General features: G+C 40.4%; 57 protein-coding genes and 1 tRNA gene (2 of these 58 only partly in view). 30 read left to right on the top strand and 28 right to left on the bottom strand.

What is annotated here, in order from left to right:
- The 4 genes from tsf to G529_RS0102805 form a co-directional block, all read left to right on the top strand.
- Positions 1 to 621 carry the 3' portion of a translation elongation factor Ts gene (gene tsf, locus G529_RS0102820; protein WP_026914092.1) on the top strand. The gene continues 204 nt to the left of window position 1, outside the view, so only the last 621 of its 825 coding nucleotides appear in the window; the start codon falls outside the window, past its left edge; it ends in the stop codon at positions 619 to 621.
- Positions 622 to 753: 132 nt separating this feature from the next.
- The gene (locus G529_RS0102815; RefSeq protein WP_026914091.1) at positions 754 to 1,476 is read left to right on the top strand and encodes a tRNA1(Val) (adenine(37)-N6)-methyltransferase; all 723 of its coding nucleotides are present in this window, start codon (positions 754 to 756) and stop codon (positions 1,474 to 1,476) included.
- A 314-nt stretch (positions 1,477 to 1,790) separates the two neighbouring features.
- Positions 1,791 to 2,966 carry an acyl-CoA dehydrogenase family protein gene (locus G529_RS0102810; protein ID WP_026914090.1) on the top strand — a complete coding sequence of 392 codons (1,176 nt, stop codon included), beginning with the start codon at positions 1,791 to 1,793 and terminating at the stop codon, positions 2,964 to 2,966.
- A gap of 1,373 nt (positions 2,967 to 4,339) precedes the next feature.
- Positions 4,340 to 5,125: a DUF3050 domain-containing protein gene (locus tag G529_RS0102805; RefSeq protein WP_026914089.1), complete on the top strand. Its 786-nt coding sequence runs from the start codon at positions 4,340 to 4,342 to the stop codon at positions 5,123 to 5,125.
- Positions 5,126 to 5,179: 54 nt separating this feature from the next.
- Here G529_RS0102805 and G529_RS0102800 read toward each other — a convergent pair whose 3' ends face one another.
- The 7 genes from G529_RS0102800 to trmB all read right to left on the bottom strand — a co-directional run bounded on the left by G529_RS0102800 (position 5,180) and on the right by trmB (position 9,766).
- The gene (locus G529_RS0102800; RefSeq protein WP_026914088.1) at positions 5,180 to 5,515 is read right to left on the bottom strand and encodes a 2Fe-2S iron-sulfur cluster-binding family protein; all 336 of its coding nucleotides are present in this window, start codon (positions 5,513 to 5,515) and stop codon (positions 5,180 to 5,182) included.
- A 10-nt stretch (positions 5,516 to 5,525) separates the two neighbouring features.
- Positions 5,526 to 6,587: an NAD(P)/FAD-dependent oxidoreductase gene (locus G529_RS0102795; RefSeq protein WP_026914087.1), complete on the bottom strand. Its 1,062-nt coding sequence runs from the start codon at positions 6,585 to 6,587 to the stop codon at positions 5,526 to 5,528.
- A 14-nt stretch (positions 6,588 to 6,601) separates the two neighbouring features.
- Entirely contained in the window at positions 6,602 to 6,856 is a 255-nt protein-coding gene (locus G529_RS0102790) for a NifU family protein (protein ID WP_026914086.1), read from the bottom strand.
- Entirely contained in the window at positions 6,857 to 7,990 is a 1,134-nt protein-coding gene (locus G529_RS0102785; protein WP_026914085.1) for an Mrp/NBP35 family ATP-binding protein, read from the bottom strand. It lies immediately after the preceding gene.
- Between the two features lie 142 nt (positions 7,991 to 8,132).
- A complete protein-coding gene (locus G529_RS0102780) occupies positions 8,133 to 8,459 on the bottom strand; it encodes an MGMT family protein (protein ID WP_035695495.1) in 327 nt (108 codons plus the stop codon).
- A gap of 2 nt (positions 8,460 to 8,461) precedes the next feature.
- Positions 8,462 to 9,085: a LysE family translocator gene (locus G529_RS0102775; protein ID WP_026914083.1), complete on the bottom strand. Its 624-nt coding sequence runs from the start codon at positions 9,083 to 9,085 to the stop codon at positions 8,462 to 8,464.
- A gap of 6 nt (positions 9,086 to 9,091) precedes the next feature.
- The gene (gene trmB / locus G529_RS0102770; protein WP_026914082.1) at positions 9,092 to 9,766 is read right to left on the bottom strand and encodes a tRNA (guanosine(46)-N7)-methyltransferase TrmB; all 675 of its coding nucleotides are present in this window, start codon (positions 9,764 to 9,766) and stop codon (positions 9,092 to 9,094) included.
- A gap of 65 nt (positions 9,767 to 9,831) precedes the next feature.
- On the opposite strand from trmB, the gene G529_RS0102765 reads away from it, so the two are divergent.
- The gene (locus tag G529_RS0102765; protein ID WP_026914081.1) at positions 9,832 to 10,899 is read left to right on the top strand and encodes a glycosyltransferase; all 1,068 of its coding nucleotides are present in this window, start codon (positions 9,832 to 9,834) and stop codon (positions 10,897 to 10,899) included.
- On the opposite strand, the gene G529_RS0102760 is transcribed toward G529_RS0102765, so the two are convergent.
- Positions 10,837 to 11,916, bottom strand: coding sequence for a sensor histidine kinase (locus tag G529_RS0102760; RefSeq protein WP_026914080.1), 1,080 nt, complete (start codon positions 11,914 to 11,916; stop codon positions 10,837 to 10,839). The two genes, G529_RS0102765 and G529_RS0102760, sit on opposite strands and share 63 nt — an antisense overlap.
- On the bottom strand, positions 11,917 to 12,600 hold the full coding sequence (locus tag G529_RS0102755) for a response regulator transcription factor (protein WP_026914079.1): 684 nt from the start codon (positions 12,598 to 12,600) through the stop codon (positions 11,917 to 11,919). It lies immediately after the preceding gene.
- Between the two features lie 176 nt (positions 12,601 to 12,776).
- Here G529_RS0102755 and G529_RS0102750 point away from each other — a divergent pair, with 176 nt between their 5' ends.
- From G529_RS0102750 to G529_RS0102735, 4 genes are all read left to right on the top strand, one after another.
- Positions 12,777 to 15,578 carry a TonB-dependent receptor gene (locus tag G529_RS0102750; RefSeq protein ID WP_026914078.1) on the top strand — a complete coding sequence of 934 codons (2,802 nt, stop codon included), beginning with the start codon at positions 12,777 to 12,779 and terminating at the stop codon, positions 15,576 to 15,578.
- Between the two features lie 51 nt (positions 15,579 to 15,629).
- On the top strand, positions 15,630 to 17,627 hold the full coding sequence (locus G529_RS0102745) for a hypothetical protein (RefSeq protein WP_026914077.1): 1,998 nt from the start codon (positions 15,630 to 15,632) through the stop codon (positions 17,625 to 17,627).
- A gap of 162 nt (positions 17,628 to 17,789) precedes the next feature.
- Complete coding sequence (locus G529_RS0102740) at positions 17,790 to 18,128, top strand: T9SS type A sorting domain-containing protein (RefSeq protein ID WP_026914076.1); 339 nt, start codon at positions 17,790 to 17,792, stop codon at positions 18,126 to 18,128.
- A gap of 79 nt (positions 18,129 to 18,207) precedes the next feature.
- Entirely contained in the window at positions 18,208 to 19,182 is a 975-nt protein-coding gene (locus tag G529_RS0102735; protein ID WP_026914075.1) for a LuxE/PaaK family acyltransferase, read from the top strand.
- Positions 19,183 to 19,490: 308 nt separating this feature from the next.
- Here G529_RS0102735 and tyrS read toward each other — a convergent pair whose 3' ends face one another.
- A complete protein-coding gene (tyrS, locus tag G529_RS0102725) occupies positions 19,491 to 20,786 on the bottom strand; it encodes a tyrosine--tRNA ligase (protein ID WP_026914074.1) in 1,296 nt (431 codons plus the stop codon).
- 80 nt (positions 20,787 to 20,866) lie between these two features.
- Between tyrS and G529_RS0102720 the strand changes: the two genes are divergently transcribed.
- A complete protein-coding gene (locus G529_RS0102720; RefSeq protein ID WP_026914073.1) occupies positions 20,867 to 21,871 on the top strand; it encodes an NAD-dependent epimerase/dehydratase family protein in 1,005 nt (334 codons plus the stop codon).
- Here the strand turns inward: G529_RS0102720 and G529_RS15395 are convergent.
- The 3 genes from G529_RS15395 to G529_RS0102705 are packed head-to-tail and all read right to left on the bottom strand — an operon-like array spanning position 21,868 to position 24,465.
- Positions 21,868 to 22,401 (bottom strand): DUF4296 domain-containing protein, encoded by a 534-nt coding sequence (locus tag G529_RS15395; protein WP_051201321.1) that lies wholly within the window; start codon positions 22,399 to 22,401, stop codon positions 21,868 to 21,870. The two genes, G529_RS0102720 and G529_RS15395, sit on opposite strands and share 4 nt — an antisense overlap.
- A complete protein-coding gene (locus tag G529_RS0102710; RefSeq protein WP_026914072.1) occupies positions 22,391 to 23,734 on the bottom strand; it encodes a dihydroorotase in 1,344 nt (447 codons plus the stop codon). The genes G529_RS15395 and G529_RS0102710 overlap by 11 nt, the downstream gene beginning before the upstream one ends.
- Positions 23,734 to 24,465, bottom strand: a complete 732-nt coding sequence (locus tag G529_RS0102705; protein WP_026914071.1) for a polyprenol monophosphomannose synthase — start codon at positions 24,463 to 24,465, stop codon at positions 23,734 to 23,736. The genes G529_RS0102710 and G529_RS0102705 overlap by 1 nt, the downstream gene beginning before the upstream one ends.
- A gap of 100 nt (positions 24,466 to 24,565) precedes the next feature.
- Between G529_RS0102705 and G529_RS0102700 the strand changes: the two genes are divergently transcribed.
- Together G529_RS0102700 and G529_RS0102695 are read left to right on the top strand one after the other, a co-directional pair.
- On the top strand, positions 24,566 to 25,219 hold the full coding sequence (locus tag G529_RS0102700; protein ID WP_026914070.1) for a DUF4271 domain-containing protein: 654 nt from the start codon (positions 24,566 to 24,568) through the stop codon (positions 25,217 to 25,219).
- 22 nt (positions 25,220 to 25,241) lie between these two features.
- A complete protein-coding gene (locus G529_RS0102695; protein ID WP_026914069.1) occupies positions 25,242 to 25,988 on the top strand; it encodes a uroporphyrinogen-III synthase in 747 nt (248 codons plus the stop codon).
- A gap of 78 nt (positions 25,989 to 26,066) precedes the next feature.
- Here the strand turns inward: G529_RS0102695 and pckA are convergent, their stop codons facing one another.
- Both pckA and G529_RS0102685 read right to left on the bottom strand, forming a co-directional pair.
- Positions 26,067 to 27,665 carry a phosphoenolpyruvate carboxykinase (ATP) gene (pckA, locus tag G529_RS0102690; protein WP_026914068.1) on the bottom strand — a complete coding sequence of 533 codons (1,599 nt, stop codon included), beginning with the start codon at positions 27,663 to 27,665 and terminating at the stop codon, positions 26,067 to 26,069.
- Positions 27,666 to 27,743: 78 nt separating this feature from the next.
- Positions 27,744 to 28,133, bottom strand: a complete 390-nt coding sequence (locus tag G529_RS0102685; protein WP_035695411.1) for a DUF423 domain-containing protein — start codon at positions 28,131 to 28,133, stop codon at positions 27,744 to 27,746.
- A gap of 61 nt (positions 28,134 to 28,194) precedes the next feature.
- On the opposite strand from G529_RS0102685, the gene G529_RS0102680 reads away from it, so the two are divergent.
- Both G529_RS0102680 and G529_RS0102675 read left to right on the top strand, forming a co-directional pair.
- Positions 28,195 to 29,568 carry a saccharopine dehydrogenase family protein gene (locus G529_RS0102680; protein ID WP_026914066.1) on the top strand — a complete coding sequence of 458 codons (1,374 nt, stop codon included), beginning with the start codon at positions 28,195 to 28,197 and terminating at the stop codon, positions 29,566 to 29,568.
- A gap of 50 nt (positions 29,569 to 29,618) precedes the next feature.
- Complete coding sequence (locus G529_RS0102675) at positions 29,619 to 30,089, top strand: Lrp/AsnC family transcriptional regulator (RefSeq protein ID WP_026914065.1); 471 nt, start codon at positions 29,619 to 29,621, stop codon at positions 30,087 to 30,089.
- A gap of 51 nt (positions 30,090 to 30,140) precedes the next feature.
- Here the strand turns inward: G529_RS0102675 and G529_RS0102670 are convergent, their stop codons facing one another.
- Positions 30,141 to 30,833 carry a zinc metallopeptidase gene (locus G529_RS0102670; RefSeq protein WP_026914064.1) on the bottom strand — a complete coding sequence of 231 codons (693 nt, stop codon included), beginning with the start codon at positions 30,831 to 30,833 and terminating at the stop codon, positions 30,141 to 30,143.
- 195 nt (positions 30,834 to 31,028) lie between these two features.
- On the opposite strand from G529_RS0102670, the gene pyrH reads away from it, so the two are divergent.
- The 8 genes from pyrH (at position 31,029) to G529_RS0102630 (ending at position 41,915) form a co-directional block, all read left to right on the top strand.
- Positions 31,029 to 31,736 (top strand): UMP kinase, encoded by a 708-nt coding sequence (pyrH, locus tag G529_RS0102665; protein WP_026914063.1) that lies wholly within the window; start codon positions 31,029 to 31,031, stop codon positions 31,734 to 31,736.
- A gap of 23 nt (positions 31,737 to 31,759) precedes the next feature.
- Positions 31,760 to 32,311 carry a ribosome recycling factor gene (gene frr, locus G529_RS0102660; protein WP_026914062.1) on the top strand — a complete coding sequence of 184 codons (552 nt, stop codon included), beginning with the start codon at positions 31,760 to 31,762 and terminating at the stop codon, positions 32,309 to 32,311.
- A 94-nt stretch (positions 32,312 to 32,405) separates the two neighbouring features.
- Entirely contained in the window at positions 32,406 to 34,859 is a 2,454-nt protein-coding gene (locus G529_RS0102655) for a DUF5686 family protein (protein WP_026914061.1), read from the top strand.
- 77 nt (positions 34,860 to 34,936) lie between these two features.
- Positions 34,937 to 37,345, top strand: a complete 2,409-nt coding sequence (locus G529_RS0102650; protein ID WP_026914060.1) for an efflux RND transporter permease subunit — start codon at positions 34,937 to 34,939, stop codon at positions 37,343 to 37,345.
- Between the two features lie 74 nt (positions 37,346 to 37,419).
- Positions 37,420 to 38,862: an asparagine--tRNA ligase gene (gene asnS, locus G529_RS0102645; RefSeq protein WP_026914059.1), complete on the top strand. Its 1,443-nt coding sequence runs from the start codon at positions 37,420 to 37,422 to the stop codon at positions 38,860 to 38,862.
- Between the two features lie 2 nt (positions 38,863 to 38,864).
- Positions 38,865 to 39,731: an RluA family pseudouridine synthase gene (locus G529_RS0102640; RefSeq protein WP_026914058.1), complete on the top strand. Its 867-nt coding sequence runs from the start codon at positions 38,865 to 38,867 to the stop codon at positions 39,729 to 39,731.
- A gap of 82 nt (positions 39,732 to 39,813) precedes the next feature.
- Positions 39,814 to 41,277, top strand: a complete 1,464-nt coding sequence (gene rpoN, locus G529_RS0102635) for an RNA polymerase factor sigma-54 (protein WP_026914057.1) — start codon at positions 39,814 to 39,816, stop codon at positions 41,275 to 41,277.
- Positions 41,277 to 41,915, top strand: coding sequence for a hypothetical protein (locus tag G529_RS0102630; protein ID WP_026914056.1), 639 nt, complete (start codon positions 41,277 to 41,279; stop codon positions 41,913 to 41,915). The genes rpoN and G529_RS0102630 overlap by 1 nt, the downstream gene beginning before the upstream one ends.
- Here G529_RS0102630 and G529_RS0102625 read toward each other — a convergent pair.
- The 11 genes from G529_RS0102625 to G529_RS0102575 form a co-directional block, all read right to left on the bottom strand.
- Complete coding sequence (locus G529_RS0102625; protein ID WP_026914055.1) at positions 41,878 to 42,594, bottom strand: porin family protein; 717 nt, start codon at positions 42,592 to 42,594, stop codon at positions 41,878 to 41,880. The two genes, G529_RS0102630 and G529_RS0102625, sit on opposite strands and share 38 nt — an antisense overlap.
- An 85-nt stretch (positions 42,595 to 42,679) precedes the next feature.
- Complete coding sequence (locus G529_RS0102620) at positions 42,680 to 43,162, bottom strand: ExbD/TolR family protein (RefSeq protein ID WP_026914054.1); 483 nt, start codon at positions 43,160 to 43,162, stop codon at positions 42,680 to 42,682.
- A gap of 28 nt (positions 43,163 to 43,190) precedes the next feature.
- A complete protein-coding gene (locus G529_RS0102615) occupies positions 43,191 to 43,799 on the bottom strand; it encodes an ExbD/TolR family protein (RefSeq protein ID WP_026914053.1) in 609 nt (202 codons plus the stop codon).
- Position 43,800: 1 nt separating this feature from the next.
- A complete protein-coding gene (locus tag G529_RS0102610) occupies positions 43,801 to 44,238 on the bottom strand; it encodes a hypothetical protein (RefSeq protein ID WP_026914052.1) in 438 nt (145 codons plus the stop codon).
- A 13-nt stretch (positions 44,239 to 44,251) separates the two neighbouring features.
- Positions 44,252 to 45,055 carry a MotA/TolQ/ExbB proton channel family protein gene (locus tag G529_RS0102605; RefSeq protein WP_026914051.1) on the bottom strand — a complete coding sequence of 268 codons (804 nt, stop codon included), beginning with the start codon at positions 45,053 to 45,055 and terminating at the stop codon, positions 44,252 to 44,254.
- Between the two features lie 65 nt (positions 45,056 to 45,120).
- Positions 45,121 to 45,208: transfer RNA gene (locus tag G529_RS0102600), tRNA-Ser, on the bottom strand.
- A gap of 64 nt (positions 45,209 to 45,272) precedes the next feature.
- On the bottom strand, positions 45,273 to 46,301 hold the full coding sequence (locus G529_RS0102595; RefSeq protein ID WP_026914050.1) for an asparaginase: 1,029 nt from the start codon (positions 46,299 to 46,301) through the stop codon (positions 45,273 to 45,275).
- Entirely contained in the window at positions 46,291 to 47,424 is a 1,134-nt protein-coding gene (locus tag G529_RS0102590; protein ID WP_026914049.1) for a 1-acyl-sn-glycerol-3-phosphate acyltransferase, read from the bottom strand. The genes G529_RS0102595 and G529_RS0102590 overlap by 11 nt, the downstream gene beginning before the upstream one ends.
- A 50-nt stretch (positions 47,425 to 47,474) precedes the next feature.
- Positions 47,475 to 48,242, bottom strand: coding sequence for a TatD family hydrolase (locus G529_RS0102585; RefSeq protein WP_026914048.1), 768 nt, complete (start codon positions 48,240 to 48,242; stop codon positions 47,475 to 47,477).
- Between the two features lie 67 nt (positions 48,243 to 48,309).
- Complete coding sequence (locus tag G529_RS0102580; protein ID WP_026914047.1) at positions 48,310 to 49,362, bottom strand: flavin-containing monooxygenase; 1,053 nt, start codon at positions 49,360 to 49,362, stop codon at positions 48,310 to 48,312.
- A 56-nt stretch (positions 49,363 to 49,418) separates the two neighbouring features.
- Positions 49,419 to 49,916 carry a DUF456 domain-containing protein gene (locus G529_RS0102575; protein WP_026914046.1) on the bottom strand — a complete coding sequence of 166 codons (498 nt, stop codon included), beginning with the start codon at positions 49,914 to 49,916 and terminating at the stop codon, positions 49,419 to 49,421.
- Between the two features lie 109 nt (positions 49,917 to 50,025).
- Here G529_RS0102575 and G529_RS0102570 point away from each other — a divergent pair, with 109 nt between their 5' ends.
- The 5 genes from G529_RS0102570 to G529_RS0102550 are packed head-to-tail and all read left to right on the top strand — an operon-like array spanning position 50,026 to position 54,086.
- The gene (locus G529_RS0102570; RefSeq protein ID WP_026914045.1) at positions 50,026 to 50,388 is read left to right on the top strand and encodes a BlaI/MecI/CopY family transcriptional regulator; all 363 of its coding nucleotides are present in this window, start codon (positions 50,026 to 50,028) and stop codon (positions 50,386 to 50,388) included.
- Positions 50,388 to 51,902, top strand: a complete 1,515-nt coding sequence (locus tag G529_RS0102565) for a M56 family metallopeptidase (RefSeq protein WP_026914044.1) — start codon at positions 50,388 to 50,390, stop codon at positions 51,900 to 51,902. Before G529_RS0102570 ends, G529_RS0102565 begins: the two co-directional genes overlap by 1 nt.
- Before the next feature lie 19 nt (positions 51,903 to 51,921).
- Complete coding sequence (locus tag G529_RS0102560; RefSeq protein WP_026914043.1) at positions 51,922 to 52,392, top strand: energy transducer TonB; 471 nt, start codon at positions 51,922 to 51,924, stop codon at positions 52,390 to 52,392.
- Between the two features lie 11 nt (positions 52,393 to 52,403).
- The gene (locus G529_RS0102555; protein ID WP_157514518.1) at positions 52,404 to 53,552 is read left to right on the top strand and encodes a tetratricopeptide repeat protein; all 1,149 of its coding nucleotides are present in this window, start codon (positions 52,404 to 52,406) and stop codon (positions 53,550 to 53,552) included.
- 60 nt (positions 53,553 to 53,612) lie between these two features.
- Positions 53,613 to 54,086, top strand: a complete 474-nt coding sequence (locus G529_RS0102550) for a hypothetical protein (protein ID WP_026914041.1) — start codon at positions 53,613 to 53,615, stop codon at positions 54,084 to 54,086.
- Positions 54,087 to 54,088: 2 nt separating this feature from the next.
- Here the strand turns inward: G529_RS0102550 and G529_RS0102545 are convergent, their stop codons facing one another.
- Positions 54,089 to 55,147, bottom strand: a complete 1,059-nt coding sequence (locus tag G529_RS0102545; protein ID WP_051201319.1) for a glycosyltransferase — start codon at positions 55,145 to 55,147, stop codon at positions 54,089 to 54,091.
- Between the two features lie 175 nt (positions 55,148 to 55,322).
- On the opposite strand from G529_RS0102545, the gene ruvC reads away from it, so the two are divergent.
- From ruvC to G529_RS0102530, 3 genes are all read left to right on the top strand, one after another.
- Positions 55,323 to 55,874, top strand: coding sequence for a crossover junction endodeoxyribonuclease RuvC (ruvC, locus tag G529_RS0102540; RefSeq protein ID WP_026914039.1), 552 nt, complete (start codon positions 55,323 to 55,325; stop codon positions 55,872 to 55,874).
- A 3-nt stretch (positions 55,875 to 55,877) separates the two neighbouring features.
- The gene (gene hemW, locus G529_RS0102535; RefSeq protein WP_026914038.1) at positions 55,878 to 57,005 is read left to right on the top strand and encodes a radical SAM family heme chaperone HemW; all 1,128 of its coding nucleotides are present in this window, start codon (positions 55,878 to 55,880) and stop codon (positions 57,003 to 57,005) included.
- A gap of 87 nt (positions 57,006 to 57,092) precedes the next feature.
- A protein-coding gene (locus G529_RS0102530) for a cyclase family protein (protein WP_026914037.1) crosses the window boundary here: on the top strand, positions 57,093 to 57,671 show its 5' portion. It continues 174 nt past the right edge of the window; only the first 579 of its 753 coding nucleotides appear in the window; the start codon lies at positions 57,093 to 57,095; its stop codon lies beyond the right edge, outside the window.

Here is a 57,671-nt window from a genome sequence, read left to right as displayed (position 1 = left end):
GAAAATACCAGAGGTGTTATTATTTCCCTGAACTGTGAGACAGATTTCGTTGCTAAGAATGATGATTTTATCAAGATGGCTAACGATTTCGCTGAAATCGCTCTTAACTATTCTTCTAAAGAGGAATTTCTTAAAGCTGATTACAAAGGAATCACTGTAGAAGATAAACTTACCGAGCAAACAGGAGTTATTGGTGAGAAGATTGAGATTGGTGCCTTCAAAACTCTGGAAGCTCCTTTCGTTGGTTCTTACATCCACGCTGGAAACAAAATTGCTGTTCTTACAGGTCTTTCTAAGAATGTTGAAGGTGCAGATGAGGCTGCAAAGAACGTCTCTATGCAGGCTGCAGCAATGAACCCGGTTGCACTTAATGAATCTGGAGTTGATCAGCAAACTATCGATAAAGAGATCGAAATCGCTAAAGATACTTTGAGACAGGAAGGAAAGCCAGAAAATATGCTGGACAAGATCGCTCAGGGAAAACTTCAGCGTTTCTTCAAAGACAACACTTTGGTTCACCAGGCTTATATCAAAGAGAACAAGCAAAGCGTTGCTGAGTACGTGAAGTCTGTAGACAGCGAACTTGAAGTAGTTGCTTTTGAAAGAGTTGCTCTAGGATAATTTATTCTGAATAATATATTGAAAGAGGTTTTATGCATTTAAAACCTCTTTTTTTATACGTTTATTTTACTAAACCTTCTGAAATTGTATGAATTCTGAAGAGAATTCTTCTAATCTGAAAAACTATTAGTTATGTCTGCCAGCCCGTTTAAATTCAAGCAATTTACCATAGAACAGGATCGTTGCGCCATGAAAATTGGAACAGACGGTGTATTGCTGGGCGCGTGGTCTTCCCTCGCACAGGAACCGGAAAGTGTTCTGGATATTGGAACAGGAACCGGGCTTATCGCATTAATGATCGCACAGCGATCTGATGCAGAACTCATTGATGCATTGGAAATAGAGGAAAATGCATACGAACAGGCTGTAGAAAACTTTGAAAACAGCGATTGGGGCGATCGCTTGTTTTGTTATCATGCTGCGTTTGATGAGTTCGTGGAAGAAATGCAGGATGAAGAAAAATATGATCTCATTCTTTCCAATCCGCCTTTTTATACTGAGGATTATAAATCAGGTAATGAAAATCGAGACCAGGCCCGTTTTGCTGATGCCTTACCACTTGGGCAGTTGATGGAAGGCGCTTCCCTCCTGCTTTCCAAAACCGGACATTTTGATGTAATTCTTCCTTTTTCTGAAGAGGAAACAGCAATTAAGATCGCAGAAACCTATCAATTGTACCCTTCAAAAATTATGCGGGTTAAAGGAACTGCTGAAGCTCCCACTAAAAGATCCCTGATTAGCTTTGGGTTTGAAAAAACTTCAGCTGAAATTGAAGATCTTATCATTGAAATTTCCAGACATAATTATACTCCGGAATACATCAATCTGGTCAAGGATTTCTACCTGAAAATGTAAGTCCGCTTACTATTTCAATTCCTTATAAATAGAATACCAAAATAGTCACGCAAATTTAAGTGAAGACCAGGTAAAATTCTGATTTTTATCAGCGAACTAAAATGTGGCATTCTGTTAGATCATATTGAGCGAGTTTACCAAAATTCAGTTCGATTTTCGTTCGCCTATATGTTATTTAATTATACTGAATAACAATCAGCTTAACTTTCTAGTGGAAAAACCACTTAAAATTTTACAATTTCACAGCTTTATTCTTAAAAAATAAGATTGCTTCTCACTAAAGACTTGGTTACATTTGTTAGAAACACTACACAATGAAACCAGATTTATTCCAGGCTCCTGATTATTACCAGATTGACGACCTGCTCTCCAATGAACATAAAATGGTTCGCGACGCTACTCGAGAATTTGTAAAGAGGGAAGTCTCTCCTATCATAGAAGAGGCAGCACAAACTGCCACATTCCCCAAACAGATTTTAAAAGGTCTTGCTGAAATTGGCGCCTTTGGCCCATATATTCCTGAAGAGTATGGAGGGGCCGGTCTTGACCAAATCTCTTACGGACTCATCATGCAGGAAATAGAGCGTGGTGATAGCGGGATTAGATCTACAGCTTCCGTACAGTCTTCACTGGTGATGTACCCAATTTTCCAGTATGGAACTGAGGAACAAAGAAAGAAATATCTTCCAAAACTGGCTTCCGGAGAAATGATTGGCTGCTTTGGTCTTACAGAGCCGGATCACGGTTCCAATCCTGGAGGCATGACCACAAATTTCAAGGATATGGAGGATCACTACCTATTAAATGGAGCCAAAATGTGGATCTCCAACTCACCATTTGCAGATATTGGTGTGGTTTGGGCAAAAAATGAGGAAGGTCGTATACACGGGCTCATCGTAGAACGTGGGATGGAAGGTTTCAGTACTCCTGAAACTCATAACAAATGGTCTCTTCGTGCCAGCGCCACCGGTGAATTGATCTTCGACAATGTGAAGGTGCCAAAAGATAATTTACTACCAAATAAATCTGGACTGGGAGCACCGCTTGGCTGCCTGGATTCGGCGCGATATGGAATTGCCTGGGGTGCCATAGGTGCTGCCATGGATTGCTATGATACTGCATTGCGTTACGCCAAGGAAAGAGAACAATTTGGAGTACCCATTGCAGCCAAACAATTACAACAGAAAAAGCTGGCCGAAATGATTACCGAGATCACCAAAGCACAACTAATGGCCTGGAGACTCGGAACTCTGAAAAATGAAGGCAAAGCTACTTCAGCACAAATTTCCATGGCGAAAAGAAACAATGTGGAAATGGCTATCAGGATAGCACGAGAATCAAGACAGATCTTAGGAGGTATGGGAATTACCGGTGAATATAGTATTATGCGACATATGATGAACCTGGAAAGCGTGATCACCTATGAAGGAACTCATGACATCCATCTGTTAATCACCGGGCTTGATATCACAGGACATGCAGCTTTCTAAACTGGTAATATAAACATACAAAACGCTTTTACTTTAATACGGCCTTCGACAGGCTCAGTCCGGCAGTCGTGCTAGGAGTGGCTTTAGACAGGCCCATTCCGGCAAAGACCATCTATGCAAAATTATGCTCTTGTTACACTTTACAGTGCTGCGCTGAGCTTGTCGAAGCGCTTTTATATTCAAGCGGACTTCAACAGGCTCAGTCCGACAGTCATACCATAAAAGGTTTTCGACAGTCTCTGTCCGGCTGAAAATAGTTATACAAATTTATACTCTCCGAAACTTAGAATTGCTGCGCTGAGCTTGTCGAAGCGCATTCATCTTGAAGCGGACTTCGACGGGCTCAGTCCGGTAGTCATGCAATGAGGGCCTTCGACAGGCTCAGTCCGGCAGTCGTACCATGAAAGGTTTTCGACAGTCTCTGTCCTGCTGAAAATAGTTATACAAATTTATACTCTCCGAAACTTAGAATTGCTGCGCTGAGCTTGTCGAAGCACTTTTATATTCAAGTGGACTTCGACAGTCTCTGTCCGGCTGAAATTAGTTATACAAATTATACTCTCCAAAACTTAGAATTGCTGCGCTGAGCTTGTCGAAGCGCTTTGATCTTCAAACTGCCTTCGACAGGCTCAGTCCGCATTGATCGAAGAGATAAAGTATTGTGTTTTCAGTTAACACTTGCAGTAAAACGACCTTCTACAGGCTCAGTCCGATAGTCGTGCATGAGTGCCTTCGACTGGCTCAGTCTGACAGTAACCAGCCACGCAAATTAATACCATTGACAACTTTGAATTGTCGCACTGTGCTTTTAGTAGCGCTTTGATCTTCAAACTGCCTTCGACAGGCTCAGTCCGGAAGAAAATAGTTATACAAATTATACTCTCCAAAACTTAGAATTGTCGCGCTGAGCTTGTCGAAGCGCTTTGATCTTGAAACGGCCTTCGACAGGCTCATTCTGGCATTGATCGAAGAGATAAAGTTTTGTGTTTTTAGTTAGCACTTGCAGTAAAATGGCTTTCGACAGTCTCAGTCCGGCGATTTGCGTCTAAAACATCTAGTTATTTATTAAACCCATACGCAGGATAAATATCAATCTTTATAACAAATCGAAGCAAGGGCAGCGCTTACAGCGTTTGCCCTTTTTATATTTATCGCAGCATTTCGATTTTAGAGGTTTCGGCTTTTTAGCCACTACTCCGTCCACCTGCAAATACTCTACAGATTTTTCAGAATAGAAAATTAGCACAACACTTAACAGCATAGTTCAAAATACAGATTTCAGCACAGGATTTAGTTAAACAAGCTGTAAAAACTGGCTAATGTTTTTATAGTATGTATGCTAGCTCTTAAATTTGCAAGAAAATTACCTTATGATGATTAAAGAGATAAACGAAAGTTTAAAACCTCTAACCAACCAGTTAATTAATCATTCACTTTACCAGAAAATAGATAGTCCTGAACATCTGCAATTGTTTATGGAACATCATGTGTTTGCGGTATGGGACTTTATGTCTTTACTAACTGCCCTTCAGGAAAAACTTACTAAAACCACCAATCCCTGGTTACCGGTAGGAGATCCGGAAACGAGATATCTGATCAATGAAATTGTTCTTGCCGAAGAAACCGATATCAACATGCAGGGTGAACGCCAGAGCCATTTTGAAATGTATCTCGACGCGATGAGCGCCGCCGGGGCCAATAAATCTGCAATTGAGGATCTTTTAATGCAGGTAACTCATGGAACTGATATATTCCTGATTATTGCGACTAGCAAATTACCAGTAAGCATCAAACAGTTCCTGAAGCATACATTTGAAGTTGTTTATAGTCGGGAACCTCATAAAATCGCGTCGGCATTCACATTTGGACGCGAAGGTCTGATTCCAGCTATGTTCACCTCTATTATAAGTAAGGTGCAGCAAAAGTTCCCTCAAGAAGATCTAAGTCTTTTCAAATACTACTTTGATCGCCATATCGAACTGGATGAAGATGAACATGGTCCAATGGCATTTAGAATGGTCGAGCAATTGTGCGGAAATGATGATAAGAAGTGGCAGGAAGTAAAAGCCGTCGCTGAAAAGTCATTGCAAAGCAGAATCGAATTCTGGGACGGTATCGAAGCTGAAATTGAAGAGCGTAAATCGCTTCAAACAATCTAGAATTAGAAAAATTTGTACTAAAAAAGCCTGAAGAATTATCTTCAGGCTTTTTTGTTATTCGGTTGTTGGAGCTATTCGAATCTCCAGTCCTTCAAGTTCATCTGTAATAGGAATCTGGCAGCTTAGCCTGCTGTTATCTTCTACATGAAATGCCTGATCCAGCATATCTTCCTCCTCGTAGCTCATCTCAGGCAGCATGTGCTGGTAATTGAGCATATAACACTGGCAAGAAGCACACATCGCCATTCCACCACATATCCCAATGGTACCTTCCGGAGCTAGCTCGTAGGAACGAATAACTTCCATCAGGTTCATATTCATATCTGTTGGGGCATCGATAACATGTGCCTCGCCTTCCCGGTCTATTATAGTGATCTTAACGTCAGACATCGAACTGTTTCTAATTTATACTTTTTACAACTTCTCTTTTGGCTTCCTTCTTACTGCCATCAAACCCACTAACTCCACTTACCGTAGTATATTTCATCACGTATTTCTTGTCTGGATTGATTCGCTGGTAAGCACTTTGGCACATGATCGCAGCTTCATGAAAACCGCAAAGAATAAGCTTTAATTTCCCTTTATACGTGTTCACATCTCCAATAGCGTACACTCCAGGGATATTTGTTTGATAATCATACGTATTATCAACTTTGATGGCATTTTTTTCTATCTCCAGTCCCCAGTCTCCTATTGGACCAAGTTTAGGTGATAGCCCAAAAAGTGGAATAAAATCATCAACTTCCTTGATCTCTTCTCCCCGGGCCTCATCCTTATGCCTTATAACTACTGCACTAAGTTCATCTTCTCCCTGAAGATCTACAACTTCAGCATCTGTAATTAAATTTATCTTCCCAATTTTTGAAAGCTCTTCCACTTTCTCTACGGAATCTAAAGCTCCACGAAAATCCTTTCTTCTGTGCACAAGGGAAACTTCTGAAGCTACATCTGCTAAAAATATACTCCAGTCCAAAGCTGAATCTCCACCGCCAGCAATTACTACTTTGCGATCGCGATAAACTTCAGGATCACGAATGATGTAAGCTACTCCTTTATCTTCATAGTCTTTGATAGAAGGAATTGGCGGTTTCCTTGGTTCAAAACTACCTAAACCTCCAGCAATTACAACAACGGGAGCATGATGCTTCGTACCCCTGCTGGTGGTAACGATAAAACTTCCATCTTCCTGTTTGTCTATGGTCTCCGCTCTTTCTCCTAAAGTGAATCCAGGCTCAAAAGGTTTGATCTGCTCCATTAAATTATCTACCAGGTCTCCTGCCAGTACTTCAGGAAAACCAGGAATATCATAAATTGGCTTTTTCGGGTAAATCTCTGAACACTGTCCTCCGGGCTGCGGAAGAGCATCGATCAGGTGGCATTTCATTTTTAAGAGTCCGGCTTCAAAAACGGCGAATAGTCCGGTAGGACCTGCACCAATGATGAGCATATCAGTTTTAATCATTCTTCAGCAAAATTTTAAAGGGTAGACCGGTCTATGTTTACCACTTTTTCTATTTGAGGCACATATTTCTTGATCGTCATCTCCACACCACTTTTCAGGGTCATTTGATTCACAGAACAGCCAACACAAGCTCCTTCAAGCTGTACTTTTACCAATCGATCATTGTCTTCTATGGATACAAGGGAAATATTCCCTCCATCACTTTCAAGAAATGGACGAATCTCGGCAAGTGCCTTTTCAACATTTATTTTAACTTCTTCGCTTGTCATTTATTTTTTCTTAACCGCACTACAGCCAGCCATGGTCGTAATCTTGATAGCTTCTGTAGGTGGTAAATTTTTATTTCTATTCACCGTTTCCTGTACCATGTTTCTGGTAATCTCCTCGAAAGCAGATTCCAACGGTGTTGCTGTTTGTAAGGCTGCTGGTCTTCCAATATCTCCAGACTCCCTTAAACTTTGCACTAATGGTATTTCTCCCAGGAATGGCACCTCAAGATCTTCAGCAAGATTTTTGGCACCTTCTTTTCCGAAGATATAATATTTATTTTCAGGAAGCTCTTCCGGAGTGAAATAAGCCATGTTTTCTACGATCCCAAGAACAGGCACATTAATACTCTCCTGCTGGAACATTGCAACTCCTTTCTTAGCATCGGCCAGGGCTACATTCTGTGGAGTACTTACAATTACTGAACCTGTAATAGGCAGTGATTGCATGATCGATAAATGAATATCTCCAGTTCCAGGAGGCAGATCGATCAACATAAAGTCCAGTTCTCCCCATGCAGCATCAAAGATCATCTGGTTCAGGGCTTTGGCGGCCATAGGACCTCTCCAGACCACAGCCTGGTTAGGTTTGGTAAAAAATCCAATGGAAAGAATCTTAACTCCGTGATTTTCCACCGGTTTCATTTTGGATTTTCCATCCACGGTTACCGATAGTGGCCTTTCAGCCTCCACATCAAACATGATTGGTGTGGAAGGTCCATAGATGTCGGCATCCAGAATCCCTACCTTAAACCCCATTTTCGCCAGGGTCACCGCTAGATTCGAAGTTACAGTAGATTTCCCAACGCCACCTTTTCCTGAAGCTACGGCGATGATATTTTTGATTCCAGGGATTTGCTTTCCCTTGATCTCAGGCTTCTTCTCAGGAGCTTCAACTTTGATGTTTACTTTAACTTTCGCCTTTTCATACACTTTTTCATGAATGGCTTTCATCACATCAACCTCAGCACGTTTTTTTATATGCAGTGCCGGCGTGCTTAGTACAAGATCCACCACCACTTCGTCGCCAAAGGTCATTACATTTTGAACCGCACCACTTTCGACCATATTTGAGCCTTCGCCCGCCACGGAAATAGATTCTAATGCAGTTAAAATTTCTTTTCTGTTCAATTTCATAGACTGATTTTAATCAGATTTTTTACAGCTTAATTAGACTGATTCTAAACGCAAATATAAAGGTAAAAGCTAAGAATACGAAGAATTTAGGAATATTAGATCGATCGCTGGATAGCAGTAATTTATGGTAATTGAGATTCGCTTAAAGCTCTTCCTTGGGATCCCAGAACAGCTTCTTGAAATTGACCACGTGTAGTTCTTTTACCTCAACGCCTTCAGCTTCGAGAAGTTGCTGCATGGCGTTGGTTCCGGAGAAGTGATGTTTCCCGGAAAGCATTCCATTTCTATTCACTACCCGGTGTGCCGGAACATCCTTATCATGAGAATTGTTCATTGCCCAGCCCACCATTCTTGCACTGCGCGCAGCACCAAGCGATTTTGCGATGGCTCCATAGGAAGTAACCCGTCCTTCAGGAATCTGCCTGCAGACTTCGTAAACTTTCGCGAAAAAACCTGAATTATCTTTCAAACTCAATTGTTCAGAATTCTTACCAGCGCAATGACAATAAGAACTGCCATCAAGGCCGTCATGAAATAGTTGGAATATTTAGCGAAAGACTCCGCTTTCTTTTCAATCTTATCAAAAAGCACCACGTAAAGATACAAGGCTGTAAAACTTCCTAGACAGGCAGCGATGGAAAAGGAAGAGTTAAGAGACCAGTCATATTCCAGACCACCACTTAAATTCATGGCACCCGCGATAGCCACAAAATAGGGAATTGGAAATACATTTAGCGCGGCTATAAGTATACCCTTATAAATACTATTGGCGTTCGCTTTCCTATTACTCGGGTCTATTCTTTTCTTCTTTTGTGCCTGTATGAAAAAATAAACGGCCAGAATACAGAAAACGACCAGTCCCGCCCGTAAGAGCATTTTCTTGACAAACGGATGATCAAAAATATACCCTGCGAGTAGCACCGCGATCAAAGCCTGTATAAAAACAATAATACCAGCTCCAATGGCTACATAGAGTCCGTTTCTTTTGCCTTTTTCCACACAGGTCTTCGCCACGGTCATGTTTACCAGACCTGGAGGAACCACGCCAATGAAGGCGGCAAAATAGGTAATCAGAAAAATCTTAGTTTCTTCCAATAATGCTTATTTTATCCGGAATTGAATATAGGTAATTGGTTTACCTTTTTCAAGATACTGATTTTCATAAAAAGTCTGAATCCCGGTCACTTCTTTTGGAGAATACTCATTGCTGTAAATATCATGATGAGCATAGAGAATTTCCTGTCCCTGCCCGTGCAATAAGCCCAATGTGTAACCATGCATGAATTCTGAATCTGTTTTAAGGTGCATGAGTCCGTCAACTTTCAGAATATTCTTATACCGAACTAAGAACTCTGCATTGGTCAAACGATGTTTTGTACGCTTATATTTTATCTGGGGATCTGGAAAGGTGATCCAGATCTCGCTAACTTCTGCGGAAGCAAATACATATTCAATCAATTCGATCTGCGTTCTTATAAAGGCAACGTTTTCCATTCCTTCTTCCAGAGCAGTTTTGGCACCACGCCAGAAACGCGCACCTTTGATATCCACCCCAATAAAGTTCTTATCCGGGTTCTGCCTTGCCAGGGCTACGGTATATTCTCCCTTACCGCATCCAAGCTCCAGAACGATGGGATGATCATTCTTAAAAAAATCCCTGCTCCAGTTTCCTTTTAATGCAAATTCCTGCTCTGTAAGTTCCTCTCTTGACGGCTGAATTACATTGGCAAACTGCTCGTTCTCTCTAAAACGCTTAAGTTTATTCTTGCTTCCCACTTAAAATCGATATTTTGGCAAAATTAAAGAAATTAGCTTAGGAGCGGCTAAGAATAGTTTTGAATATGCCGAAGAAACGAATTTTAGTAGCTGTAATGAACTGGGGATTGGGACATGCCACCCGAAGCGTCCCCATTATAAAGGCGCTTCAGCAAAGTGAATATGATCCTATCCTGGCTTCAGATGGCGCTGCCCTCGAATTACTAAAAAAGGAATTCCCGGAGCTTACCCATCTTGAATTACCGGGCTATAATATTCAATATGCGAGAAATGGCTGGCTTCTAAACTGGAAGATCATAGCTCAAACCAGGCATATTCGTAAGACCATCGCTGCGGAAAAAGAAATGACCCGCAAGATCGTGGAAGAGCATCAAATTGAAGGGATCATTTCAGACAATCGGTTTGGAGTATATGATGAGAAACTCAGAACCAATGTATTTATCACACACCAGATCCAGGTGTTAAGTGGCATCACCAGTTTCCTTTCCTCTAATATCAACCGCCGGCATTTGCAGAATTTCGACCAGATCTGGATTCCGGATTATGCTTCAGTGGAAAGGAATTTGAGTGGAAAACTAAGTCACGTAAAGAATTTGCCTGAGCAATGTGTCTATATAGGTGCTCTAAGTAGATTTGAAAAGCGTGCCTTGAAAATAAAGTACAAATACCTGCTGTTGCTTAGCGGACCGGAACCTCAGCGCCAACTTCTGGAAGAAAAATTGCTCGAATGCTTCAGTAGTTCCAGTGATGAAATATTGTTGGTACGCGGAGTAATTTCAGAAGAAAAAAAGCTTAGTTCCATCAATCCAAACCTGCATATTCGCAATTATCTCTTCGGAAAAGAACTGGAAGATGCTATAAACAAGAGCGATATCATCATTGCAAGATCAGGTTACACTACACTGATGGATGTGGCGAAATTAGAAAAACAGGCGTTTTTTATTCCAACACCAGGGCAGGAAGAACAGGAATATCTCGCTAAAAAACTGGAAAACCAGGGTGTCGCACCTTATTCCACCCAAAATAAATTTAACCTGGAAAAACTGAAGAAAATTGATGATTATACTGGCTTACGTAATTTCGGTAATGGCAGAGTTCTCGGGGATTTCTTTACGTTTTTCGAGCGTGAATGAAAATTCACTACCCACACCAAACACACTTTCAACATAGATCTTTTCCTCGTGTGCTTCCAGGATATGTTTGACAATTGATAGACCAAGCCCGGAACCACCTTCTTTCCTGCTACCACTTTTATCTACACGGTAGAATCTCTCAAATAACCGGGGAATGTTCTCTTTAGCGATACCTTCTCCATTATCTGTTACCCGAACGATGACCTTGTTCTTAATAAGGTTTTCGATACTAATTTCTGTGGTTCCGCCGTGTTTTCCATACTTGATGGAATTAACGATCAGGTTGGTAAGCACCTGCTGAATACGTTCTCTATCTGCCCTCACTTTGATAGGCTCATCATAATCCAGATCGAAAGTTAGGGTAATATTCTTTTTTGCTGCCTTCATTTCGAGTAGATCAAAAGATGCCTGTATCAATTCTACGATATCAAAAGTTTCGTATTTGAGATGCAGATCACCCGTTTCGAGTTTGGTGATCATGTCCAGATCTTTTACGATGTAAATAAGACGCTCTACCCCTTTGTTCGCTCTGGCCAGGTATTTTTTGCGAATGACCTTGTCCTTATGCGCACCATCAATGAGCGTAAGAATATAACCCTGTACGGTAAATAACGGTGTTTTTAATTCGTGGGAGACATTGCCCATAAACTCTTTACGATAAGCTTCTCTCACTTTTAAAGTTTCGATCTCCAGTTTTTTGTCCTCAGCGAATTTCTTCACTTCCCGGGTTAGACTGGACATATCTGTAGTGATCTGGTTTGGGCTTAAAGTTTTTGAATCCAGCAGCGATACATTATCATACACCTTCTTGATGCGGCGATAAATAAAACGCTCCACCCTATACTGAATGATTAGAAAAGAGAACAGATAGCACAGACCTCCGAAAAGGAGTAAAGTGACCCACCAGGTCTGGAGATCAAGAAATAAAAATACTGCCAGAATTCCGGTTAGGAAAAGGCTTATAAATAAAGCTGTCCTTATAGCAAACCTATAAGACCTCTTAAACTGTTGTGCCATTTAAACTACAAACTTGTACCCAACACCTTTGATGGTTTTGATCTTATCGTCGCCAATCTTTTCACGTAGTTTCCGGATATGAACATCAATCGTTCTGCCACCCACTACAATATCATTACCCCATACTTTGTCAAGGATGTCTTCTCTCTTAAAGACTTTCCCCGGTTTGGATGCTAACAAAGATAACAACTCAAATTCTTTTCGTGGTAAACTGCGTTCTTCCCCGTTCTGTTCGATCTTGTATTCGTCACGATTAATCGTGATCCCGGCAAGTTTAACAATATTAGAACCTACCTCTTCATCACGGTAGCGTCTTAATAAGGCTTTTACTTTGCTCACCAGAACTTTTGGCTTGATAGGCTTGGTAATATAATCATCTGCCCCAGCATCGAAACCGGCCATTTGTGAGTAATCTTCTCCTCTTGCCGTTAGAAAGGTAATAATGGTATGTTCGAGATCTGGGGACTTCCTGATTTGTTCACAAGCTTCAATACCATCCATTTCAGGCATCATGACATCCAGAATAATAAGATGCGGTTTATGCTTTTGAGCAAGTTTAACTGCCTTGGCACCATTTTCAGCAGTGATCACCTGGTAACCTTCCGAAGAAAGATTATACCCTACTATCTCCAGGATATCCGGCTCATCATCTACTAGTAAAATCTGAATGTCTTTTTTCTTCATGGTGTATAACTATGGTTAAGAATGTATAAAATTAAGGATTAATTTGAATTAACATGGCGCTTAACCCATTGGTAACAATTAACTAACTCTTTAATGACGAAGGATTAAATCTGAGGTAACATCCCCGCGACTTTCTTAATGTTTATTTGCAGCGAGATTTTATAGCAAAAAACAAAATGAAAAAATTATTCTTACTCGCATTACTTTTCTTCGCAGCAAACATGCAAGCCCAGGACAGTACCAGCGGTGCAATTGGAGGTAAATTGACAGACAAGGAAATGGGTGGTGAACCTCTTCCATTTGCCAATGTTCTTCTGAAAGATTCTGCTAAGGGAACCACTTCAGATTACGACGGAATATATCTTTTAGACAAGCTACAACCAGGAACCTATACAGTCGTTTTTAGTTTTGTAGGATATGAAACTCTGGAAATTCCAGATGTAGTTGTGGAAGCTGGAAAAGTGACTGAGATCAATACAGAATTAGGATCCAGTGCAGCATCTTTAGATGAAGTAGTGATTACGACTGTCTCTAGAAGAGATTCTGAAGTTGCTTTGTTAGTAGAACAAAAAAATTCCGTAGAAATAAAAGAAAGCATCGGCGCACAGGAACTGGCCAAATTAGGAGTTTCTGATGCGGCAACGGCTACCACAAAAATTTCTGGAGTTACCACCAGTGAAGCTTCAGGTGATCTTTTTGTACGTGGTCTTGGAGATCGTTACTTATATAGTACCATGAATGGCCTTCCAATCCCATCAGATGATGTGGAAAGAAAGAATATCGACCTGGGATTATTCCCAACAAGAGTGATACAAAATGTGTCGATTAGCAAAGCCTACTCTGCGATTAGTTCTGCAGACCAGGCTTCAGGAAATGTAGACATATCTTCCCGGGAACTAAGAGGAAAAGACGAACTGGGCTTTAGCGTACAGGGTGGTGTAAATACGAATGCTGCAGGAGAATTCAGCAATTTTAAGGTTTCTCCAAACCAGGATGATGTCTATTTTGGTATTTACGACCAGAGCATTCCAACAGAATTTACTTTAAACAATCAGAGCTGGAATCCACAAACTGCCACTCCGGTGAACAGAAAGATAAGCATCACGGCAGGAAAAGAATTTGGACCGCTTAGAGCTTTTGTGACCGCTTCCAATTCAGTGGCTTTCGAATACAATCAGGGACTTTTCAGAAATTACAGAACTAATGTTCTGGAGGATCAATTTACAGATGCTGAAAACTTCAGAAAGACCGATAATAACACGTTGATGGCAGATCTTGGATTCGAGATCAACGATAATCACCGTCTTAAGGCGACGAGTTTGTTTATCAACAAGGTGACCGATGAGGTTTATGAAGCCGGAAGAAATGGAGAAGGTTTTGTTTTCGAGGAAACCAACAGAGGTGAGAACCTAAACCAGTTTATTCGAGATCAGAACATCAAACAAACCAGATTATGGGTAAATCAGTTACACGGTTTTCATGATTTCCTTGACGGAAAGAACGAGCTGGAATGGTCTGCAGGTTTTAACCTTGTAAACGCCGATGAGCCAAATCGTATACGAAATGAAGTGAATACTGGTGACAATAACTTCGTACAACTGGCACGAACTGGTGGTTTTCAGCAAAGAAAATCCACTCAGGAGATTGATGATACTGAATTTAATGCCAGAATCGAGAACACCTATAATTTCCTAAGTATGGAGAACGAAGACTCTAAGAACGTGTCTCTTATCCTGGGTGGTAACTACAGAAATAAAGAACGTGATTTCTTCTCCCAGTTCTTTGGAGCTGAGGAAACCGACTTTAACACGGTAAACCCTCCATCTATCGATAATCTTGGAGCAATCTTTACTACTGAAAATTTCAACAACAGGCTGTTGCAATTTAATCGTCTTACGCCAGATGTTTACAATGGAACGCTTGAGTCTTACGGTGGTTTCGCAGTTTTTAATATTGGGAATGAGCAATGGAATGTGAATGCAGGTGCAAGGTACCAGAAGGATCAGGTAGATGTGATTTTTGACGTAAACAACTATCCTCAAAACCTTCCAAATTTCACCTTTAAGGAATACGACAACATTTATCCAAGTTTAAACATCAAGTATTCTCCTAACGAAGATTCGAACATTAGGCTTGCCGCTAGCAAGACGATTTCTCTTCCTGAATTTAAAGAAATCGCACCTTTTGAATACGTATCGCAAATTGGACAGATCACTCGAGGAAATCCAAACCTGGAGGCTTCCAATAACTATAACCTGGATCTTAAGTATGAAATGTTCCCGAGTTCAGGTGAACTGCTATCGCTTACAGGTTTCTATAAAAAGATCCTTGATCCAATTAACCGAACACAGGCTCGTGGAGCTTCAGGAGTATTTTCATACTTCAACGCCAGTGATGAGGCAAATATCTATGGTCTTGAACTGGAAGCCAGAATGGATGTGATCGAAAACGAGAATGAAGAAGGCCTTGACCTGAGTGTATCCGGGAATATCACCAGAATGTGGCACAGCCAGGATCTTAAAGATGTATATGCTGAAGATGGTTCCTTTGTTAGAACCTTCAGATATAATGGAAACGATGAAATTGGACTTCAGGGAGCATCAGACTGGATCCTTAATGCCTCTGCCAACTTCAGCACAGAATCTGAAAACCCGTTCCGCGGAACGATCGTGGCGAACTATGCTTCAGATAAAATTTACGCGCTTGGTTCACCAGATACTCAAAACCTCGATTTTATAGACATCCAGTACAACGATGAAATCATAGAAAAAGGTTTTGTAACGCTTGATCTGATCCTTTCCAAGGAATTCGGAAACAACTTTGAACTGGAATTCAAAGGACAAAACCTCTTAAATCCAGAGATCGAAAGATATCAGTCCATCAGACCTTTATCGGGTAATGCGGTAGAAGCGGAGCAAACCGTAAGATCTTACACCAGAGGCGCGGTACTAAGTCTGGGACTAAGCTATAATTTCTAATTTTTTAACCACAATTTATATACACAACCACTTAGATTCAAACCTTAGATTATGAAAAAAACAGCAAGACACTTTTTGTTAATGAGCGCGCTTTTTGGCGGACTGCTTATCACCAGTTGTAGCAGTGATGATAATGATATCGATATCATCAATCCTACAGATGACGACGCTGGTACACCGAACCCAAACCCTTCAGATAATGTATTGAACGGAAGCATTGATGAAGATATGACGCTGGATGCAAACACCACCTACCAGTTATCAGGAATTCTTTCCGTGGAAAGTGGAGTTACTCTTACAATTCCTGCCGGAACAGAGATCGTAGCAGATCCCGATCTGGATGATAGCGATGCTACCAATGTATACATCGTTGTTCAAAAAGGCGGTGATATCGAAATTAATGGTACCGCTTCTGCCCCTGTGATCATGCGTTCATCAAATGGACAGGCAGGAAGCTGGGGAGGATTAATCATCGCAGGTAATGCTGCTACTACCGAAGGTACCGATGCTACTGCTGAAGTAGGAGGAATTCTTTATGGTGGAACAGACGCTGCAGATGATTCTGGTTCTATCAACTACCTTGTATTATCTGATGCTGGTGCACAGATCAATGCTGAATCACAGTTTAACGGACTTTCTCTTTACGCAGTTGGTTCTGAAACTTCAATCATGAACGTGGCACTTCTTAATGGAGCCGATGATGGTGTTGAATTCTTCGGAGGTTCTGCCAATGCTACCAACCTTTACCTAGAGAATAATGAGGATGATGCTGTAGACTGGACTGAAGGCTGGAATGGAACTATCGATAACGTATACGTTCTTCATACCATTGGAAATTTCTCTACTGCAATTGAGGCAGATGGTGAGGACAAACAACCTACTATCAATAATTTTACAGCGGTTTCTACCACTGGTGGAACTGCATTACAGTTCAAGAAGAACTCTGGAGCGATCATCAACGGCCTTTCTTTAAATGGTTATGACAATTCAGTTGATATTCCAGATGATACCAGAACAGATCTTTCTAACATCCAGTTGAATGGTGAAGATGCTGATATTAATAATGCGTATTCTTTAACTCCTACTGTGATGGAATCTACTTTCGACTGGATCTCCAATCGTGGACAGGTATCTGTACTTCCAAATAATATCGATAGTGATCTTACTTTGGATGGTGGCAGCGAATATGTGATTAGTGATGTAGTATCTGTAAACGCAGGTGCAACTCTTACCATACCAGCCGGAACAAAAATAACTGCGAGAAGTGACGCAGATACCGATGCTACCAGTATTTATATCGTAGTACAACAAGGAGCTATGATCGATATCCAGGGAACAGCATCCAGCCCGGTAGTGATGGCTTCGACCTCAGGTCAGGCAGGAAGCTGGGGTGGTCTTGTGATCGCTGGTAACGCAGCAACTACTGAAGGTGTAAACGCTACCGCTGAAGTTGGTGGAATCGTTTACGGAGGTTCTGAAGCTGAAGACAATTCAGGTTCTATCTCTTATTTAATTCTGAAGGATGCCGGAGCACAGATCAACTCTGAATCTCAGTATAACGGACTATCTCTTTATGCTGTTGGATCTGGAACTACGATCGATAATATTGCTATTATCAATGGAGCAGATGACGGAGTTGAATTCTTTGGAGGTTCAGTTGCAGTAACCAATGCTTACTTTGAAAATAACGAAGATGACCAGATCGACTGGACTGAAGGTTGGAATGGTTCGGTTACCAACGCCTACATCAACTTGAGTATTGATAATTTCTCGACTGTTGTAGAGGCAGATGGAGAAAATAATATGCCAACGCTTGACCAGATCACTGCAGTTTCCACTGCCGGAGGAACAGCCTTACAATTCAAAAAACTTTCTGGAGCAACGATCAATGGTCTGTCCTTATCAGGTTTTGAAACCAATATCGATATTGCAGATGATACCAGAACAGATCTTTCAGGAATCCAGATCGATGGTGAGGATGCAGATGTTGAAGCAGCTTACGATGCAGACGCTACTGTAGATGCAGCAGATTTCGATTGGGTTGACTAAAAGCAATATTCAATTAAAATATTGAAAGTCAATAATTAGCCAAATTAAGGGTTGCCAGAAGGCAGCCCTTTTTTTATATGATATAAATTACACCGACTCAGTATTTTGTGGCAGGATTTTTGAAATTTTATTTGTAAGTTTGTCTTATCTGTACCATATAGAATGAAGCAAAAGTACCTATTTAGCTTTTTATTGTTTAGTTTCCTGATGTTGGCAATCCCTGCGAACGCTCAGGACTCTATCTCTGCTTCAGCTCGAACAGAAATTTCTATCGATGGTTTATCCATTTATCCTAACCCGATTACAGGTGGAAGAGTTTTTATTTCTTCCACTAAAAACCAGGAGAAGAAGATCGAGATCTATAATGTTTTGGGTAAACCAGTTCTCAAGACCAGACTAAGAGGAAGAGAACTGGATGTATCAAGCCTTACTCCTGGAATTTATATTATTAAAATCGAAGAAGGAAGATCCAAAGCTACCCGAAAAATAGTGGTAAAATAAAAAATTTCAAGTCTCAATTTGCAAGCTTCTTTTTAAGAGGCTTTTTTAATGCTTAATTTTGAAGCTCCAATGTTTATTTATGCTGAAAAATAAAATCTTCAATATTTCCTCTTCGGAAGAATTTGAAAAGCTAAGCCTCGAGGTTTATAATTACCAGTATCAGCATAATCCGGTTTACCAAAAGTTCAGCAAGCTACTGAAGAAAACACCTGAGAATGTTTCTAACATCAGGGAGATTCCGTTTCTACCCATAGAATTTTTCAAAAAGGAAAAGATTGTTACTGAAGACCAGAAAGCAGCGATCACCTTTACCAGCAGTGGAACTACAGGAACTGTGACCAGCAAGCATCATGTCGCCGATCTTCGCATCTATGAAGAAAGTTTTCTAAAAGCCTTCGAAGCATTTTATGGTTCTCCAGAGGACTACACTTTTCTTGCCCTTCTGCCAAGTTACCTGGAACGCACAGGAAGTTCGCTAATCTATATGGCAGATGCCCTCATCAAAAAATCAAAAAAGCCTGATAGTGGTTTCTACCTGGATAATCTGAAAGAGCTTTCGGGAAAGCTAAGGAAGCTGGATGAAGCAGGAAATAAGGTATTTTTGATTGGGGTTTCGTTCGCCTTGCTTGACCTTATTGAAAAAGAAACTTTTGAGCTACAGCACACCATCGTCATGGAAACCGGGGGAATGAAAGGCAGAAGAAAGGAAATGATTCGCAAAGAACTGCACCAGATCTTGAGTTCCGGCTTCGGGGTTCCCATGATTCATAGTGAATATGGGATGACCGAACTTTTATCACAGGCATATTCCAGTGGCAATGGAATATTCGAAACTCCTCGCTGGATGCACATACTAATACGCGATCCTGAAGACGCCCTGAGTTATGTGCAGGACGGCAAAACCGGTGGTATTAACGTCATAGACCTCGCAAATGCAAACTCCTGCTCATTTATTGCCACTCAGGATCTTGGAAAAATCTCAGGAAGCCAAATAGAGATCATGGGACGTTTTGACAATAGCGATATTAGAGGTTGCAACCTTCTCGTTCTATAGTCAAAATTTTAACTTTTCCAGCTGTAATTTACTGAAGTTGAGTACGACTCAATAGTTGTAAGATGGAGAGGGTTCATAACTCCATTTTGCGCTAAGTGAATTTTCATATTAGATTGGTTAGTTAGTTACAAAGCCTTCAGGAGAGATCCTGAAGGCTTTTGTATTTTAACTTTCTCAAATTCATTAGCTGTAGAATGCCAGAAAAACGATCATTCCCATTGAAATGATGAAAATGATCGCTCTTATGATATCTTCCTGTTTGAATTCACCCATATACTTCAATATACGAAGTTGGGCATTCAAAGGTTTTAGATCGCTCTAATGATATAGGTATTCTTCTTTCCTTTATTTAAAATAACATACTTGTTATTGATTAGATCATCTTTGGTGATCGTATAATCTTCCTTTACTTTCTCTTTATTCACTGCTACCGAATTTTCTTTGAGTGCACGCCTGGCTTCTCCATTCGATTTTAAAAAATTGGTTTGAGCAGCTAGTGCGGCGATCATGTCGAGTCCGTTCTCGATTTCAGTCATCGCGATATCAGCTTGCGGCACGCCTTCGAAAATATCCAGAAAGGTCGCTTCATCCAGCTTCCTGAAGTCGGCAGCCGTGCTTTTTCCGAAGAGAACTTCAGAAGCAGCAAGCGCATTATTATAATCTTCTTCAGAATGTACCATGGTGGTCACCTGTTTTCCAAGTTCCTTCTGCAGCTCACGTTTGTGCGGCGCTTCCTTATGTTCAGCAATTAAAGTATCGATCTCCTCCTTAGACAAAAATGTGAAGATCTTAATGTATTTTTCAGCATCTTCATCACTGGTGTTCAACCAGTACTGGTAAAACTTATATGGCGATGTTCTCTCCTTATCCAGCCAGATGTTTCCACCTTCGGTTTTTCCGAATTTAGTGCCATCAGCCTTAGTGATCAAAGGACAGGTCAAGGCATATCCTTTTCCATCTCCTATTCGACGAATAAGCTCAGTTCCCGTGGTAATATTCCCCCACTGGTCACTACCACCCATTTGTAGTGTACAGTTATTTTCCCTGTATAGATGCAGAAAATCATAACCCTGAACCAGCTGGTAAGTGAATTCTGTAAAAGACATTCCCACAGAAGATTCAGAAGACAGTCTTTTCTTGACTGAATCTTTAGACATCATATAATTTACAGTAATATGCTTCCCTACATCTCTTATAAACTCAAGGAAAGAGAAGTCTTTCATCCAGTCATAATTATTTACCAGAACCGCCGCGTTCTCATGATCTGAATCAAAATCAAGAAATCGCGAGAGTTGTTCTTTCAGAGAGTCCTGGTTGTGACGCAAAGTCTTTTCATCCAGCAAATTACGCTCAGCCGACTTCCCCGATGGATCACCAATCATTCCAGTTGCTCCACCTACCAGGGCATAAGGCTTATGGCCCGCAAGTTGAAAATGACGTAACATCATGACGCCTACCAGGTGACCAATATGCAGTGAATCTGCTGTTGGATCTATCCCCACGTAAGCTGCACGCATTTCTTCCATTAAATGTTCTTCGGTACCAGGCATGGTGTCATGCAACATCCCTCTCCAGGTAAGTTCTTTTACGAAATTCTTCTCCATGTTATGCTAATTCAGATAAAATAGCCGTAAAGATACCATTTACTCTTATTTTTCCTAAGTGCAATAGCTATATTTACCCTATGATACTTGTTACAGGTGGTACTGGATTGGTAGGCGCTCATTTACTCTATGAGCTGTTACGTAACGGTCAAAAAGTTCGCGCCATCCATCGCAGCAATAGCGATTTAAAGAAGGTTCTTCAGGTATTTTCTTTTTATACTGAAGCTAAAGAAGCAAAGCAATTATTTTATCAAATCGAATGGAAGGTTGCAGATCTCAATAATATTCCAGAGCTAACTGAAGCATTTGAAGGTGTTACCCAAGTATATCACTCGGCAGCCCTGGTATCCTTTGATCCTGCCCAGGAGCAGGAGCTGCGTAAAGTAAATATCGAAGGAACGGCAAATATCGTCAACCTGTGCATCTCAGCTAACATCGAAAAGTTGTGTTTCGTAAGCAGTATCGCTGCATTGGGCAACATGACGAATGCTGATAAAATAGACGAAACCGGCAAATGGAATCCTGAAGGCAAACATAATGACTATGCTATCTCCAAATATGGTGCAGAAATAGAAGTATGGCGCGGAACTCAGGAAGGTGTCAATGCTATTATCGTAAATCCCGGTGTGATCATAGGCCCCGGATTCTGGAATTCAGGATCTGGAAAAATTTTTAAAAAGGTGGACTCCGGCCTATCTTATTATGTTCCTAAAATCACCGGATTCGTTGGTGTACAGGATGTGGTAAAATCTATGATGTTGCTGATGACTTCTGAAAAGGTAAATGAACAATATATCCTGGTTTCAGAAAATATCTCGTTTAAAACAGTTTTTGACTGGACCGCCGAAGCTTTTAAAAAACCCAAACCCAGTCGGAAACTTCAAAAATGGATGATCGCGCTAGGATGGTTCTTTCAGAAGACAGGAAGTTTGTTCGGATTTGAAAGATCTCTTACTTACCAAAGCATTAAAAGTCTGCACGAAGAAACCTTCTACGATAATTCCAAAATTACAAAGGAAATGAATTACAAATTCGAACCTATGGAAAAAGTCGTAAAACGAACTGCTGGATATTACAGGAACTAACTTCGATCTTCTTCGATGCTTACGGGAGCAATCAGACTATCGGGTGCGTCTTGCTTCAGTTTTAATTTACTACGCTGGACACTGTCTCTTAACCTTGGAATAGCCATAATGGAGTCCATCATTTGTAGTGAATCTTTTTGCAGGCGCTTAAGACTATCTTCTTTCTTGATCTCTACCTCGCGTAAAGCATCATATTTTGATTTAAGTATCTTAATTCTACCTCTTACAGAATCATAAATTCGCTCATATACCACGTATTGATCTGAATAGTAGTTGCTGCTCTGTTCAAACTGAATACTATCAATATCATATTTTTCGAACACAAACCTGTCTGGTTTTATACCAGTTTGCTCAAGCTTATATTTGTTATAATTCTTCGCTGCATGGACAAGCGAGAGCTCGGTAAGCACATCGACCATTTTTTCCTCCGGGATAAGATTATCCGGCTTTTCGGTCTTATCAAGATCCTGACAGGAGATCAGAATCAAAGAGAAGAAAGTTAGCAGTATGTATGATTTCCTAGCGATCAAAGGTTAGTCTTTCAGCGACCTTGGCAAATGGTTGATGTTTAAAATTTTTATACACAAGGTTCCCATTCACAAAAGTATGCGTGATACGTGATTTAAAGGTTGTTCCTTCAAATGGCGACCACTGGCATTTTGAAAAGATATTATCTGGTTGTACCGCCCATGGTGAATTAAGGTCTACCAGGACAAGATCTGCCTTGTATCCTTCACGAATAAAACCTCTTTTTTCAATCTGAAAAAGAATAGCAGGATTATGACAGGCTTTTTCCACAATTTTTTCAAGAGAAATCTTTCCCTGGTGGTGCATTTGAAGCAAAGCTGGTAAAGCATGTTGAACTAATGGTCCTCCACTTGGCGCTTTGGTATATACATTTTTCTTTTCTTCCTTGGTATGTGGCGCATGATCTGTCGCCAGCACATCGAGGTGATTGTCCAGAAGTCCCTCCAGTAAAGCTTCCTGATCTTTCTTGGTTTTAACTGCCGGGTTCCATTTGATCAATGTCCCCTTGGTGGCGTAATCCTGGTCGTTAAACCATAAGTGGTGGATACAGACCTCGGCCGTGATCTTTTTATCTTTTAGCTGCTTTTTACTGTTAAAAAGCGATAATTCCTTTGCGGTGGACACGTGAAATACGTGTAACCTGGCACCGGTTTTTTTCGCAAGAGCCACAGCCTTTGAAGACGACTTATAGCAGGCTTCCTCGCTTCTAATTTTCGGATGCATTTCAATAGGAATGTCATCTCCAAATTTTGCTTTGGCTTCCTCCAGGTTCTTCTGAATGGTTGCTTCGTCCTCGCAGTGTACAGCAATAAGAACCGGTGATTTTTTGAAAATCTGTTCCAGCACCTCTTCATTATCCACAAGCATATTTCCTGTAGAAGAACCAAGGAACAGCTTCAAGGCAGCCACTTTTTTAGGGTCTATCTTTTCTATTTCCGCAAGGTTATCATTTGTTCCGCCAAACATGAACGAATAGTTCGCATAGGAAGTCTCTTCAGCAATGCTGAATTTTTCTTCCAGAAGTTCTTCTGTGGTCGCCTGCGGTAAGGTATTTGGCATCTCTATAAAGGTAGTGATACCACCGGCTACTGCCGCTCTTGAACCGGTTTCGATATTTTCTTTGTGAGTAAGACCTGGCTCTCTAAAATGTACCTGGTCATCGATAAGTCCTGGTATCAAATAGGTGCCTTCAGCATCATAAATATTCACATCAGGAGATTTTGCACTAATACTTTCTGCAATCTCAACGATGATTCCATTCTCGATGAACACATCCCCTTCAGTGATCTTATTTTCGTTTACAATCTTAGCGTTCTTGATTAAAACCTTTTTCATCAGAATTTTTTCCTGTTAAACAGACTTTTCAGCTTCATTTTTATTACCCCAAAAACGGCTTCAGAAATAATGGAGCCGCTCATTTTTGAAGTCCCGCGTGTTCTATCTGTAAAGATCACCGGAACCTCTATAATCTTAAATCCTTTTAAATAGGATTTGAATTTCATTTCTATCTGGAAAGCATAACCTACAAACTGTATACGATCCAGGTTTATTGCTTTTAGAACTTCACTTTTATAACACACATAACCAGCGGTTGTATCCTGTATATCCATGCCCGTTATAAATCGCACATACCTTGAGGCCAGCCAGGACATTAACACACGATTCATGGGCCAGTTAATGACGTTGACACCTGTTATATAGCGCGACCCGATGGCGACATCGTTTCCATCCCTCTTACAGGCGTTATACAATCGTATAAGATCATTGGGATTATGAGAGAAATCGGCATCCATTTCAAAAATGAAATCGTAATTCTTCTTCAAAGCCCATTTGAATCCATGAATGTATGCAGTTCCTAATCCCTGCTTACCTAACCTTTCTTCAAGAAACAAAGTTTCAGGAAATTCAGCCATCAAAGTACGAACCCTGGTTGCTGTGCCATCTGGGGAATTATCATCCACAATGAGAATGTGAAATTTTCGTCTTTGTGAAAAAACATTTCTCACAATACGTTCAATATTCTCAATTTCATTAAAGGTGGGTATAATAATTATCCCATTTCCCATTCCCAAAACTTTTGCACAAATGTATGCAAATTAAAACATCAAATCTTCATGGAAAGCAACTGCAAATAGGGTCAAAATTTTACATTTGTAAAAAATTAAAATGCAGGCGACGCCAAGATTAAGTGAATATCAGGATTGGATCACGATCACTTTCCTTCTATGCTTTGGTTTGCTGGTCTTTGCACGTGTTGCCTTCCCTCAACGTTTTGAAGAATTCATCTCGCTTCTAAACTCTGGTAAATTTATATCCTTTAAAGGAAAGGAGAATAAGGCTTTTCATCCTTTTAACATTATAATGTTTGCGATGCAGGCTATTGTAGTTTCGCTCTTCATTTTCTTGGGTTACAGGTATTTTTTTGAAACAGAGCTACAGGACATTGTTTTATTCATTCGCTTGCTTACCGGGTACACATGTTTGATCTTGTTAAAAGCAGCAATTGAAAAGATCATTGGGAATATTTTCGACATTGATGAGAAGATAGATTATTACATTTTTCAGAAACTAAGCTATCGTAATTTTATTTCCATATTTCTACTATTTGGCTGTCTCTTTCTCGTATACAGTATGGAAGTTACCGGTCTCAGCCTTAGGATCATCGCGTTTGTCGCGATACTAGCCAATGCATTTTCCATGTTTCTTATCTATAGGAGAAATCAAAGTGCGCTTAGCGTTAATTGGTTCTATTTTATTTTGTACATTTGCGCTCTCGAAATCGCCCCTTATATTATTTTGTACAAGTTAATTACAATTTAAAAGGAACTTTAAAGAATTGCATATGAAAGTGAAAACAATTTTGGTTTCCCAGCCTGAACCTAAGGTAGAAAATTCTCCTTATTTTGAGCTGGAAGAAAAACAGAAAGTTAAAATTGATTTCATACCCTTTATTCATGTTGAAGGCGTTCCCAGTAAGGAAGTTAGACAACAAAAGATTGATCTTGCAAATTACACCGCGATCATTTTAACCAGTCGTAATGCGGTTGATCACTTCTTCAGGATCGCCGAGGAAATGAGATTCAAAGTACCAGACTCCTTAAAATATTTTTGTCTTAGTGAAGCTGTTGCTTACTACCTCCAAAAATATGTAGTCTATCGTAAACGTAAGATTTATGTGGGTAAGAGAACTTTTGCAGAGCTTGCACCCCTTATTAAGAAATATAAGAATGAAAAATTCTTACTTCCTTCATCAGATATGCTGAAGCCAGATGTACCAAAAACATTGAATAAACTGGGAGTAGAATGGAAAAAAGCAGTTTTTTACAGAACCGTAGTGAGCGACCTTTCAGACCTCAAACATGTAACCTACGACATTCTTGTATTCTTCAGCCCAAGCGGAATCAAGTCGCTATTCGAGAACTTTCCAGATTTTAAACAGAACAATACGAGAATCGCTGTATTCGGAAATACTACTATCAAAGCAGCAAAAGAACATGGTCTAACAGCAGATATTAAAGCTCCTACTCCGGAAACTCCGAGTATGACCATGGCTATAAGTAAATACATTAGTGAAGTGAATAAGAAGTAGCTTTCTTTATTTCCTTTTATAAATATAAAAAATCCGGTCTTTCGACCGGATTTTTTGATTTCAACTAACAATTTAAAACTAATCTACAGGAGCTCCCTTCATGATTTCTTCGTTGGCGTATTTCTCAAACTTTGAGAAATTCTGCTTAAAGAAATTTGAAAGCTCTTTCGCTTTTTTATCGTAGGCCTCTTTATCTGCCCAGGTATTTTTTGGATTAAGAACCTCAGCTGGAACTCCCTCACATGTTTTAGGCATGCTCAAGCCAAAAATCTCGTGGTTTTCGTATTCCACACCTTCGAGTTTTCCTTCAAGGGCGGCACTAATCATTTCACGAGTATATTTTAATTTCATCCTATTTCCTACTCCGTAAGGTCCACCGGTCCATCCGGTATTTACCAGCCAGACATTAACCCCTGCATCTTTCATCTTACGACTTAGCATTTCTGCATATTTTGTGGGATGTAACGGCATGAAAGGAGCGCCAAAACAGGCAGAAAAACTTGGTACCGGCTTATCTACCCCAGCTTCGGTTCCAGCGACCTTTGCTGTATACCCGCTTATGAAATGGTAAGCGGCCTGTCCCGGAGTAAGTTTGCTGATTGGAGGCAAAACCCCAAAAGCATCTGCAGTAAGGAAGAATATATTCGTTGGATTTTGTCCAATAGAAGGTTCCTGGATATTGTCAATATGATAAATAGGATAACTAACGCGGGTATTCTGGGTAATGGAAGTATCGCTAAAATCAACATCACCTTCATTATCAAGGATCACATTCTCCAGGATTGCTCCCGGTTTGATCGCATGGTAAATATCAGGTTCATTTTCTTCGGAAAGATTGATCACCTTCGCATAGCATCCACCTTCAAAATTGAATATGGTATTTTCCTTGGTCCAGCCATGCTCATCATCTCCAATTAATTTTCTTTCCGGATCTGCTGAGAGTGTAGTTTTCCCGGTTCCTGAAAGTCCAAAGAAAATCGCGGTATCACCGTCTTCCCCAACATTGGCAGAGCAATGCATTGGTAGGGTATTGTGGTAAACTGGCAACACAAAGTTAAGCGCAGAAAATATACCTTTTTTGATCTCGCCGGTATAGCCGGTTCCTCCTATTAAAGCGATCTTTTTCTTGAAATTGAGAATGGCAAAATTTTCCTGTCTCGTTCCATCCAGCGCAGGATCTGCTTTAAACCCAGGCGCGTTTACCACCAGCCAGTCTTCCTGAAAATCTTCAAGTTCTGAATCATCTACTCTCAGGAACATATTGAAAGCAAACTGGTTTGACCATGGATATTCATTAATCACCCTAATGTTTAAACGATAATTATCGTCTGCACAAGCGTAGGCATCGCGAGCAAAGATCTCTTTATCTCCCAGGTAATTCGTCACCTTTTTATAAAGAGAATCAAATTTATCTGGATCAAACGGGATATTAATATCTCCCCACCATACTTTATCTTCGGTAATCTCATCTTTTACAATGAATCTGTCCTTTGGAGACCTTCCTGTAAACTCACCAGTATTCACCGCAAGTGCTCCAAAGGAGCTTTCCACTCCCTGTCCCAACGCGATGGTTTTCTTTTGAAGTTCCTCTGGAGTAAGTTGATAATGTACTCTGGCATTTTTGATCCCGTAATCCTCTAACGAAATCGTTTTCGTAATTTGGGTGTTATCGACCATAAAAAAATCAATTCTGTTGTTTGTTTAGGCGTACAAAAGTAAAAATCTTATGCAGATATAACGATATCGTCAATCAATTTATTTGTTTTTTAACTTTATGAATTTCAGCACTAATAAGAACCAGCCTATAATTAAAAGTGCCCCGCCAATTGAGGTAACTAATGCTATTGCTGAAAAGTCTGCTCCGGTAGCCGCAGAGGTTGTAAGTAAATAGATAGATCCTGAAAATAATATAGTGCCGGTAAGGAAAATGTAAAACAACCACTTATGATCATTTTCTGTTAGAATGATTCCTAGAATCAGCATCAATAATGCATGATACATCTGGAATCTAACACCTGTTTCAAAACTATTTAGGGAAGCTTCTGAAAGTATCTCTTTTAATCCATGTGCTGCAAATGCTCCTAAAATCACTGCCAATAAACCAAAAACGGCCCCTGCTACTAAGAATTTCCTGTTTGTCTGCATAATTTTTTATGAGTCAGCTTTTTAATACATTCGTTTACACTACACAAAACTAACTTAATTTATGCGAGAAATATTAATCGTAGGTGCAGGAAAATCTACCGCTGCACTTATAGACTACCTGCTCGACCGTGCGGTAGAAGAACAACTAACTTTAAGAATTGGCGATAAAGAATTGAAAAGTGCCCGGAATGCCTGTCGTGGTCGGGAAAATTGTGAAGCCATAGAATTAGATGTATTCGACAAGGAAAGCAGGGAACCCGCAATTAAGCAGGCAGACCTGGTCATTTCCATGTTGCCTGCAAGATTCCATATTGAGGTTGCCCGTGATTGCGTGAAATTTGGAAAACATATGGTAACGGCTTCCTATATAAGTGACGAGATGCGCGCTCTGGATGAGGAGGTTAGAAAGAAAAACCTGGTGTTTATGAATGAGATTGGCGTAGATCCAGGAATTGATCATATGAGCGCCATGCAGGTCATAGACAGAATAAGAGACAAAGGTGGAAAGATCTTACTTTTTGAATCTTTCACTGGTGGACTCGTAGCTCCTGAAAGTGATAACAACCTATGGAACTACAAATTTACCTGGAACCCAAGAAATGTTGTTGTTGCGGGACAGGGTGGTGTCGCTGAATTTATCCAGGAAGGAAAGTATAAGTACATTCCATATCACCGGTTGTTTCGTAGGACTGAATTTCTTGAGGTAGAAGGTTATGGTAAATTTGAAGGTTACGCTAACCGGAACTCCCTGAAATACCAAAGTGTGTACGGACTCGAAAATGCCTTTACCTTATATAGAGGAACTATTAGAAAAGTAGGCTTCAGTAGAGCATGGAACATGTTCGTACAACTTGGAATGACCGATGATAGTTTTGAGATGACCAATTCAGAAGAGATGAGTTACCGCGACTTCATCAATTCCTTTCTGCCCTACTCACCTAGCGACTCTGTAGAACTCAAAACCAGACATAGCCTGAAAATCGATCAGGATGATATCATGTGGGATAAACTTATAGAACTCGATCTATTTAATTCAGAAAAAAAGATAGGGATAAAAAATGCTACTCCTGCACAGGCGCTTCAGAAGATCTTAATGGATAAATGGACCTTAGCTGAAGATGACAAGGATATGATCGTGATGTATCATAAATTCGGTTACGAACTAGATGGTGAAAAGAAGCAAATTGATTCTACCATGGTTCATATTGGCGAGGACCAGTCTAAAACAGCCATGTCCAAAACCGTGGGATTACCCGTAGCAATTTCAGCATTAATGATCCTGAACGGGCAGATTAAAACACCCGGTGTCCAGTTACCAATTCGAAAGGAAGTCTATGAGCCCATTTTAAAAGAACTGGAAGCTCACGATATCATATTTAAAGAAAAAGAGATTGAATATCTTGGATATAATCCATTCGGTGCAGTTGGCAATTGAAAATAGAAAGCATTTTCTTTATTTTAGCTTAACGACCAAAAATTAGCAATATGAAAATTGTAAACGATAGCGTTGAGCTGGATGGGATAGACAAAACCATTCTCAATTACCTCATGAAAGATGCTAAAAAACCCATCCTGGAGATTGCAAAAAACATTGGAATTACCGGTGCAGCGGTTCACCAGCGTTTAAGGAAACTTGAAAAGTCTGGTTTGATCGAAGGTTCTAAGATGATGCTGGATGCCAGGCTGCTTGGTTACAAAACCATGGCCTTTGTAGGGGTTTATCTTGACAAGGCTGTAAGCAATCCACAGGCCGTTAAGCAACTTAGTGAAATTCCGGAAGTTATTGAATGTCATTACACGACCGGGAACTGGTCTATATTTCTGAAAATATTATGTCGTGATAATGAGCATTTAATGGTGGTCCTTAATAAGAACATCCAGGCAATTGATGGAGTATCCCGTACAGAAACCTTTATAAGCCTGAACCAACAAATAGACCGACAAATTAAAATATAAAAAAAGGCTGTTAGATTTCTAACAGCCTTTTCTATATTTCTGAAGTTTACTTTAATCTCTTCCCATAAAGATTCCAACAAAATATAAGAGTGTTGCCAATGATCCCACGGCAGCTACCACATAAGTTCTGGCCGCCCATTTTAATGAATCTTCAGCTGCATCATGTTCAGCAGGAGTCAGCATATTTTCGGTCTCTAGCCAAACCAGTGCTCTTTTGCTGGCGTCATATTCTACCGGCAAAGTTATAAAACTGAACAGGGTTCCCATTGCGAACATGATGATCCCAATTAGCAAGACGGTTTGTCCTACCCCTACGCTTACCATACTCATTAATATAAGTCCGCCGAAAATTGCCCATTGGGAAAATTTAGAAGCGATACTTACTACAGGCACCAGTTTACTTCTCATTTGCAGCCAGCTATATGCTTTGGCGTGTTGCACTGCATGACCACACTCGTGAGCAGCAACAGCCGCTGCGGCCGCATTTCGCTGGGAATATACCCCTTCACTTAAATTAACAGTCTTTTTGGATGGATTGTAATGATCTGAAAGCATTCCAGGTGTAGAAATAACTTTTACGTCATGTATCCCGTGATCACGTAGCATTTTTTCAGCGATCTCCTTCCCGCTCATCCCATTCTGCAGGTGTACTTTCGAGTACTCTTTGAATTTGCTCTTCAGTTTGTTGCTTACAAACATGCTTACCAGAAAAATAAGCCCTGCAATTATATAATATCCCATCATAGGTCCTAATCTTTAGATTTAGTAATGATTCAAAGATATCAAAAACCCCGCCAGCAGAATTGACTGACAGTTGATTATTCGTGCACGTTAGAGTTAATTAATTCTAAATGCTTCCCAATCATTTTCAAAAAGGACTCATTATATTTCACAAATTCAGATATTAGCTATATTTGCAACGGTTCACAAAAAACAGCTATGCAATACAAGAGAATACTTTTAAAACTATCTGGAGAAGCTTTAATGGGAAAACGCCAATATGGCATTGATCCCGAACGCCTGGCAGAATATGCTGCAGAAATCAAATCGGTAGTGGAAAAAGGTGTTGAGCTTGCGATAGTTATTGGTGGTGGAAACATTTTTAGAGGTGTTGCCGGTGCAAGCAGAGGTATGGATCGCGTACAGGGTGACCACATGGGAATGCTGGCGACCGTTATTAACGGCCTGGCCCTGCAGAGTGCCCTGGAAGATGCAGATATTCAAACCAGATTGCAGTCTGCGATCAAAATTAATGAAGTAGCAGAACCATTTATTAGACGGAAAGCAATCAGGCATCTGGAGAAAGGACGAGTGGTTATTTTTGGAGGAGGAACAGGTAATCCATACTTTACTACAGATTCTGCAGCCGTATTAAGAGCTATAGAAATAAAAGCTGACGTGATCCTTAAAGGAACAAGAGTGGATGGAATTTACACTTCAGACCCTGAAAAGGATAAAAGTGCTACAAAATTTGACTTTATCTCTTTCGAAGACGTTTTAAAGAAAGGATTGAAAGTCATGGATACAACTGCGTTTACTTTAAGCCAGGAAAATGAACTGCCTATCATTGTATTCGATATGAACAAACCAGGAAACCTGTTGAAGGTAACCACCGGAGAACCTGTTGGAACAAAAGTGAATTTATAATTATATAGAAAACGAAATTAGAAATGGACGAGGTTGAATTTATTTTAGAAGAAGCAAAAGAAGCTATGGAAAATGCCATAGTGCATCTTAAAAAGCAACTTTCAAATATACGTGCCGGTAAAGCTACTCCTAGCATGCTTGGTAGTGTGATGGTTGATTATTATGGCTCCAAAACACCTTTACAGCAGGTAGCCAATGTAAATACACCCGATGCGCGAACACTATCTATTCAACCTTTCGAAAAGAGCATGATCCAGGAAATTGAAAAAGGGATCATGGTTGCGAATCTTGGTTTTAACCCTATGAATAATGGTGAGAGTGTCATCATCAATGTACCACCTCTTACTGAAGAGCGCCGTATACAATTATCCAAGCAGGCAAAATCTGAAGCTGAAGACTCTAAAATTGGAGTTAGAAATGATCGCAAGCACGCCATGCAGGAACTTAAAAAACTTGACATTTCTGAAGATGCATTAAAAGCTTCTGAAGATGAAGTTCAGGAACTAACGAACGAATATATAGCCAAGATCGACAGCATCCTGGTAGTGAAGGAAAAAGAGATCATGACCGTTTAATGATCACGGTTTCACAATTTTATGCCGGTTTAGGTCTGAAGAAAAACAGATTTGAACCGGCATTTTTATTTTTAAAAAAATTCCGTTCAAAGTGATGTCGAAGCTGGTGTGGGTATTTTTGCTGATCACTACTTTTGGCTTCGCGCAGTCTGAGGTAAAAGGCCGCGTTATCGACTCCCAAACCAATGAACCCCTCGCCTACGCCAGGATCATCTACGAAAACGACACTCTACTGACCAATATCGACGGTGGCTTTCAATTACGGCTGGCCAAGGAAATCGTCGAAATAAAGTTTAGCTATGTAGGGTACAAGACACTTAGCACAAAGGTAAACCAGGACACCAGTTATCTTCAGATCAAATTGGACCCGGTTAGAGAAAGACTGCAAACGGTAGAGCTTTCGAACGCTCCCAACCCTGTAGACAGCCTTATTTCCAAAGCCATTTCTCTTAAAGAACAGAATGATCCGGAAGCGGTTTTACCAGGCTTTAGCTATAAAAGTTATACCAAATTCATTGTGGATAATGAAGGAGGCGGTATACAGCTTTATGCCGATAGCACTTCAGCAGCCATGAAGACCATCGTCAATCAGGGGCGGGGTTATCTTTCAGAAAAAGTGGCCAGTCATAGAAACGACGGGAACGGTGATACTTCAGAAGAAGTACTGGGCGTACGAACGGCGGGATTTGAGGAGCCGGTTTACAATGTCCTTGCGATGGATGTGAACCCTTTCAGCCTATACAAAAACAATTACAGTATTTATAAAACTGATTATGCGGGACCGCTTGGAAAAGCAGCTTTCAGGAACTACGAATATAAAATCCTGGACACCACCCAATCCTCAAGACCTGCTTATGTGATCTACTTTAGTCCCAAGCGCGAGGAGGTCGTCACTGGCCTGGAAGGAATATTGTATTTAGACACGAAAACCCTGGCGATTCAAAAGGCCAAAGCACAGCTTCTGGGCTCTGTAAAGCTGGAAGTTGAATATGAATATCAATATTTCCCGAAGCAGAATGTCTGGTTCCCAAAGCAACAAAAGACCACGATAAAACCAGGTTCGGGAGGCAGGGAAATCGCTGTTTTTGGAGGAACCGTTGGCATTGGAACTGTTCAGCAAAATCCGGGTATCGTAGGGAAAATCCTGGGGAGTGATAGTATAAGCAGTAACCTTTACCTGAACTCAACAGTGATTCATTATGATTTTGACCTGCAGCCACAGGCCAAAGTGAGCATTGGTGCTGCGGAAATACAGATAAATCCCAGGGCGATCGACAGGACAAGCGATTTCTGGGAATCGAACCGTAAAGTAAAATTTAACGAACGTGATGCAGCAACAGAACAGAAAGTAGACAGCCTCATCAAATTTCAAAATATTGAACGAAAGATACAGGTAAAGAAAGCGATCGCTTCCGGTTCTTATCCCATAGGCTTCTGGGATATGGATCTTGGTAAGATCTTCAAGTTTAGCAATTACGAGGGCATCAGGCTAGGATTTGGAGGAAAAACCAACGATCTGTTTTCAGAAGATTTCAGCCTGAACTCTTACATCACTTATGGTTTCAAGGACGAGGTTTTTAAATATGGTTTAGGAACCCAGTTCTATCTGAATAAAAGAAATCATACGAATCTGAACTTAAGTTTTTACCGGGATATCGATGAAATTGCTTCCGTGGAGTATCTAAAAGGCCGCAATACTTTTTCTATTCTCGAGCCCAGGTTTGTAAATACCAACAATTATTACAACATCAGAACATTCGCGGCAGGCCTTGAACACAAGATTACACCCAGGCTTGATACGCAGCTGCGTTTGTCCAGAGAAGAAATATGGCAGATCAAAAATTACAGTTATAATGATGGTAACCGGTTATACAGCGATTACGATCTTCACTTTGTAAAAGCTGCTTTTCTCTGGCAGCCGTTCTCAAAATATCTAAGAACTCCGGAAGGCGATGTACTTCTTGAAAAAAAGTTCCCACAGTTTACCGGAGAATTTGAGCAAGCATTGGAAGTTATGGGTGCCGACTTTAATTTTACCAGAATTGGAGTTAAGGCAGAGCATGAAATCCAGCGTCTCGACCAATCCAGAACCGAATTTATTCTGGAGGCCAATTACGCCATTGGAGACCTCCCTCTAACTCATGCTTTCCACTCTTACCCGAACAATCCAAACAGGTCGAAGATATCTCAGAGAATTTCGGTTGCAGGTCGCAACAGTTTTGAAACCATGTACTTCAACGAATTCTATTCAGACCGGCAGCTCATGCTACATATGCGACACCAGTTGCGCCCATTTAAGATCACCAGAACTTTCAGGCCAGAACTTGTTTTTATCTCCAGGCACGCCATTGGTGATTTTACCGATATCGCCAGGCATGAAGGCATAACTTTTAATACTTTGGAAAAAGGATTTTCAGAAGCAGGACTGGAGTTAAACAAATTATTAGGAGGCTTTGGTCTAAGCACCGCCTATCGATATGGCGCCTACCACCTGCCTACGTTCAAGGAAAACTTCTCTCTCAAATTCACCTTACAGGTACAGTTATAGCCTGAAGCTCGATTAATGCATTAATAGCAAAGGTTTTAAATAGGGTTTTTTTACCTTTGCGCCGCTAATAGAAAGCCATGCAAAAGATCTTTAGCTTTGGATTCTGGAATTCCATCGCACGCCTTATTTTACGAAACCGAATTCTGATCATTGTTCTTATACTGGTCGCAACCTATCTGCTTTCCACGCAATGGAAAAACATGCAGTTCTCGTATACGGAGGCTAATTTAATGCCAGATGATCATGAGGTAAATGTGAGTTATAATGACTTTCTTGAAAAGTTTGGTGAAGAGGGAAATTTAATTTTACTGGGAGTACAGGATTCTGCATTGTTCACTCCTGAAAAGTTTAAAGCATGGAATAAACTTACAGATACACTACTCACCTATCCTGAAGTAGACCAGATCATTTCTCCGGCTAGTCTGCAGGAACTTAAGAAGTTTGAAGACCCCAAAAGATTTGAAATGGTTCCGGTGCTGCCGGAAGAAGATCCTAACAGCGATGTTCTTGCTTCTTTTGAGAATAAATTATTTACGGCCCTTCCTTTCTATGAGAACCTTGTTTATAGCTCTCATTCCAACACCATACAATCTGCCCTTTATCTCAATAAGGAACTGGTCAACACAAAAGCCAGAAAAATCTTTGTGCTCGAGGAACTGGAACCGCTTATTGCTGAGTTTGAGGAGCAGCAGGGTATCGACATCCGGGTTTCCGGGATGCCATATATACGTACCTTGAATGCGCAGAACATTGTCGACGAAATAGGTCTTTTTATAGTTGCTGCTTTACTGGTTACCTCCCTTATTTTCTTCTTTTTCTTTAGATCCATACGCGCCACCATTATTTCCATGGTTACCGTTTGTATCGGGGTGATGTGGGCCTTTGGTTTTATTGGGTTGCTGCATTATGAGATCACGATTCTTACCGCGCTTATTCCGCCACTTATTATCGTTATTGGGATTCCTAATTGCATTTTCTTAATCAATAAATATCAACAGGAGATCAAAAAGCATGGAAACCAGGCGAAATCCTTGCAGCGGGTGATCACTAAGGTGGGGAATGCTACGTTGATGACCAATGTTACCACAGCTTCTGGTTTTGCAACTTTCATCTTAACCGACAGTCAGCTTTTACGAGAGTTTGGTGTAGTGGCATCTATCAATATTCTGGCAATTTTCATCTTGAGCTTATTGATCATTCCGGTCATCTATTCTTATTTGAAGCCACCACGGGACAGGCATTTGAAACACTTAAATACACGATGGATTGGTGGTTTTGTGGACTGGATGGAAAATATGGTGAGAAATCACAGAATTGCCATCTATATTTCATCGCTTGTACTGTTAATTCTAAGTATTATCGGAATTTACACCATTAAGGTTTCAGGAAGTATTCTGGAAGACATGCCACAGGAAACTCAGTTTTATAAAGATGTGAAATTCTTCGAACGGGAATTTGACGGGGTGATGCCTTTGGAAATCATGATAGACACTAAAAGACCCAAAGGTGTATTGAAACTTTCTACTTTAAAAAGGATGAATGATCTTGAGAGTAAGATCGAAGAAATTCCCGAATTGAGCAAGCCACTGTCGATCAACCGACTCGTAAAATACAGTAAGCAGGCTTATTACAATGGAAATCCAAAATATTACCAGTTACCAACGTCACAGGAGCAAAATTTTATCATGCCCTATGCTAAAGGTCTTTCTTCTTCGGAAGGAATTATGCAGAGCTACGTGGATTCTACTGGGCAGTATGCTCGGATTACCACTTTTATGAAGGATGTTGGGACCGAGAAAATGGAAGAGATTGAAAATGATCTTTTACCGGAAATTGAAAAAATCTTTCCATCTGAAAGATACGACGTATCGCTAACCGGAAAAGCGCTGCTATTTCAGAAAGGAACGAGTTACCTGGTTCGGAATTTGATCATTTCCTTAGGACTCGCTATCCTCCTGATTGCAGGATTGATGGCCTGGATGTTTAGAAGTTTCAGGATGATCCTGATTTCATTGGTGCCAAACCTGCTGCCTTTGATCGTTACTGCCGGAGTGATGGGCTTTCTCGGAGTTCCTATTAAACCATCAACGATCCTGGTATTTAGTATAGCCTTTGGAATTTCAGTAGATGATACTATTCACTTCCTGGCAAAATACCGGCAGGAATTAAAAGCCAATAACTGGAAGATCAAACGCTCGGTTTATGCAGCGCTGAGAGAAACGGGAGTAAGCATGTTCTATACTTCTATTGTGCTGTTCTTTGGATTTTCAGTATTTATGATTAGTAGCTTTGGAGGGACGGTGGCTCTGGGCGGACTGGTTTCTGCCACCTTATTGTTTGCCATGCTGGCCAACCTGCTATTGCTACCTTCCCTGTTGCTTTCTCTGGAAAGAAGTATTGCCAATAAAAAAACCCTGAAGGAACCGGCGATGCGAATCTTCGAGACCGAAGAAGAGGAAGCAAATCGCGAGCAGCATGACAATTAAATAAATATAAAAAATAGCCTGCTTGCTAAGCTTCAGGCTAAAAACTATCTTTGTTTTTACTAAATTTCAACTAAATGATACAAGCAAAAGTCGCTGAAATACTTGAAAGCGATCAGTTTTTACAGGAACATCACATCAAGGGATGGGTACGCTCCTTCCGAAGCAATCGTTTTATCGCTTTAAACGATGGTTCTACTTTAAAAAATCTGCAATGCGTTATCGACTTTGAAAATACCAGTGAGGAAATCATCAAGCGCATCAACGTAGGAGCAGCGATATCTGTCAAAGGAACTTTGAAGGAGAGTGTTGGAAGTCAGCAACGTGTTGAAATTGAAGTTTCAGAAATTGAAATCCTGGGTGATGCGAATCCTGAAGAGGTAAAACTTACCATCCTGTCGCCTAAAAAGCATAGTATGGAAAAGCTTCGCGAACAGGCGCATTTACGAGTGCGTACTAATACTTTTGGAGCTATTATGCGAGTGCGCAGCAAGCTGTCTTTTGCCGTACACAAATATTTTCAGGAAAAGAACTTTTACCATGTACACACCCCAATTATTACGGGTAGTGATGCTGAAGGGGCCGGGGAAATGTTTCGTGTCTCTTCGCTGGACATGAAAAATCCTCCAAAAAATGAGGATGGCAGCATTAACTATAAGGAAGATTTCTTCGGAAAAGAGACAAATTTAACCGTATCAGGACAATTAGAGGCTGAGACCTTTGCCCTTGGACTGGGACAGGTTTATACTTTCGGCCCTACATTTAGAGCTGAAAACTCCAATACTTCCCGACATCTGGCAGAATTCTGGATGATCGAGCCGGAAGTGGCATTCTGCGATCTGGATCAAAACATGGACCTTGCTGAAGATTTCATTAAATACGTACTAAAGTACGTGATGGAACACTCAAAAGACGACCTGGAATTTCTGGCGGAACGACAGGAAAAAGAGGACCAGCTGAAGCCAAAAGCAGAAAGAAGCGACATGGGTCTCATGGAAAAACTCAACTTTGTTCTGGATAACAATTTTAAGAGAGTTAGCTATACCGAAGCGATCGAAATCCTGAAGAATTCAAAGCCCAATAAGAAGAAAAAATTCAACTATATCATTGAGGAATGGGGTGCAGATCTGCAAAGTGAGCACGAACGTTACCTTGTGGAGAAACATTTTAAAACTCCGGTCATTCTTTTTGATTACCCGGCAAATATCAAAGCATTTTACATGCGCTTGAATGAAGATGGGAAAACTGTAAGAGCAATGGACATTCTGTTCCCGGGAATTGGAGAGATCGTGGGAGGAAGTCAGCGTGAGGAACGTCTTGATGTTCTTAAGGAGAAAATGGCAGAATTGAACATCCCGGAAGAAGAACTCTGGTGGTATCTTGACACCAGGAAGTTTGGAACCTGTGTTCATAGTGGATTTGGACTTGGTTTTGAAAGACTGGTGCAGTTCACCACCGGCATGGGCAACATCAGAGATGTGATCCCTTTCCCAAGGACTCCGCAAAACGCCGAATTTTAAGATTGAATAGCATAGCAACGCATACAGTTCCTGCAATCGAATATAAAATCAGGTTGCAGGAGTATGCGATTTCAATTTTCCCTCAGATAAGCAGTCGTTCTGCGCTCAAAAAAGCTATTGCAAAAGAACTCGTTCTTCTGGATGGTGTCATTGCCAATACTGGAGACTGGATACAGCCAGGACAAACGATCCAGTTGCTAGAGGATGAAGTGCGGGAAAGAAAGATTTTTGAATTTGTACTCAAGGTACTTTTTGAAGATGAAAATCTCGCAGTAGTTGTAAAACCTTCAGGAATTCCCACCAATGGCAATTACTTTCGGACACTCGAAAACGCTCTTCCTTATAATCTAACAGTATCTAAGGCTGAGGACGCCTTAAAGTATCCCATTCCCGTTCACCGTCTGGACAATCCAACCGCCGGTATTATTCTCGTAGCTAAAACCCGTGGAGTGCAGCAAAGTCTGTACAGTGCATTCGAAAATAAACGAATTCAAAAAACTTATCATGCGCTAACTCATGGCCACCTTTCCAACGCGATAACAGAAAACAGCAGAGTGGACGGAAAAGCTGCTGCAACCATCCTCGAACCAGTATCCCGCTATAAGATTAAGAATGAAAATTTTTCACTTGTAAAGGCGAAACCCATAACAGGCCGTACGCACCAGATCAGGATTCATTTAAGCAATATGCAGTTGCCTATAGTTGGTGATCTGCTTTATGGGACCGAAGAAGAATTTTTCAGGAATAAGAATCTTTATCTTTTTAGCTCCGGAATTTGTTTTAAACACCCGGTCAATTCAGAAGAAATGACATTTGAGCTAAAGCTTCCGAAGAGGTTTAGAAACCTCTCCTTATACAGATTGTCTTAACAAAAATTTACCACGAACATGCTTCGTGCCAAAGCCAACTTGGATCGATTTTTCCTTATTTTTGTTAGACAAGCACTTATTTATGCTAAAGCAACAATTAAATTTTAAACTTTCCCAAAAGCTCTCTCCGCAACAAATCCAGTTGATGAAGCTTATTCAATTGCCCACTCAGGCTTTTGAGCAGCGCATCAAACAGGAAATGGAAGAGAATCCGGCCCTTGAGGATGGAAAGGAAGATCGAATAGACGAATATGACGATATAGGTAACGATCGCAATGATGATGAATATGATACTGATAGCGAAAGTATTGAAACAGAAATTGATGTTGATGAATATTTAAGCGATGATGAAATTCCAAGTTATCGTCTCAACGCTAACAATTATAGTGCAGACGATGAAGACAAGCAGGTACCATACGCTGCTGGAACTTCTTTTACCCAGCACTTAAAAACTCAGCTAAGCACGATAAGACTTGATGATGTCGAACAGGATATTGCCGAATTTCTTGTTGGAAGTGTAGATGAAAGTGGATATATAAGAAGGAATATTCAAGATATTGTTGATGACCTGGCGTTTACCCAGAACATTTATACAGACGAGGAAACTGTTGAAAAAGTACTTAAAAAGGTACAACGGCTGGATCCAGCCGGAGTTGGCGCCAGGAGTCTCGAAGAGTGTCTTATTATTCAGCTAAATCGGAAAGAACCTACAAAACAGGTAGAACTCGCCAAGGATCTACTGGAACGTTCCTTCGACCATTTCAGCAAAAAGCATTACACCAAATTACTTAGCCGCCATGATATAAGTGAAGACGAATTGCGTGAGGCTATTGATGTTATTGAACATTTAAACCCTAAACCTGGCGGTGCATATTCCGGTAACACGAGAATTGTTGAGCATGTGATCCCCGATTTTACGATCAAGATCGAAGACGGTGAATTACAGCTAAGCCTTAATGGAAGAAATGCGCCAGAAATGCATATCTCCAGGGACTACAGCAACATGCTGAAAGGTTACAAGGAGTCTAAGGAAAAAACAAAAGCACAGAAGGATGCTGTGATGTTCATCAAGCAGAAGCTGGATGCCGCTAAATGGTTTATTGAAGCCATCAAGCAAAGGCAACAAACCTTGATGGTAACCATGAGTTCTATCATGAATTACCAGAAAGAATATTTTCTTACCGGTGATGAACGAAACTTAAGACCAATGATTCTTAAGGACATAGCAGATGAGATTGAGATGGATGTCTCTACAGTCTCGAGAGTTGCAAATTCCAAATATGTGGATACCCCATACGGGACCAAGCTTATCAAAGAATTCTTTTCTGAATCCATGACCAATGACCAGGGTGAAGAGGTATCGACCAGGGAAATAAAGAAGATTTTGGAAATGTCTATCGAAGAGGAAGACAAGAAAAAACCTCTTACAGATGAGAAACTCGCCAAGGTTCTAAAAGGAAAAGGTTATCCGATTGCCAGAAGAACGGTAGCGAAATATCGCGAACAGCTGGATATCCCGGTAGCAAGATTGCGAAAAGAGATTTAATGAAAATTCTGCTCAGGCTCTCTTCCTATATTCTCCACCCCTTATGGATGCCATTTTTTGGGAGCCTATTTTATTTTCTACTTATTCCCAGGTATTTTCCTGAGGAGATCGTAAAGGCTAAATTAATGGCTATAGCGATCATAACAGTCTTTATCCCGGTAGTTTTTTATTTTTTGCTGAAAAATCTGGGCAAAGCGGAATCGGTTTTTTTAGAGAAAGTAGAAGAAAGACGCTGGCCGTTATTCTTCTTCTCCTTATTAGTGCTAATGGTATTACACCAGATCTTGAATTACTATAATTATCCAGGACTCTATTACTACTTCGCCGGTATATTAATTTCAACCCTCTTAGCTTACGTACTAAGCTGGTTTAAACTTAAAGCCAGTCTACATATGATGGGAATCACAGGACTGCTTATGTTCGTTACAGGCTTTTGTATCTATTTTCAGCTCTACTATATATATTCGGTTGCTTTCCTCATTGTTGCGTGCGGATTAACTGCATCTTCAAGACTTTATTTTAAAGCACATACAAGCTCTGAACTTTGGCTGGGAAGCCTGTTAGGACTAGCCCCACAATTGCTCATGTTTAAGCTGTGGTTTACAGAATATAAAATGTTAGACCTATTTTTAAGGTAGAAACTTCCAAGGCTTCATTCTGAAGGGAAGCGTCTTTAAAAAATGGGATTAGGGAATAATAAAAATGAAAGTTGAAGGTATTATAGCCAAAGGTAAAAGTGGCCCCTGCTCTAAATTTATTTAACTCTGAAACATCGTTGATAATAATTCGATCTAAGTCTTCTTTATAATTACTTCTGAAGTTATAAATGTAGCCCAGGCGTACTCCTGAATAAATTCGCCAGAACTTGTAGGATTGTGGGGTTGAGGTACGCCACCTGAATTCCAATGGCAATTCGAATTGCTGGGTTGTATAGCGATTGGTATCATAATCGATATCTTGCAACGCCTGAAAATCTGTTGCTCCTGAAGCGGTTTTAGTAATGCGAAGGTTCTGGCCATAGCTATCGATTCCCCAACCAAGTCCAATACCAATGGCCACGTTTCTACGTTCGTTCAAAGGCATGTCCCGAATGAATCCAAGATTTACACCACCGGAAAAGCTTTCCTGTGAAATTGCATCCGGCTTGTTTGTTATAAGGTTGAAGCTGAAACCAACATAGAATTGATCCTCCCGGTAAAGACTGTCGATTGTAAAGGGCACAGAATCGGGAATTTTATATTGCCTTTCATCTTCCTGAGCGCATAGGAACGTAGGAGCAAGCAAAAACACACAAAGGCTAAGAAGTAAGATTTTCATGAAAGCAAATAAGCTATAAATATAAAAAACATCCTGCCTGGTTTGAACCGGACAGGATGCTTTCTATAATTAAATTGAAAAGATTTTAGTCGATATTATTACCAGCTTCTCCCTTTTTGGTAGTATAGTTGATTTTCAACGCTTCAGCTTTTCTAAGTTCCTGTTTGATATCGGATACTAGTCCCATATTGGTTTCTTCATCCACTTTTAAAGCAGTTGTAAGATAAGGAACAAGTTCTTCTCGCTTGGATTCTCTTTCGGCATAGATAAACTGCTGTACCTCTTCAACACTTGCAAATTTATCGTTTAACTGAATTCTGGCTTCAGTTCCATATTTAGCCTGGTATCTCTGGCTAGGTTTACCAGCGTAAATATACATAATCAAATCCTTCTTGTCCAATTTCTCCACCTGGTCTGCAAATGGTAAATTGTTCTGGATCATCAATGTATTGTCACGCATTACCGTAGCCACCATAAAGAAGAACAATAGCATAAAAACGATATCAGGTAAAGATGCCGTACTAATCGCAGGCAAATCTCCAGACTTTTTCTTTTTAAATTTTGACATAATTTAAGTCGTTTTTTCGTTTCTAGTTCTAACTCGTTGGTTCAGCTTCAGATAACTTCTGAGGAATCATATCAGATATAACATCGATCTTCTCCTTTAAAGCGTCCTTATCACCAGTATATCTTGGATCGTTATAATCACTTTCCATTTTTGTGAAAGTAGTACCATACATTCTCTGTGCTTCACGATCTCTTAACTGATTATATGCAGCAACAAGTTCGTTTTGTACAGCAATATAAGTTCCATACTCTGTCCCACGGTTATTTACCAGTGAAATAATGGCTTTCTGTGGATTCACTGAAGATCCAGGATCTTTAGCTCCCTGGCAGAAACTACAGGCTTCATCGCCTTGTCCTCCACCATTGTCAAGAAATTCGACAGCTGCTTCTCGCAGTTCTCCAATCTCCATGCTCTCATCTTCAACCAGCAGCTCGTTATTACTGTTCACAAGCACCGTAAAGATGTTTCGTTGTTTAATAACCGGAGGCTCCTGCTCTTCAGGTTGCCATGGCGGTAATTTCCTGCTTATCCCACTATCTGTCTCAATGGTCGTTGTAACCAGGAAGAAGATAAGAAGTAAGAAGGCAATGTCTGCCATAGACCCGGCATTCACTTCCGGTGCTGATCTCTTTGCCATATTATTTAGCTAATTTTTTTATTCCAGAGAATACCATTGCTGCAATCGCAACTGCTGCAAGTATATAGAAGGTAATTAATCCTGCGCCTACCCAATGATCTGCAGATGCAGACAGCATAGTACCATCTTTTAATTGAGTTGCCTCACCGTCACTTAATACGTAAGCGATAATAATGATCACTGCAAAGGATCCAACGGCAATAATGGTGTTCTTAATATTTCCTCTGAATAAACCTACGATCACAAAGATAGCAACCAATACTACAACTGCTGCAAGAACAATGTATGCGATCCACATAAAAGGGTCTAAATGACTCCCCTGTAGGTCAGCCGAGGCTTTTATAGCATCGTCACCGGTGGCGATAATTCTTCCCAGAAGAATTAACCCAATCACACCGATCACGAGTGCCAGATATTTTAATACTTTATGTAAGGTCATAATTTACGTTGTCTTAGATTCGTTTTTTATTCTTGTAAGCTACCAACATATCGATAAGAAGAATAGATGCATCTTCCATGTCGTTTACAATGCTATCAATCTTAGCAATGATATAGTTGTAGAAAATCTGAAGAATAATCGCAACGATCAAACCAAATACAGTTGTAAGAAGTGCTACTTTAATACCACCAGCTACAAGTGAAGGCTGCATATCTCCAGCCGCTTCGATACGGTCAAATGCCTGAATCATCCCGATTACAGTACCCATGAAACCAAGCATTGGTGCAAGTGCAATAAATAAAGACACCCATGATACGTTCTTCTCAAGTTGCCCCATTTGAACACCACCGTAAGCAACAACCGCTTTCTCTGCAGCTTCGATGCTTTCATCTGCTCTGTCAAGACCCTGGTAATAAATAGATGCAACAGGTCCCTTTGTATTTCTACAAACTTCCTTAGCAGCTTCTACTCCACCACTATGTAGAGCATCCTCAACGTTCTGAGCTAATTTCTTAGTATTCGTAGTAGATAGGTTTAAAAAGATAATTCTCTCAATGGCAATAGCCAGACCAAGAATTAAACACAAAAGTACGATCCCCATAAAACCTGGACCACCTTCGATGAAACGTTTCTTAAGCTCCTGGTGAAAACCAAGCTCTTCTTCTTCCAGATCATCACCGGCCATTGCTTCTTCGTCATCCTGTACAAAGCTCACAATCGTTCCTGGCAAATTATTCGTACCGTTAGCCGCCTGTAGATTATAGGTCCCAAGAACCGTAATCGCGGCGATTACCAAAATAGAAAATAATCTTTTCATTACTGTTTGTCTTAATTTAATTAGTTAAAGGTTAAAGATATAAATTATTTTTAATAAACACTTAGCAGAGAGGAAGGGATTCGAACCCTCGATACGCTTGTGACGTATACACACTTTCCAGGCGTGCGCCTTCGACCACTCGGCCACCTCTCTGTATTTGTTAGGCTCGGCAAATAACGAAAAAAATAATTACCCGTCAAGAAACCCGCCATTAAATTTAAGACATTTCACCTCGAAGTGATGTTTCGAAGATGGTCTTAAAAACTTTTGGAGATAAGTCTTTACCAATCAGGTACATTAGTTTGCTTACTGCAGCTTCAGTGGTGATATCCTTACCGGAAACCACCCCAACCTTCTTTAAACCAACACTGGTTTCATACTGTCCCATGTTCACGCTTCCCGCCACACATTGAGTAACATTCACCACAAACAGGCCTGCTTTGATCTTCTTCCGCAGTAATTCCAGGAACCAGGGAACATTTGGCGCGTTCCCGCTACCGTAAGTTTCTAGTACTACCCCCTTTAGCCCTGGCCTGGATAACATATGTTCTACCGTGCTTTCGCTAATTCCGGGAAACATCTTTAACACTAGAATATTATCGTCAAAACCTGTATGAAGCTTCGTTTTCTGCTTCCTATTGGGTGCCCAAAGCGCTTTATAATTTACCGAAAGATACACCCCAGATTCAGCCAGTGCAGGATGATTCATCGAAGAAAAAGCCTGAAAATGCTCTGCATTGATCTTGGTCGTCCTATTTGCCCGGTACAATTTATATTCAAAATAGAGTCCGACTTCAGAAATCACCGGTTTACCATTTTTTCTTAAACCGGCCACCTGAATACTGGTAATTAAATTTTCCTTGGCATCTGTGCGTAAATCTCCAATAGGCAGCTGCGAACCGGTAAAAATGATAGGCTTGGTTAAATTCTCGAACATAAAACTAAGCGCAGAAGCAGTATATGACATGGTATCACTTCCATGCAAAACCACAAATCCATCGTAATCATCAAATCGTTCATGGATCACATTGGCGATCTTGACCCAGTAGTCCGGGTTCATATTGGAGGAATCGATAGGATCACCAAAGGTCATCGTATCAATCTCGTGTTCAAGGATCTTCAATTCGGGGATGTTATGCAACAACTCATCAAAATTGAAAGCTTTTAACGCACCGGTTTCATAGTCCTTGATCATCCCAATCGTACCACCGGTGTAAACTAGTAGTATTTTGGAACTATCCTTCATCAAGACCCAGTTTATTGATTACTGGATTTGCGTACATCAATAAATAGCTGTTCAATGCCAGTGGATTTTTAATATCCACCCTTCTGCTAATCCGGCGGTCAAACTGCCGCTTCTCCTTTTCAGTATATTTATCTGTAAATCGCTCTTCATTTCTTAACAGGTCACAGGCTATATAATTTGATGGCCACAACTTATAATTTTTATGGATCGCCTTATCGATGAGCCTCGAAACTGCCTGTAGCTGATCATTTACTGAAAGATTCTGCTCACGAATTTTATCCAGATCTTCAGCAGTAATAACATCCCCCGCACTCAGCCTAATTCTGCCTTTTTGACCCATTGCGCCCTGCATGATACTATTAAAGTCTTCATTAGCGCTTTTCTTATACTCCTCCTGCATTCTTTTTGCCAGTACTTCCGGCATTTTCAGCATATCTGTAGGATCAAATTCATAAGAAATGGAAACTGGTACGATCTTGATCTTCGCCAGGTAATCAAGAAGATCCAGGTCACCTTTGGCCATCCCGATCATTTTGAGAACGCCCTGCTGGGTCACATCATTGCCATCCTTGGTACGACCTTCTCTTTGCGCCATCCAGATCGATCTTGAATCTTCCAGTAGTCCTCTGGTATACTCTGAAAGTCGCATGGAACTTTTCAGCATCTCACGCGGACTCTGATTTCTTAGAACAAGGAAATTGCGATTCAATTTTGCCAGTGCAGCAAGGAAAGGCTTCTGAACCAGATTATCGCCAATGGCCGAAGCAGTCATCACCAGATCATGGTTATAGAGCGTATAATTTAGCAGCGAAGTATCTAGAAGAATGTCCCTGTGATTGGATATATAAAAGTATGATTCGTCTTCATCCAGTTTATCAAAACCGCGGTCGCTTAGCCCTTCACTGGATTTTTCCAGAACTTTTTCAACACTGTAATAGATGACCTTACTCTGGAAATCCCTTATGGAGTAACAATCTGCCACGATCGTTTTGATCTCTTCATATTCAAGATCGGGAAAGGTAAATTGCAGAAGCGCCTTTACCATGGGATGTTTTACATACTGCTGTAAAGCAGGATTTACTTCTTCATCGTCGTAAAAACGTATATCGTCAAAATTTTGCACCTATATCTCTTATTATTTCAACAAATGAACAAAATTTATGTTTAACAGCTTTAGATTCCAAAGACTTCCTTCGAGTTTTTGGTGGTTACCTCAGCAATCTCCTCCAATGGGAGCTCATATAATTCAGCTAATTTCTCGGCAACCTTAATAATATAGACAGGATCATTTCTTTTTCCGCGGAAAGGCTTAGGAGCCAGGTAAGGAGCATCTGTCTCGAGAACGATTTGCTCCAGCGGAATCTTGGCCATGAATTTATCTATCCCTCCATTTTTGAAAGTGACCACTCCGCCAATACCCAATTTCATATTATAAGACAAGGCCTGTTGTGCCTGTTCAAGATTTCCTGTAAAACAGTGAAAGATCCCAAAAAGATCATCTCCTTTTTCTTCTTCTAATACTGAAAATAACTCGTCAAAAGCATTACGACAATGAATAACAATTGGAAGTTTATATTTTTTCGCAAGCTGTATCTGTCTTCTGAAAGCGTCCTGCTGAATTTGCAATGTAGATTTATCCCAATACAGATCGATCCCAATTTCTCCCACCGCGTAAAATTTGCGTTTTGCAAGTTCCTGTTCCACATGCTTTAGTTCATCTTCATAATTCTCCTGGACATGAGTGGGATGCAAACCCATCATCAAAAAAATGTTCTCTGGAAATGCTTTTTCCAGTTCATACATGCTCTGGGTGGTTTCTGAATCTATTGCCGGAATGAAAAAACGGGTGACATTTTGAGCAATGGCATCCTTTATAAGCTGCTGCCGGTCGTCATCAAATGAATTACTATATAAATGAGTGTGCGTATCTGTGATTGTCATTCCGCAAAAATAAGGTTTGCGATACAATCCTGAAACCAAATTAGCTGAAGTTGTTTCTACTGAAAGTTTACACAGCAACTGAAAGCCTTTCAGCGATCTTCCCGGCAAGGTATTCTGCATCCTTCTTAATACCGCCAAGGGTTGCCGAACCTCTTGTGTGTAACCAGGGAAGACCAATAAAGTAAAGACCTTCCATATCGCTTACTCCACGGTAATGTTGAGGGTAGCCGTTTTTTGCCAGTTCCAGTCCTTCGATCCATTCAAAGTTTGGTCGGTAACCAGTAGCCCAGACGATATTCTTTATATCCCGAAGTTCTTCCTTCTCGGTGAGTATACGCTCGTTTTCAGCATCTTTGGTTTTTCCTACAGTGGTTACATTTTTCCTGGCCAGAATCCCCTTTACATCTGTGCCAATTACGGGTTGTCGCGAATTACTGATCTTTTTTCCCAGCCATGTATCTCTGCTGAAGCTTAAAAAACCAGATTTCGTAAACCACCACCATAAGGTTTTACCCAATATTTCCTGCGGAAGTACTTTTACATCTGTAGCTCCTGAAAAATACGTTTTGCGATTATTACCTGAGATTTCATCGAGGATCTGGAAGCCACTATCTCCTGCTCCTACCACCATGGCAGGACCTGCCTGTAATTGCTCTGGATTTTTATAATAATTGCTGTGGATCTGAAAAATTTCAGAAGATATTTTTTTAGAGAAAGCCGGTGTATAGGGAATATGGAACGGCCCGGTAGCGATCACTACATTTCTCGCTTTCAGATCACCCTGCGGAGACTTCAGCAGAAAATGATCATTCACTTTCGTGATCTTTTCTATATATGTCTCCAACTGAACCGGAATATCAAAACGCTGCGCATATTTTTTGAAATAGCCAGCTACTTCAGTCTTAGATGGATAATGTCCTTTTTTCGCCGGGAATTCCATCCCGGGCATATTATTAAATTCAGAAGGAGTAAATAAAGTAAGAGAATCCCAGCGATTCATCCAGGAAGCACCAATTTCGCTTTCCTTATCCACAACCAGGAAGTTATGGTCTTGTTGTTTAAGATAATATGCCATGGCCAAACCTGCCTGCGCCGCTCCTACCACTATAAAATCCAGCATCTCTTAACTTTTTTGCAAAAGTACGCTTATTTAAAGGTTTCTGAAAATCAGATCTTTCAGAAGATGATCTCTTTATAGCTCCAGAACTGGTAAAGAAACAGAATAAGAAATGCGAATGTTACAATGAATTCCATGAAACTGGACGCGAGCAAACCAAGGAAAGAGCCAAAAGCGGCCTTTCCCGCTGTTCTTGAATCAGATTTATTGAATATCTCTCCAATAAATGCACCTATAAACGGACAAATAAGAATTGCAAAAGGAAATGGCGCAAAGATCCCAATGATCAAACCTATGGTCGCACCGATCATTCCTTTACGGCTTCCTCCAAATTTTTTTGTTCCCATGGCGGGAATGGCGAAATTGAGAATATAGAAAAGGATGGCTACAAAAAGTGTAATTCCAAGAAACACGTAATTCACTCCTACTCCGGGAATGAGAAAAAATATAAGCAGGCCAATCCAGCTCAAAGGTACTCCAGGCAAGACGGGTAGAAAACTCCCCAGTATTCCCAGGATCATAAAAATTCCAGCTACGCTCAATAACACTAATTCCATACGCTAACTTTTTTAAACGAAGATAATCAACTTCAATTCATTTTTTAACTAAATAATTAGTTTAAACTAAAAGATTAGTTCTATATTAGCATTAACTTATTCATTAACCATGAAACAATTAACCAAGGCAGAAGAAGAGATCATGCAAATTCTCTGGCGTTTAAAAGAATCTAATGTTAATGGCATTATAGATGAAATGCCAGAACCCAAGCCTGCTTATAATACCGTTTCCACGATCGTAAGAATTCTGGAAAACAAAGAGTTTGTAGACCATAAAAAGAAAGGGAAAGGTTATATCTATTTTCCGAAAGTTGAAAAAGAAACCTATAGCCACCAAAGTATTAACCAGTTGATGAACAACTATTTCAATGGTTCTTTTCAAAGCATGGTAAGCTTTTTTATGAAAAAGAACGAGATGAAATCAACAGATCTCGAAGCAATTTTAAAAGAAATCAATAAAGACAATAAGTGATGGAACATTATATCATTCAGGTAATTTTATTCCAGCTTGGGTTTTTCGTGATCTACGAGGTGTTACTGGAAAAAGAAACCTTTTTCAAACTTAACCGTGCGTACTTGATTGCCACTCCTATCCTGGCATTTTTGATCCCTTTTATCAAAATAGGTAGCTTACAGCAAATGGCTCCTGCTCGGGCCATGCAGCAATTTAGTGATCAAATGATCCTGATGCCGGAAGTATTTATAGGTAACAAAACCGCAAATTCTTCCATTGTAACGGCAGAATCTGCTTCTACTAACTGGCTTCTATGGATCTACCTAGCCGGTGTGGTTTTGAGTTTGAGCATTTTCATAGTCAAAATTCTTAAGATCCAAAAGATCACCGGGAATAGCAGAAAGCTGGAGAACAGGTTTTTTAAGCTTAGGGAAGTTCCAGATTCTAATACGGCATTCACATATTTTGACACCTTATATATAGGAGATCAAATATCAGAAAAGGATAAAAATCATGTGATTACCCATGAACTGGTGCATTTACACGATCATCACGGTTTTGATCTAATGATTTTTGAAATTTTAAGGATCCTGTTCTGGTTCAATCCGCTAATCTATATTTTCCAGTCAAGGCTGGCCACGCTTCACGAATATATTGCTGATAGTACCACCGTCAAGAAATCGGGAAAGAAGCAATATTTCGAACAGTTGCTAAACACCGCCTTTGGAACAGAAAACTTTTCATTCACCAATCAATTTTTCAGTCATTCATTAATCAAAAAACGAATCATTATGTTACAGAAAAATCAATCATCAAACATTTCAAAATTCAAGTTTTTACTCATTATTCCCATGCTAATGCTAATGCTTACTTATGTAGCATGCTCCGATGATAATTATGCGGAAATTCCTGAGGATAAACCTCAATCCAGGTCAGAAATTTTAGCGGATTTGAAAACTTATTTACAAAACAAGGATTCTCTTACCGATGATGAAAAAGATCAATTTCTTGAAATAATCAAACTTAGAGAAGAGCTATTATTGAAAGAAGCTAAGGCGAATGGAACAGAGATTATAGAAGTAGTAGAAGAACAAATATTACCTCCACCGCCACCTGCGCCAGGTTCTTTAGAGGATATTCAGAATCGTGCAGACAATAGCGAATATGACAATGCTACCGAAGTACCATTTGCTGTGATCGATAAAGTTCCTGCTTTCCAGGAATGTGATCAGTGGGTGGATGACGCTAGAAAAAACTGTACTTCTTCAGAAATTTCTGATTTCGTCAACAAGAATTTCAATACTTCATTGGGAAAAGAATTGGGACTTGTAGGTGTAAATCGTGTTATCGTTCAATTCAGAATTGATGAAAACGGACAGGTTCAGGATATTAAATCAAGAGCTGCTCGTCCTGAATTGGAAGAGGAAGCGAAAAGAGTCATTTCTGAGCTTCCATCATTTATTCCAGGAGAACAGAATGGTCGTGCCGTAAGTGTCATGTATAGTTTACCAATCGCATTTCAGGTTCAATAATAAATTCAAAAACAAGATTATGAAAAACAAAAAATTTAAAACTTTGCTGAGCCTTTTTGCATTCCTGATTTCTCTTTCAGGTTTCAGCCAGGAGTTGGCTACACCCTTTGCGGTGGCAGACAAAACACCTGTTTATCCTGGATGTGAATCGCTAACAGGCAATGATCAGAAAGATTGCACGGTGGAACGAATTACCAATCATGTGAATAAAAATTTCAACACCGCTCTGGGCAAGGAATTGAATCTTAGCGGTCGCCAACGTATCGTTGTAAAATTTGTAATAGGGAAAGACGGGAAAATTAGAGATGTTGAATCAAGATCACTGGCAAAAGAGGCCGAAGTAAGAGCAAGCCTGCAAGCCGAAGCTACTCGCGTGATCAAATCATTACCAAAAATGCAGGCGGGAGAATTTGAAGGAAAAAAAGTCGCAATCGCCTATGCCTTGCCCATAGAATTCGCTACACCTGAAAAAGAAAATAAGAACGGATAAAACTTAGTGATTTGAGATTTTTGCTAACCCTTACTTTAACTGTAATTGTCCTGCTGCCCGCCTATGCGCAGCAGGACATTTTAAATAATGCTGATAGTCTTGCAGCGGTTGGCAATCGTGAAGAAGCCATTAAACTACTTACAGACCTGCCTGATAAAGATGCCAAAATTCTATTGAAACTGGCAAAATTTCAGCAGTCGGAAGGAAATATCAAATCCGCACTTGAGAATTACAAGCAGGTAACTCAAAAACATCCTGAGAAGGTTTTAACGATGCAGGACTATGGAGAACTGTTACTTGAGAATGGAAAGCTTGAGCTGGCAGATAGCATCTTCAGTAATTTAAAAGAAAGATATCCTGAAAATGCTGGCTTTACCTATAGATTAGGACTTGTTAAAGAAAAGCGCAAACTGGACACCCTGGCCAATCGCTTGTTTTTTGAAACCGTTAGTTATGATTTTTCACATCAAGGTGCATTATATAAAACAAGTAAATATCAATTAGCTCGTGGTAGAAAACATGAAGCGATCGAACTAGCAAAGTCGGGTTTAAAAAAACGTCCAAAAAATGTAAGCCTTTTATCCATTCTGGGCCAGGCCTATATGTCTACTTTTCAGTTTGACAAGGCTATCCCGGCGTTTAAAACAATCGTGGAAGAAGGTGAAGCTTCAGAATTTGTGCTGGAAAATCTCGCGAGAGCCTATCGAATGACCAACCAGCTGGCAGAAGCGCTGGAAACCTACAGGAAGATGCTCGATATCAATGATATGAATAGCGCCGCGCATTCTAATATTGGTGTAATTCTAATGGAAATGAACAGGCACAAAGAAGCGAGAGAACATTTTTACAACGCGCTTTTTATAAAAAATCCCAGAGTCGACAAAGAATTTCTGAATCTTGGACTTGCTTCTAAAGAACTCGAAGATTTTAAAGAGGCCTACCGATTTTTCAAATTCGCGATCGAAGAAAATGAGGAAAACGAAAGGGCGTTACTGGAACTGGCACTTACTGCCGACAGATATTTTAAAGATAAAAAATCTGTCATCGAACATTATGAGCGTTATCTTGATAAGTACTCGGGCAATGGTAATTCCAATATGATCGAAATAGCAAAATACAGGTTGAGTGAGCTTAAAAAAGAGGTGCATTTTTCGGGTTAGCAGATAATTTTCCTAACCTGCTAGATTTCACTATTTTTGAAATCCGAAAGCTAACTTTTAATGAAGAAAATATTATTCGCAGTGGCCATTCTAGTTCTGTGCTCCTGTAATTTCGAAACCAGGAAAATTTCTTCTGAAGAGGTTCTGGAGCAGGAATCACGCACGTTAAATTGGAAAGAAGTGGATGAATACCCCGCTTTCGAGGATTGCCAGAATCTCACCAACCTTTCCGAAGCTAAAAATTGCTTCGCAAGGCAGGTCTCTACCACAATTTACAGTCATCTGGCGAGTCAGCAACCTGTAGTAACCAAAAGTATTGACGATACACTTTTTATTTACCTGGAAATTGACAAGAACGGGAAACCGCTAGTTGAATCCATAGAAGTTGACACAACGGTGACCAACCAATTACCAGATATTAAGAGCTGGATCAAACAAAGTATAGATTCCTTGCCCAAAATCTACCCGGCCAGTAAAAGAGGAATCCCTGTATCTACGGTGTTTAAAATGCCGGTAGTTGTAAAAGCCGAATAACTCTATTTTCGGTAATCTCTTCCTTTCCACTTAAAACCAACGAACAGGGAAGTCAGTGCAATTCCTGAAGCAAAAAAAGGATAGGCAATACTACTCCACGCATAACTTCGCATGCTTGCCTTCCTGTTAAAAAAAACTGCAGCTTGATATATCAGCATAAAATCCAGGTTAAACTTGACAAGAAACGCAATCATAAGCCACTGAAGATAGCTGGGATTGAACAGGCAAAGCACCAATCCTATGATGATAGCGGCATTCATTAGAAACACGGTCAAAGCTACGAACCTGGCAAAATGATTTTTGTAGCCGGCAGATTTCGCTGCCCAGCGTAAACGTTGCTGTATAAAGCTTCCAAGATCTTTCTGCGCTGCGGTTGTGACGATCATGCTAGTGCTTCTAATAAAATCGATCTTTCTTTCGTTTTCTTTGAATTGCTGAAGCAAAAAAACATCATCACCACCTGCATAGTTGCTGGACTGCTTATAACCTCCAATTTCCTGAAAGGAATTTTTATTAAAACATAGATTGGCTGCATTGCATATAAATGGTCTGCCCAGGCCAAAGGCCCCAATAGTAGTGGCCTGCAGACTCATCAAGTCAATGAGATCGAATTTTCGATATAATGGAGCTTCGGGATGAACTTCGTCCAGTATTACCGGGGCTGCAATAAGGTCTGAATTATCGGTTTTAATATAAGTATCAAAGCCCTGCAACCAAAATTCAGGAACTTTACAATCGGCATCTGTAGTGACTATATACTCAAATCTGGAATGTTCAATCCCGACCTTTATAGCATCCTTTTTTGCTGAAATGGATGCTCTCTGGTTTTGCAAGAGATCTATCGAGAGTTCAGGATGCATTTCGCCAAATTCCTGCACCAGTTTTTCAGATTCATCTTCAGAAGAATCATTGATCATCAGGATCTCAAACTTGTTTCTCGGATACTTCAAATGCTCCAAAGAGTCAAATAATGCGGGCAAATGGAACTGCTCATTTCTAAATGGAATGATGATGGAAAAACCAGTTTCAGCAGAACCAACAGATGAATCCAGGTCTTTCATTTTGTTCCAGCCATATAGCAGACAAAGGAGCAAAATTATATAACACAGGGAAATGCCGACTAGGATAAGGACAGGAAGCAGGGCCATAAATAGTGGTCGCCAGATTTTAAATGATTAGTTTTGCAGAAGTCCAAATTAGGCAATTTTAGTGAGTAGCGCGACAGATAAAAAAACTATACAAGGGGAAAGGATCATCCTGGGAATTGACCCCGGAACCACGATCATGGGTTTTGGTTTGATCAAGGTGGTGAATAAGAGTATGAGCTTTATTCAAATGAATGAGCTACAACTCAATAAATACAGCGATCACTACGTAAAATTGAAGCTTATTTTTGAGAGAACCATTGAGCTGATAGACACCTATCATCCCGATGAAATCGCCATTGAAGCACCGTTCTTTGGGAAAAATGTACAGTCAATGCTAAAACTGGGTCGGGCACAGGGAGTGGCCATGGCTGCCGGGTTATCACGCGAAATTCCTATTACAGAATACCTTCCGAAGAAAATCAAAATGGCCATTACCGGGAATGGAAACGCTAGCAAGGAACAGGTGGCTAAAATGCTGCAAAGCATGTTAAAGATTGGTAAACTTCCTAAAAACCTGGATGCAACCGATGGGCTGGCTGCAGCGGTTTGTCATTTTTATAATTCGGGTAAAACCGAAATTGGCAAAAGCTACACAGGCTGGAGTGCCTTTGTCAAACAAAACCCGGGTAAGATCAAATAGATCATGAGCGGAATTTATGTTCATATTCCTTTTTGCAAACAGGCATGTCACTACTGTGATTTCCACTTTTCCACCTCTACAAAGAAGAAGGGCCAACTTGTTAAAATGCTCGGCAGGGAACTGGAATTACGAAAAAATGAGATTCCCGGACCTATACAAACCATCTACTTTGGAGGCGGAACTCCTTCTCTGCTTTCTTCGGAAGAACTTGAATCAATCTTTCAAAATATCTACCAGAATTTTGAGGTTTTAGATAGTGCTGAAGTCACCCTGGAAGCAAATCCCGATGATCTTTCAGAAGCTATTTTAGAAATGCTGAATGATTCTCCAGTTAATCGACTAAGCATTGGAGTACAATCATTTTTTGAAGCAGATCTGAAATTGATGAATCGCGCACACAACGCAACGGAAGCATTAGAAAGCCTCAAACTTGCGAAGCGATATTTCAACAATATCAGTATAGATCTTATCTACGGAATCCCGGGACAGTCTGACGTGCAATGGATCGAGAACCTGGAGATCGCTCTGGAATTGGACATTCCTCATATTTCCAGTTATGCACTTACCGTAGAACCAAAAACAGCACTGGAAACTTTTATTAAAAAAGGAAAGATCCAACCGGTTACTGACGAAAAATTCAGAAATCATTTCGATATTCTGGTAAGCAAGCTTACAAATGCCGGATTTGAACATTACGAGTTTTCAAATTATGGAAAACCAGGTTTTCATTCAGAAAACAATATGGCTTACTGGCTGGGCAAATCTTACCTGGGAATTGGTCCTTCTGCCCATTCTTATGACGGCAAGACCAGAAGCTGGAACGTGGCGAACAATTCATTATATATCTCAGCATTGGCAGAAAATAAAATTCCGCAACAGCAGGAAGTTTTATCGCTCACAGATTCTTATAACGAATATATAATGACAAGATTACGCACAAAATTCGGCGTAAATTCAGAAGATATTTACCGCAAGTTTGGACAGCTCTACGAACAACACTTTATAAAGGAAGCACAGGTTTTTCTTGAAATCGGACAACTGGAAAAGCGTGATACCGGATTTCATATTTCTAAAAAAGGGAAATTTTTAAGTGATGGGATTGCTGCAGAACTTTTTTACGTGGATGACTAAATTTATAAGGAGTCCTAAAAATATAAACTTCACTGCTAGCCTATTATCGGTTTACAATCTTACATTTGTTGAGCATATTCATTCATCATGATCGCCAGCATACAATACCAGAATTCAGATTTTCGTGTGGATCTTTCCAAACCTCTGGATATTTCCATTAGTCTGCGTGGTGATGAAAAAAATCCCATCGCCTGGTATCTCGAACATCCCGTGATCAAGCCGGTAGTAGATGGTGATTTTATTGGCAAAGTTAGTGCGGGCGCTTCAGTGAATTTTAATAACATTAGCTTTAATCCTCACGCTCATGCAACTCATACCGAGTGTGTGGGCCATATCACCAAAGAACCAAACTATATTCAGCAGCACTTAAAACGTTTCTTTTTTAAGGCGGAAGTGATCTCTCTGGAACCGGAAATTGCTGGCAAAGATCGTATTTTCAGAAAGGCGCAATTCGAAAACGCTTTAAAGGATTCTACTGCGGAAGCCATCATTATCAGGACACTGCCAAATTATATTGGCAAGATCTCCAGGCATCATTCTCATACGAACTGGCCATATCTCGAGGAAGCTGCAGCCATTTTTTTACGGGATCGGGGAATCGATCACCTGCTTACAGATCAGCCTTCCGTAGATAAGGAAAAGGACGAAGGGAAACTTCTGGCGCAC

This window comes from Christiangramia portivictoriae DSM 23547 (genome assembly GCF_000423045.1).
GTDB classification, from domain to species: Bacteria; Bacteroidota; Bacteroidia; order Flavobacteriales; family Flavobacteriaceae; genus Christiangramia; species Christiangramia portivictoriae.
Note: the sequence above shows the minus strand (reverse complement) of the source record. Positions and strands in the feature narration are given on the sequence as shown.

What these genes read in the sequence shown, in the direction of transcription:
- G529_RS0102705 (WP_026914071.1), bottom strand. Translation starts at nt 24,465, where the DNA reads ATGGGAAATGGGATAATTATTATACCCACCTTTAATGAAATTGAGAAT.
- G529_RS0102550 (WP_026914041.1), top strand. Translation starts at nt 53,613, where the DNA reads ATGAAGAAAATATTATTCGCAGTGGCCATTCTAGTTCTGTGCTCCTGT.
- G529_RS0102800 (WP_026914088.1), bottom strand. Translation starts at nt 5,515, where the DNA reads ATGTCTGACGTTAAGATCACTATAATAGACCGGGAAGGCGAGGCACAT.
- G529_RS0102815 (WP_026914091.1), top strand. Translation starts at nt 754, where the DNA reads ATGTCTGCCAGCCCGTTTAAATTCAAGCAATTTACCATAGAACAGGAT.
- G529_RS0102810 (WP_026914090.1), top strand. Translation starts at nt 1,791, where the DNA reads ATGAAACCAGATTTATTCCAGGCTCCTGATTATTACCAGATTGACGAC.
- G529_RS0102605 (WP_026914051.1), bottom strand. Translation starts at nt 45,055, where the DNA reads ATGAAAAGATTATTTTCTATTTTGGTAATCGCCGCGATTACGGTTCTT.
- G529_RS0102735 (WP_026914075.1), top strand. Translation starts at nt 18,208, where the DNA reads ATGCTGAAAAATAAAATCTTCAATATTTCCTCTTCGGAAGAATTTGAA.
- G529_RS0102740 (WP_026914076.1), top strand. Translation starts at nt 17,790, where the DNA reads ATGAAGCAAAAGTACCTATTTAGCTTTTTATTGTTTAGTTTCCTGATG.
- G529_RS0102710 (WP_026914072.1), bottom strand. Translation starts at nt 23,734, where the DNA reads ATGAAAAAGGTTTTAATCAAGAACGCTAAGATTGTAAACGAAAATAAG.
- G529_RS0102585 (WP_026914048.1), bottom strand. Translation starts at nt 48,242, where the DNA reads ATGACAATCACAGATACGCACACTCATTTATATAGTAATTCATTTGAT.
- G529_RS0102765 (WP_026914081.1), top strand. Translation starts at nt 9,832, where the DNA reads ATGCCGAAGAAACGAATTTTAGTAGCTGTAATGAACTGGGGATTGGGA.
- G529_RS0102650 (WP_026914060.1), top strand. Translation starts at nt 34,937, where the DNA reads ATGCAAAAGATCTTTAGCTTTGGATTCTGGAATTCCATCGCACGCCTT.
- G529_RS0102670 (WP_026914064.1), bottom strand. Translation starts at nt 30,833, where the DNA reads ATGATGGGATATTATATAATTGCAGGGCTTATTTTTCTGGTAAGCATG.
- G529_RS0102630 (WP_026914056.1), top strand. Translation starts at nt 41,277, where the DNA reads ATGAAAATTCTGCTCAGGCTCTCTTCCTATATTCTCCACCCCTTATGG.
- G529_RS0102615 (WP_026914053.1), bottom strand. Translation starts at nt 43,799, where the DNA reads ATGGCAAAGAGATCAGCACCGGAAGTGAATGCCGGGTCTATGGCAGAC.
- pckA (WP_026914068.1), bottom strand. Translation starts at nt 27,665, where the DNA reads ATGGTCGATAACACCCAAATTACGAAAACGATTTCGTTAGAGGATTAC.
- G529_RS0102785 (WP_026914085.1), bottom strand. Translation starts at nt 7,990, where the DNA reads ATGAAATTGAACAGAAAAGAAATTTTAACTGCATTAGAATCTATTTCC.
- G529_RS0102620 (WP_026914054.1), bottom strand. Translation starts at nt 43,162, where the DNA reads ATGTCAAAATTTAAAAAGAAAAAGTCTGGAGATTTGCCTGCGATTAGT.
- G529_RS0102575 (WP_026914046.1), bottom strand. Translation starts at nt 49,916, where the DNA reads ATGGAATTAGTGTTATTGAGCGTAGCTGGAATTTTTATGATCCTGGGA.
- tyrS (WP_026914074.1), bottom strand. Translation starts at nt 20,786, where the DNA reads ATGGAGAAGAATTTCGTAAAAGAACTTACCTGGAGAGGGATGTTGCAT.
- G529_RS0102580 (WP_026914047.1), bottom strand. Translation starts at nt 49,362, where the DNA reads ATGCTGGATTTTATAGTGGTAGGAGCGGCGCAGGCAGGTTTGGCCATG.
- G529_RS0102570 (WP_026914045.1), top strand. Translation starts at nt 50,026, where the DNA reads ATGAAACAATTAACCAAGGCAGAAGAAGAGATCATGCAAATTCTCTGG.
- G529_RS0102565 (WP_026914044.1), top strand. Translation starts at nt 50,388, where the DNA reads ATGGAACATTATATCATTCAGGTAATTTTATTCCAGCTTGGGTTTTTC.
- G529_RS0102790 (WP_026914086.1), bottom strand. Translation starts at nt 6,856, where the DNA reads ATGACAAGCGAAGAAGTTAAAATAAATGTTGAAAAGGCACTTGCCGAG.
- G529_RS0102755 (WP_026914079.1), bottom strand. Translation starts at nt 12,600, where the DNA reads ATGAAGAAAAAAGACATTCAGATTTTACTAGTAGATGATGAGCCGGAT.
- frr (WP_026914062.1), top strand. Translation starts at nt 31,760, where the DNA reads ATGGACGAGGTTGAATTTATTTTAGAAGAAGCAAAAGAAGCTATGGAA.
- rpoN (WP_026914057.1), top strand. Translation starts at nt 39,814, where the DNA reads ATGCTAAAGCAACAATTAAATTTTAAACTTTCCCAAAAGCTCTCTCCG.
- asnS (WP_026914059.1), top strand. Translation starts at nt 37,420, where the DNA reads ATGATACAAGCAAAAGTCGCTGAAATACTTGAAAGCGATCAGTTTTTA.
- G529_RS0102695 (WP_026914069.1), top strand. Translation starts at nt 25,242, where the DNA reads ATGAAAGTGAAAACAATTTTGGTTTCCCAGCCTGAACCTAAGGTAGAA.
- G529_RS0102760 (WP_026914080.1), bottom strand. Translation starts at nt 11,916, where the DNA reads ATGGCACAACAGTTTAAGAGGTCTTATAGGTTTGCTATAAGGACAGCT.
- G529_RS0102720 (WP_026914073.1), top strand. Translation starts at nt 20,867, where the DNA reads ATGATACTTGTTACAGGTGGTACTGGATTGGTAGGCGCTCATTTACTC.
- G529_RS0102680 (WP_026914066.1), top strand. Translation starts at nt 28,195, where the DNA reads ATGCGAGAAATATTAATCGTAGGTGCAGGAAAATCTACCGCTGCACTT.
- G529_RS0102625 (WP_026914055.1), bottom strand. Translation starts at nt 42,594, where the DNA reads ATGAAAATCTTACTTCTTAGCCTTTGTGTGTTTTTGCTTGCTCCTACG.
- G529_RS0102795 (WP_026914087.1), bottom strand. Translation starts at nt 6,587, where the DNA reads ATGATTAAAACTGATATGCTCATCATTGGTGCAGGTCCTACCGGACTA.
- hemW (WP_026914038.1), top strand. Translation starts at nt 55,878, where the DNA reads ATGAGCGGAATTTATGTTCATATTCCTTTTTGCAAACAGGCATGTCAC.
- G529_RS0102675 (WP_026914065.1), top strand. Translation starts at nt 29,619, where the DNA reads ATGAAAATTGTAAACGATAGCGTTGAGCTGGATGGGATAGACAAAACC.
- G529_RS0102610 (WP_026914052.1), bottom strand. Translation starts at nt 44,238, where the DNA reads ATGACCTTACATAAAGTATTAAAATATCTGGCACTCGTGATCGGTGTG.
- G529_RS0102595 (WP_026914050.1), bottom strand. Translation starts at nt 46,301, where the DNA reads ATGAAGGATAGTTCCAAAATACTACTAGTTTACACCGGTGGTACGATT.
- G529_RS0102805 (WP_026914089.1), top strand. Translation starts at nt 4,340, where the DNA reads ATGATTAAAGAGATAAACGAAAGTTTAAAACCTCTAACCAACCAGTTA.
- pyrH (WP_026914063.1), top strand. Translation starts at nt 31,029, where the DNA reads ATGCAATACAAGAGAATACTTTTAAAACTATCTGGAGAAGCTTTAATG.
- G529_RS0102560 (WP_026914043.1), top strand. Translation starts at nt 51,922, where the DNA reads ATGAAAAACAAAAAATTTAAAACTTTGCTGAGCCTTTTTGCATTCCTG.
- G529_RS0102700 (WP_026914070.1), top strand. Translation starts at nt 24,566, where the DNA reads ATGCAGGCGACGCCAAGATTAAGTGAATATCAGGATTGGATCACGATC.
- G529_RS0102745 (WP_026914077.1), top strand. Translation starts at nt 15,630, where the DNA reads ATGAAAAAAACAGCAAGACACTTTTTGTTAATGAGCGCGCTTTTTGGC.
- G529_RS0102750 (WP_026914078.1), top strand. Translation starts at nt 12,777, where the DNA reads ATGAAAAAATTATTCTTACTCGCATTACTTTTCTTCGCAGCAAACATG.
- G529_RS0102685 (WP_035695411.1), bottom strand. Translation starts at nt 28,133, where the DNA reads ATGCAGACAAACAGGAAATTCTTAGTAGCAGGGGCCGTTTTTGGTTTA.
- G529_RS0102545 (WP_051201319.1), bottom strand. Translation starts at nt 55,147, where the DNA reads ATGAAAGACCTGGATTCATCTGTTGGTTCTGCTGAAACTGGTTTTTCC.
- G529_RS0102655 (WP_026914061.1), top strand. Translation starts at nt 32,406, where the DNA reads ATGTCGAAGCTGGTGTGGGTATTTTTGCTGATCACTACTTTTGGCTTC.